This window comes from Lachnoclostridium sp. An138 (genome assembly GCF_002160765.1).
GTDB classification, from domain to species: Bacteria; Bacillota; Clostridia; order Lachnospirales; family Lachnospiraceae; genus Laedolimicola; species Laedolimicola faecalis.
The window spans coordinates 1-49,244 of the sequence record NZ_NFLF01000024.1; the positions used below are offsets into that span (position 1 = coordinate 1).

The following is a 49,244-nucleotide window of genomic DNA, read 5'->3' on the forward strand; positions in this document are numbered from 1 at the left end:
CCCCCCCCCCCCCCCCCCCCCCCCCCCCCCCCCCCCCCCCCCCCCCCGGCTCAGCGTATCTATACTACCTCTTTCTGTTCCTGTTTCCGCATTTTCTCCGCGAAATCCATGATTTCGCGGACGCTCACGCCATCCATATAACGCTGGTAAAACGGCAGGATGTAGAACCAGAGCGGGCTGCTCTCTTCCAGACACGCGATCGTACCCAGCACCTGTCTGGCCTTCTCCATGCTCTGCTCCTCTCCCGATTCCCGAATATATTCATAGACGGCGCCGGCCGTACCCACGCTGATGAACACCGGATAAATCCCATTTTCCAGGCAGAGCAGGGACGCGCCGGTCAGCCGGTCCGTGGGAGAAAGCTTCCGCTTCGGATCTCCGCCCACACGGCTGCAGGTATCCTTCAGCGCCCGGTTTTTGAACCGCATCAGAAGATCCTGAAAATGGCGGATCAGCGGTTCCACCGATACCCCATAGGCTCTGGAAAGCGCCAGGGCACTTTCCAGCATTGCATTCTGCACAATGTTCTGAATACAGGGATCTTCAATCGCCTCAGAAATATAGTCCCTGTGGGTATAAAGTCCCAGATAGGCGCAGACCGCATGGCCCATATTGTGTACAAACAGCTTTCTTCTGATATAAAAATCAAAGGGCTCAAAGGGAATCATATTCTGAATCTCCGGTATTCCGCCCTTGAAGGCCGCCTTATCCACCGGGAGAAACCCGTACCGCTCCACGCAGACGCGTAAGGGATTTCCTGCCTTCATCTCCTCTGTCTGCACCGGCACCATCCTTCCGATGGACGCTTCCACCAGCCCGATATTCTGCTCAAACCAGGACGCTTCTTCCTCTGTCAGCTTTTCTTTGATCATCCCTTCCAGCACCTTGTTGGCGTCAAGCAGATTTTCACAGATGATTATGTTCAGCGGACCGCCCTGCCTCTGCATTCTCTTCCGGATTCCTGCTGCCAGATTGGGAACAATATATTTCAGCACATTGACGCCCACCGCCGTGGCCATAATATCTGCTTCCGCAATTGCTTCTGCGGCCGCTTCCTGATCGTTTCCATTTACCGCGCAGACGTTTGTCACCTCAATATCCTCATGGCCTTCGCTGGATACGATCCGCACCGGATATTTCTTCTCCCGGTTCAGCCCTTCGATGACCGGTTCCGCCACATCAATGAAGGTCACTTCATAGCCCGACATGGAAAACAGCATTCCGATAAAGCCGCGGCCGATATTGCCGCCTCCGTACATGACTGCTTTCATTTTTCCATTTTCCTCCCATCAGCCAAATCTGTCCCAGAGCTTCAGAACTTCTTCTGCCGTCCCTACTCCTTCTGAGGCCCCCGGCTCTGAAAGGGATGCCGCGGCAGCGCAGGTGCCAAGGCGGATGCTTTCCGGAAGCGCCCATCTCTTCTGCGCCCCATAAAGCACTCCCGCGCAGAAAGCGTCTCCCGCTCCCACCGTTCCCTTGATATAGCCTTCCGGCAGTCTGAGGCTTGACAGGCTCACATATCTGTTTTCTTCATCCAATCCGTATCCGCCCTCAGGACAGTGAATCACTGCCCATGTGGAGACACCCAGCTCTTTCATTCGTTCCAGGGCCTCTTTCATGTTTTCCGGATACAGTTTTTCACTCTCGTCCCTGAGTGGCACGCCCGTGATCTGCTGAGCTTCCAGTTCGTTGATCACGCAGTAATCGGTATACCGGAGAGCCGGAGGAACCAGCGTCCGGAAACGGTCTCCCGTCTCTGTCACCACATCGATGGAGGTCTTCAGACCCCGCCGCCGGGCTTCTGCCAGAAGCCGCGCCATCTTCGTTCCGTATTCCGCATCCTCCTGGTCAAGAGCGTCCAGCAGAAGAATATATCCCACATGCAGAAGCTCCGCGTCTATTTTCTCCCAGTCGATAAAACTCTCATCAAAAAGAGCGTTTGCGCCCCGGTACTGAAAAAAGGTTCTGGCCTTTGTTCTGTTGTCACTCATAACCGCCGTAAAGGAGGTAGCCCCCTTTCGTCCAAGCAGGCTCAGGTCCACGTTCCTGTACTTCCCAAGCTGTTCCAGAATAAAATCGCCCTCCGCATCCTGGCCGATGACGCCCAGGGCAGACAATGGCAGACTTTTGTCCATCCTGGCCAGATCGGTAACTACATTACAGACAGCCCCTCCCACGGAGCGGGTTATCCCCTCTGTGATCGTCGTCAATTCACTCTGCCTGGGCCAGCGTTCTATGGGATAGGTGATGTCTACGACTAAATTTCCCGCCACACAGATTCCCTTCCGCATGTTTTTCCCTCCTGCCTCTGCTTTTTCCTTCCTGCAGAATCCGCGTGCCAGGGGCGCACGCCCCCGGCACAGCGGAATTTCCTGTCTTACTCGTTTTTCAGCGCATCGTCAAAAGCGAAATCAGAAGCCGAGAAATTGATCTGCTTTGTAAACTCGCAGGCCTCCGTTCCTCCGAATACACGCTCCATTCCACTGTCTTCCCACTCGATAGACAGCGGCCCTGTGTAGCCCTTCTGATTCAGCACACGGATGATATTATCAAAATCCACGTCTCCATGGCCCGGAGAAACAAAATTCCAGCCTCTTCTCTGATCCCCAAAGGTAATATGGGAACCGAGAATTCCGTTTCTTCCATTCAGATTCAGTTTTGCGTCTTTGATATGTACATGGTATACCCTGTCTGCAAAATCAAAGAGGAACATGGCCGGATCTACTCCCTGCCAGATCAGGTGGCTGGGATCGAAATTGATTCCAAGGGTGGGCCTCCACTCAAAGGTATCCAGCAGCTTCTTCGTGCTCCAGTAGTCAAAAGCAATCTCGGTGGGATGCACCTCAAGGGCAAGCTTCACGCCGCATTTATCATATTCGTCCATAATCGGCGTCCAGAGTTCCTTTACCTTCTGATACCCCTCTTCCACCATTTCTTCAGAAGTCTGAGGGAAGGAGTACCAGAATTTCCATATGGGGGAGCCCATAAAGAAAGTCACCACATCCACGCCCAGATTTTTCGCTGCATGGGCCATAATCTTCATCTCTTCCACAGCCCATTTCTGAATCTCATCCGGTTTTCCCGCAAGAGCAGAAGGCGCAAAGCCGTCCAGACGCGGATCGTAAGCCCACGGAAGGGAATCCGATACACACTGTCCGGTCAGGTGCGCGCTGATGGCCCAGCAGCCCAGATCGTATTTTGCCAGAGTTTCTCTGATTTCTGCAGCGTAAGCCGGAGTCTCTGCCATCTTCGCCGCATTGAAGTGAGCGTCTTTGGCCAGCTCCAGTCCCTCGTATCCCATCTGCTGCGCGAGCCTACAGATCTCTTCCAGCGGAAGATCACCCCATTGAATCGTAAAAAGCGTTACCGGTCTTGCCATCCTTTTGTCCTCCTCTCTCTATACTTCTACCCACACGTTTCCTTTTGCGTTGCTTTCCAGACAGGCCTCCACATATTTCAGTCCGGCCACGCCTTCTTCTATCGTCGGATAATCGATGAGCTCCGGCGTGAAATGTCCTTCCTTTTTCGCCTTCACACAGGCCCCGAAACTGTCATAGAGATTTCCCATGGCCTCCAGCCATCCCTCCGTATGACCAGAGGGCAGTCGTCCGTACTTTGCCGCATCCGGCGTTACAGCTCCATAACCGCGCTTTACAGAGCGGGCAATGCCGTCTTCCCGGATCAGAATCACTTCTTCCGGATTTTCCTGGAACCACAGAAGCGTACCCTTGGAGCCGTAGATCCGGAGCCGCAGGCTGTTGTCACAGCCGATGGCAAACTGGCTGGTCCAGTTGATTCCGGTGGCGCCTCCCTCATATTCCACCAGAATCTGATCGTTGTCGTCCAGCTTCCGCCCGGGAACGACCACATCCATCTTTGCCAGCACCCGCTTGATTTTCAGCCCGGTCACAGTGGCCACGGCATTTTCCACATGAGTTCCCAGATCTCCCAGGCAGTTCACTCTTCCAGACTGGGCGGGATCACAGCGCCATTCTCCCTGCTTGCCGCCCCAGCTGTTTTCATCGTAAAGCCAGCCCTGCGGATATTCTGCCATCACAGTACGAATCGTTCCGATCTCTCCGTTTTTCACCAGGTCCCGCATATATTTCATCGTTACATGACCTGTATAGGTATAGGTCACCATAAAGAGAAGATCCTTTTCATCCGCCGTCTTCTTCAGATCCTCCGCCTCCTGAACCGTAGTAACCAGAGGCTTGTCGCAGGCCACATGAATTCCTGCTTCCAGAAAAGCCTTCGCAATGGCGTAATGGGTATTGTTGGGCGTCACAATCACAACAAAATCGATCCCGTCCTCCCGCGCAGCTTCTGCCTCCGCCATCTCCTGATAGCTGGCATAGCAGCGCTCCGGCTCCAGTCCCAGCGCTTTTCCCTGTTCCAGCGTCTTCTCCGGTGTTCTGGAGAAGCAGCCTGCCACAAGCTCTGCTGTTCCGTCCAGACTGACTGCCTTTCTGTGAGCGTCTCCAATGAAGGCTCCGGGGCCTCCGCCGACCATTCCATACCTAAGCTTTGCCATTTTCCGTCCTCTCCTTTCCTCTCTCTTTTCCTCACGCTCTGTCTATTTCAGACCCATCAAAAGCTCCATCACATACATTTCCAGTCCTTCAAAATCTCTGTTTTCCACACATTTCTTCTGGAATTCATAATCAAAACGGTCTACCTTTTCCTCCAGGGCCCTGAAGATTTTCAGGCTGTTTTCCAGATGCTTATAGCTGTCCTCATCCGTCGTGGTCCGAATGGCTTTCACATCCAGCCCCACATACTCCCCATGTTCTCCATATCCGTTCTCTTTCAGAACCTTTACCTGATTAAAGGCAGCACGCAGATTCTCCACGCCAAAGCTCTTATCCTGATCGTATTTCATTCCGTTCTGATCATTCAGGTGCACCGTCATCAGCTTGCCCATAGCCAGCGCAAAGCCAATCTCATGAGCCGGGTCAAGGCCTGCCAGTACCGCATGGGCGCTCTCCAGATTTCCTCCTACCCGGGAAGGATCGATGGTCGCCGCGGACACCGCCATGACGTGCCCCATGGTTCCGCAGATACTCCGGTCAATGGGCTCATTGGGCTTTGGCTCGATGCAGATCCGGATGGTCTTATCATACTCCAGCATCTTGTTGATTGCCTCAATCAGCATCTTCGTGGCCCACACCGGGGACTTGGACTCCGCGCAGAGGGTTCCTTCGCGGGCCAGCCACAGTACAATCAGATCACAGCCCAGCTCTCTGGCAATATCAATCGAACGATACGCCCTCCACATGGCATACTCTCTGTCTTCCGCCCGGGTACTCATAAAACCGCCGTCTATCGTATGGGAATCCATCCAGAGGCGGGGAGCCACAAACTCCGCTGCCAGTCCGTATTTATCCAGCAGCGCTTTCATTTCCCGTGCTTTTTCCCTGATCTCTTCTTCCGTGTATTGATTGATGTTCGGAACCGCGTCGTCATCGTGAAACTGAACCGCAGAAAATCCCAGCTCGGCAAATTTTTTAAATTTTTCCTCAATGGGAATATCTTTTCTGGTTTCTGGACCGTAGGAGTCTGCTCCCGGATGTATGTTCCATGGTCCTACGGAAAATCTGAATCTGGACATATGTCTGACCTCCTTTATATATTGTACTAATATAAATACAATATAGTATGAAAGGCGGATGGACGCATTGCTTATCTTAACTTTTCCCACAGATTAATTTGCTGTTTTCTCCCTGAAGCTTTTTCTCCCCATACAAAAAGGACGCCCCTGAAAAGACTGAAAAGTCTTCTCTGCAGGCGTCTTTCTGACACTCATTGATTTTCTCTATCTTCCATACCGCTCTTCCGCAATTTTCAGAATCTCCAGACTGTCCTCTGTGGAACAGAAGGTCTGTGTATTGATCACATCCTCCTCTTTCCTGTCTCTTAAAACTGAGATTTCATGGCTGCTTCTGTATTCCATGGGAGTATAGCCAAGCTGTTTTTGATAGATCTTATTCAGATAGCGGTAATCGGAAAATCCGCACTCCATGCAGATCTCCGTGATGCTTCTGTTTGTCTGCTCCACCATCTTTCTGGCACGCTCAAACCGCCGCAGAGCGATGTATTCCTGAAAGGAAATCCCCAGCATTTCCCTGAAAAAATGAGACAGATAGTAGACAGAAAGGCCCTCAAGCTCAGATATATCCGAAAGCAGCAGCTTCTCCGTAAAGTGGTTCTCCACGTAGTCCATGATACGGCTCATCCGCTTCCCCTTCGTATAACGCTCTGATTTTTCCTTTTCCGAAATCAGATGGCAGGGCTGGCTGCGCAGCAGTTCCCCGAAAAATTCCGACAGATAGGCCATGCAAAAGAATTCATATCCTTCCTCCTTTTTCAGATATGCGGAAGCAAGCTTTAAAATCAGCGACTGCATTCTTCTCCTCAGCTGCTTATCTCCGTCTGCCAAAGCAATGCTTCCAAACTCCAGTCTTGAAATTTCCGGATAAATCCTTTTATAGAAACCGGAAGCCACCTGCACAGAAAGGATCAGGGAATTCTCCGTCAGACCATGGAGCTCATGAGTCTGCCGGGGATTGAATAAAATCAAATCTCCCTTTCGGAAGTCCTGTCTCTGCCGGTTCGTATAGACCGCGACTTCTCCGGAAAGAATCATGCAGATCTCAAACTCCCGATGCATATGGGGACACCGGTATGTCATCTCTACCAGAAAAATATTCAAATCCTCAATCTGGGAATGTTCCACGATTTCATACTCTTCCTTCATGTCTTCCCTCCAGACAGGCTTTTCTGCATTGAACGGACAGGAAAAGCATCTTTCCCTGTCCGGAGCGATACTGCGGGCATATCGCGCAAAAAGAGCGACACAGACTTCTCATATGCCGCCCTTCCCTATCCATTTTATTCACCCAGATAGGCTTTTTTCACCTGTTCATTATCCAGCAGATCCTTCGCATTGCCTTCCAGCACAATCCGTCCTGTCTCCAGAACATATCCTCTGTCTGCGATAGAGAGCGCCTTCTTCGCGTTCTGCTCCACCAGAAGCACCGTGGTGCCGCTTTTGCTGACCTCCTGAATGATATCAAAAATTTCATTTACAAAGATGGGGGAAAGACCCATGGAGGGCTCGTCCATCAGGATAATCTTCGGGTGGGACATAAGCGCCCGTCCCATAGCCAGCATCTGCTGCTCACCGCCTGACAGCGTACCCGCGATCTGATTCTTTCTTTCTTCCAGACGTGGAAAACGCTTATATACCCGAATCAGAGTCTCCTCTATCTCTTCCTTATCTTTTCTTGTAAAAGCGCCCAGCTTCAGGTTATCCAGAACAGAAAGCTGTGCGAATACACGCCGTCCCTCAGGAACATGGGCCATGCCCATGGACACGATCTTGTGGGCCGGAACGTGGGTAATCTCCTGTCCCTCGAAGAAAATCTGGCCCTTCTTCGGAGAAATCAGGCCTGTAATAGTCTGAAGCGTCGTCGTCTTTCCGGCGCCGTTAGCTCCGATCAGAGCGATTACCTCTCCTTCATTGACCTCAAAAGAAATTCCTTTTATAGCCTGAATCACGCCATAAAATACTTCTATATCCTTGACTTCCAGCATTGCCATAACTACTCGTTCCTCCTATTCTCCAAGGTAAGCCGCGATGACCTTCGGATCGTTCAGTACCGCCGTGGTCTCGCCCTCTGCCAGGATCTGTCCGAAATTCAGAACCGTCAATCTCTCACAGATGCCGGACACCAGTTTCATATCATGTTCAATCAGAAGAATAGTCATGTGGAACTCATCCCGCACAAAACGGATGGTCTTCATCAGTTCCTGCGTCTCATTGGGGTTCATGCCCGCCGCAGGCTCATCCAGAAGCAGCAGTTTCGGATCAGTCGCCAGCGCTCTGGCGATCTCCAGCTTTCTCTGCTGCCCGTAAGGCAGATTGGAAGCTTTATAGTACGCTTCCTTATCCAGACCGAATACTTTCAAAAGTTCCATGGCCCGCTCATTCATTTCCTTTTCCACCCGATAATATTTCGGCAGACGCAGAATGCCTGTCAAAGTGGAATAAGGATGATGGTTGTGAAGTCCTGCCTTCACGTTGTCCAGAACGGTCAGTTCACTGAAGAGACGGATATTCTGAAAGGTACGGGCTATGCCGTGTCTGTTGATCTCTATGGTCTTTTTCCCGGTAATATTCTCCCCGTCCAGCATGATATAACCATCCGTAGGTTTATATACTCCTGTCAGCAGGTTGAAAATCGTCGTCTTTCCCGCACCATTGGGTCCAATCAGACCGTACAGCTCGCCCTGCTCAATAGTCAGGTTAAAATCGTCTACAGCACGCAGGCCTCCGAAGGAGATTCCCAGATTTTTTACTTCCAGCAGTGCCATTTTTCTATGCCTCCTTCGTCTTCTTTCGTTCAAAGAACAGCTTAATCCGTTCCTGAATCTCCTGTCCTCCCGGACTGGAGGTAAAGATCATCGTAGCAATCAGGATTACCGCGTAAATCAGCATACGGTAATCGTTCAACCCTCTTAACAGCTCCGGAAGAAGGGTGAGAACCACAGCCGCAATCATAGAGCCCCGAATGTTTCCTATGCCTCCCAGAACTACAAATACAAGAATCGTAATGGACATGTTATATCCAAAGTTTTTGGGCTGCGCCTGCAGGGTAGAAAGGTTATGCGCGTAAAGAACACCTGCCGTACCAGCCAGCGCCGCTGAAACGGAAAAGGCCAGAAGCTTGTATTTTGTCACATTGATACCTATGGATTCCGCTGCAATCCGGTTATCCCGGATAGCCATGATCGCCCGTCCGGTTCTGGAATTGATCAGATTTATCACAATGAAAAGCGTAATCAAAATCAGAACGACTCCAATCAGGAAAGTGGAATCATTCGGCGTGCCTGTAATTCCCTGCGGTCCTTTGATGATCACGTCGCCTCCCTGTTCCAGTCCCAGGGAAATACTGTCCTTTGTGGAAATGTGAAACCCTCTGCTGTCGCGTCCAAGATAAATCACATTAACCACGTTCTTGATAATCTCACCAAAAGCCAGCGTCACAATGGCCAGATAATCACCTTTAAGACGGAGTACCGGTACTCCGATCAGAATTCCGAACAGAGCCGCAAACACCGTACCAATCAGAATGGCCAGAGTGAAGCGGATGCCTGCTGCCGGGATCATCTCCTCCATGCATCTGGAAAAGAAAGCGCTCGAAAAAGCTCCCACACACATAAAGCCTGCGTGTCCCAGACTCAGCTCACCGGAAATACCCACTGTCAGGTTCAGAGACACCGCCAGAATCACATACATACACAGGGGTACGAGAAGTCCTTCCAGAAGACTGGATACCATACCGGCACGCAGAAATATCTCTACAATAATATAAGCTGCCACCACTATTCCATAGGTGATGATATTGCTCTTTGTTGTCCTGCTTAAATTATGAGTTTTCGTTTTCATTCCATTCACCTACACTTTCTCCTGAATCTGCTTGCCGAGAAGACCAGTCGGCTTCACAAGCAGCACAATGATCAGCACGGCAAACACAATGGCATCCGCCAGCTGGGAAGATACATAGGCTTTTCCCAGAATTTCTATGACACCCAGAAGAATACCGCCGATAAAGGCTCCGGGTATGGAACCGATACCGCCGAAGACTGCTGCCACAAAAGCTTTGATGCCGGGCATGGAACCCGTGTAGGGAGTCAGAGAAGGGTAGGAAGAACAGAGCAGTACGCCTGCAATGGCTGCCAGCGCGGAACCGATCGCAAAGGTCAGCGCAATGGTGGAGTTCACATTAACACCCATGAGCTGCGCAGCTCCACTGTCCTCGGACACTGCCAGCATGGCCCGTCCGGATTTGGAATATTTCATGAAAGTCATCAGACCAATCATTATGATGATACAGGCGGCTACCGTCACAATCGTCTCTCCGGAAATTACAAGGGCTCCGTCTGCCAGAGTCAACGGTTCTATCGTTACGACAGAGGTAAAGGATTTCGTATTGGCTCCGTAAATCAGAAGAGCTACATTCTGCAGAAAATAACTGACTCCGATCGCCGTAATCAGAACAGCCAGCTTGGAAGCCTTGCGCAGAGGCTTGTAGGCGATGCGCTCAATCGCCATGCCAAGCAGCGTACAGGCCACCACAGAGATCAGAACGCCTATCACCGGGGGAAGACCTGCGCCGCTGACCGTGGAAAATACCACGAAAGCTCCGATCATAATAACATCTCCGTGCGCAAAATTCAGCATTTTCGCAATACCGTATACCATGGTGTACCCCAGGGCAATGATCGCATACACACTTCCCAGGCTGATTCCATTCACCAGGTAGGATATAAATCCTATCATACATAACACCTCTTTATCTTTTTAGTCATTGCCGGCTCTGTAAGGGACAATCCGGCTGTCAGAGCAACAATTTGCACTATATTATAGCACAGAACCAAAGCCTGCACAAGTAAAATCAAAGACCCTGCTGCCATTCTTCCTGTTTTCAAAAAACAGAGGGAGCCCCTTTAAGGGTTCCCTCTGTTGGGTAGCCGTCTATATCCGGAATTTACAGCTCGGTGTACTCGCCATTGACAACCTGTACTACCAGCGGCGCCTTATTCGGCTCGCCGTCTGTCCAGGTGATGCTCTTTCCGGTTACGCCGTCATAGGTAACGGAAGGCATAGCACCTACCATAGCATCACACAGATCGGAAGCGCTCATGTCCGGAGTAGCGCCGGCAGCCTCGATGGCAGCCTTTACCACATATACGGAATCGTAAGCGTCAGCAGCGAACTGGTTCGGAGTCTCGCCATAAGCTTCCTCATACTTGGTTACAAAGTTCTGAACCATCTCATCCTCAGACTTGGCAACAAACGGAGCCAGGAAGGTCAGGCCCTCAGCCAGAGCCACATCAAAGTTCTCTACGCCCAGGATGCCGTCCATGCCGTCACAGCCGAAGAATACCGGCTCATATCCCTGCTTGTCGCACTCAGCAAGCACCAGGGACGCCTCTGTATAGTAGAAAGGCATGAACAGAAGATCTGCTCCTGCTTCTTTGGACTTCTGAACCTGTACGGAGAAATCAGTCTTGCTGTCAGCTGTGAAAGCCTCAACAGACACAATTTCGAACGGCTGGTTCGCAGCCTCAGCAGCAAATGCCTCATAGATACCTGTGGAGTATACGTCAGAGCTGTCATAGATAACAGCTACCTTGGTAGCCATTCCGTTCTCGCCAATGTATTTTGCGGACTCAGTACCCTGTGTCGGGTCAGAGAAGCACATACGCAGTGTATTCTCATACTGTACACACTCTACAGCAGTTCCGGAAGGTGTGATCTGGAACATGTTGTCATTGTGAGTCTCCTCAGCAACCGCGATACAGGGAGCACTGGTAACAGTTCCTACCAGAACCTGCATGCCCCAGTCCTTCAGAGTATTATACGCATTGATGGCCTTCTCGGAATCGCCCTCATCATCCTGGAAGTCGTAATTAATCTGATATCCGTTGATTCCGCCTGCTGCGTTGATCTCGTCAACTGCGATCTGAATACCATTCTGTACGGCTGTTCCGTAAATGGCTGTTCCTCCGGTAATCGGTCCGATGCCGCCAATCTTAAAGACAGCCTCTCCGCTTCCTTCACTGTCCGACGCTTCAGTCGTGGTGCTCTCCTCTGTGGCTGCGCTGTCTGTCTCCGCGCTGTCACTGGAAGAATTTCCACATGCCGCGAGGGAAAGAGTCATTGCGCCCACCAGCAGTAAGCTTAATGCCTTTTTCATAATAGTTTCCTCCTTTATAGAAATTCGATATATTACTATATCGTTTCTTATCTTACTCCCAGGAAATAAAATTTGTCAATTCTTTTTTGCAAAAAAATACAGGAAAAGCGCCGGTTTCTGTGAAAAAATGCATAAAACAGGGGCGTTTCACGCCCATTTATGCGCAAAATGCCCCTGAAACTGCCTGTAATCCCTTTTACGGCCGCCGCCCTGTTCAGTTCTGCCGTTTCAGGCATCCTTCCAGAACCGCCACGCTTCTCGGCTTCAGACAGATTTTATCCTGGCCGGCGCAGGATTTTCCTTCCGGATAAATCTCTCCGGCCTCTCCCTCTCCGGTACAGACACATATCTCCCATGCATCATCTTTCGGCAGAGCCGGAAGTTCCAGCCAAACCTCCTCCCACCAGGGATTTACCGCCAGAAAGACCAGGTCATCCCTGCCTGTTCTTCCGTCATAGCCCGCGTACAGGACACCGAAGGCCTTCGTATCCGCAGTCAGATTTCCATCCCAGGCATGTTCTTTATGAATACTGATCTGCGGAAAACCGCACATAGCTGCCGGAAGCTCCCGGGTAACTGCCGGATGCCTCTTTCTAAAGGCAATCAGAAACCGGAAAAACCGGAACAGCTCCTGATTTTTCTCCAGGAGCCCCCAGTCCAGCCAGGAAATCTCATTGTCCTGACAGTAGGCGTTGTTGTTGCCGTACTGCGTATTCCCGAACTCATCTCCGGCCAGGAACATGGGCGTCCCCCGGCTGCACATAAGTACTGCGCAGGCATTTTTCATCAGACGCAGGCGGAGCCGGTTCACTTCCGGATCATCTGTCTCTCCTTCTGCCCCGCAGTTCCAGCTGCGGTTATCATTTGCTCCGTCCGTATTGTTCCACCCGTTGGCTTCATTATGCTTTTCATTGTAGCTGTACAGATCCCGCAGGGTAAAGCCGTCATGACAGGTCAGAAAATTCACAGAGGAATTGTAGCCGCTGTAACCGCTCTTATTTTCCGCATACAGATCATGAGAGCCTGTAATCCGGCTGGCGGCCTCCGGCGCCAGCCAGTATTCCCCTTTCAGAAAGCTCCGGAGGGTGTCGCGGTATTTTCCGTTCCACTCTGCCCAGCGCTTCCAGGAGGGAAAACTTCCCACCTGATACAGCCCGCCCGCGTCCCAGGCCTCCGCAATCAGCTTTGTATTTCCCAGAAGCGGATCGAAGGCCAGCCGCTTCAGAAGAGGCGGATTGCTCATGGGAGAGCCGTCCTCACTGCGCCCGAGAATGCTTGCCAGGTCAAAACGGAAACCGTCTACCCGGTACTCGCTGACCCAGTACCTTAAGCATTCCACAATCATCTCCTGAACCACAGGATGATTACAGTTCAGCGTATTGCCGCAGCCGCTGAAATTATAATAATAGCCGTCCGGCGTCAGCATATAGTAAACCTGATTATCAAAGCCTTTAAAGGAAATGAAGGGACCATGCTCATTGCCTTCCGCCGTATGGTTAAATACCACATCCAGAATCACTTCAATGCCCGCCAGATGAAGCTCGCGGATCAGCTCCTTCAGTTCTCTTCCTTCCCGGTTATATTCCTCCGCCGCCGTATAGCTGGTATTCGGCGCGAAAAAGCTTACCGTATTGTAGCCCCAGTAATCGAGAAGCTGGCGTCCGTCTACCTCCCGCTTTCCCATGGTCTCGTCAAATTCAAAGATCGGCATCAGTTCCACCGCCGTGATGCCAAGCTCCTTCAGATAAGGGATCTTCTCCTTCAGTCCCGCAAAGGTACCCGGATGTTCTGTACCGGAGGAAGCATGTTTGGTAAATCCCCTCACATGAAGTTCGTAGATAATCAGATCGCTCATCTCATAGAAGGGGTCCGGCGCGTCTCCCCAGTCGAAATTGTTTTTTACTACCCTCGCGTGATAGAGTCCGTCCTTCCTCTGACTTTCTCCCCAGACACTCTGGCCTGTCACGGCTCTGGCGTAAGGGTCCAGAAGCACATGCTTCCGGTCGAACAGCAGCCCTTTTTTCGGGTCCCAGGGGCCGTCCAGCCGATAGGCGTACTCAAATTCCTCGATATCCAGGCCAAACACAATCATGGAATACACCTGACCGATTTTATAATGATCCGGGAACCTTAACACCGCGTAGGGCTCTTCTTCCTTTCTGTGATATAAAAGAAGCTCACAGGAAGATGCTCCCTGTGAGTGCACGGTAAAGTTGACAGCCCCTTCCAGGGCTGTCGCTCCATATACTTCATAAAAGCCGGGGCGTACCAGAAAACCGGACACCACATCCAGCGGTTTCAGCGCCTTACGTTCTTCTTTCATGATTTCTTCTCCTTGATGCTGACCAGGTTGCCGTTTACCGAAAGCTGGCGGATGCTCCGCAGAAAACTGGACAGGCGGCTGTAGCCGTAATCCTTGATATCAAAGGAAGGATGCTTCTTGTGAATCTCTTCATAGACCAGTGAAAGATTCTCCACCTGGCCTCCGTTATTTTTCACAAAAAGCAGGATCTCCTTTTCCAGCTTCTGGCGGTCCAGCTGACCGCTTAAGCCTACCGCGTAGGCAGAATCCACCCGGTACAGGGAAAGTCTCGGGCAGGTGTCCTCCAGAAATACCACCAGTTTTGTATAACCATAGTTACGCACGTCAAAATCTGTAAATTTGTCGTTCAGACGGCTTCCTATCTCACCCAGATAAGTGATCTTTCCCTTGTTCTCATTGTCATTGATAATGGAAATCACCGCTTCCTCAATCTGAGCAATGGGCGTAACCGCGCTTCCGTGTTCTTCTTCCGCAGCTCTGCCTCCCTTCTTCCGGGAGTTTGCGGGAAGAGCGGTCTCCTCGTCATTCACCTGCTTATTGATCAAATTCAGATGAATGAATTTATTGCAGGCTTTGGTCAGGGCCATGGGCGTCTTGGATTCTCCCATACCGATCACGTACATGTTTTCTTCCCGGAGCCGCATGGCAAGCCGCGTAAAATCACTGTCGCTTGTTACCAGGCAGAAACCGTCCACCTTCCCCGAATAAAGAATGTCCATAGCGTCGATGACCATAGCCATATCCGTAGCGTTCTTTCCGCTGGTATAGGCAAACTGCTGTACCGGCGTGATGGAATTTTCAAGAAGAATCTCCTCTTTCCAGCCGTTCGCCTTGTTGGACCAGTTGCCGTAGATGCGGCGGAAAGACGCGTATCCGTAATTTTCAATCTCATTAAAGATACTGGACGCGTATTTCGCGCTGATATTATCCGAATCTATCAGAACCGCAAACTGTTTCTTTTCTTCGATAATCTCCATTTACACCCCTCCTTTCTATTCTCACATTGCCGTTCTCCTGTTTCCGCAGGCCTTACGAGCCTGCGGGCTCTCCTGCCTTCCAGCTCTCGCTGGGCGGTACATTGAAGGTGATGCTGCTTCCGTCAGACGTGGCTGTAATGGTCCCTTCCTCGTCTGTACGGAACACCTTGATTCCCATTTCCCGGAGACGGTTCAGCACCTCCGCATGGGGATGACCGTAGCTGTTGCCCTCGCCGCAGCTGATCACCACATAACCGGGGTCTACCCGTTCCAGGAAAGCTTCCGTATTGGCCGTCCTGCTGCCATGATGGGCAGCCTTAAACACATCCGCGGACAGGTCCATACCGCTGTTCAGCATATCCGCCTCCGAATCCTCTTCCGCGTCTCCCGTAAAGAGGAACCGGTTCTCTCCGTGCTCCAGCAGGATTCCCACGGAATAGTCATTGGCATTATCTCCGTAATCTCCCTGGGGAGCCACAATCGTAAATGCCGCTTCTCCCAGCTCATAGACCGTTCCCACCTGAGGCAGCGTAAGCTCCAGCCCCTTCTGGTTCATCACGTCAATGACTTCCTCGTAAGTCTTGGTCTCCTTCTCATAATCCGGCATAATCACCGTACCACAGTCAAACGCTTCCATCACCACATCCAGACCTCCGATGTGATCTGCGTCCGGATGGGTTCCAATCACATAATCCAGGTCTTCGACTCCCTGGTACTCCAGATAATCCCGGACATCGTCTCCCCAGCTGTTATTCCCGGCGTCAATCAGCATGGCACCGTCTCCGCAGACAATGAGCGTGGCGTCTCCCTGCCCCACATCCAGGTAATGCACCTCCAGCGTGGAACCGTCCCGGAACACGCCGGAAGCGGCAGCAGATATGTCTTCCGCTGCCGCATTTCCTGTTCCGCCTGAGTTCCCGCCGTCATCCGCGAGCTGTTCCTGCAGGGGGTAGACCGCTGCCAGGCACAAGGCCAGCACCGCCAGGAACAGCTTCCTGCCCCGGCTTCTCCTGCTTCTTCTCCTTCTTCCTGCCATATGTCTCTCAAATTCCTTTTTCTGTCAGTCTAGTATGTCTTTTCCCGCCTCTGTCCTCACATATCTGCGGACAGCAGGCTGTCTTCTCCGGCGTCCCTTACTGGGCCAGCAGTTCATCCGCCAGCTGCTCCATAGTCTCCCGGTTCTCCGGCTTCATGGAAGAGCGGATGGTCACCATGGTCTCGCATACCTGAAGATTCTTCATCTCCTCCAGGTATCCCTTCATCACCCGTCCCGCGGAGGGAGCCCAGGTTCCGTTCTCAATCAGGCCGACCTTACGGTTCTGGAATGCCTTGTATTTCAGGTGCGTCAGGAAGTCCTCCATGCAGAGGAACACGCCTCCGTCATAGCTGGCTGCCGCAAGAACCAGTCTGTCATAGCGGTAAGCTTCCGCAATCACAAGGGCCATATCATCCCGGGCCAGATCGTATACCTTTACCGGAATGTCCGTCTTGCTTTTCAGAATCTCTGCCATCTCTTTCGCGGCCTTCATCGTATTTCCATGAATGGAAGCGCTGGCAATCACAATGCCGGGCTCCTCCGGACGATAGCTGCTCCAGGTATCGTAAAGGCCGATGTAATATCCCAGATTCTCCTTCAGAACCGGTCCGTGCAGCGGGCAGATCGCCGCGATGTCAAGGCCTGCCGCCTTTTTCAGAAGCGCCTGTACCTGAGCGCCGTATTTTCCGACGATATTGATGAAATAGCGTCTCGCCTCATCCGCCCATTCCTCTTCCGTATCCAGAGCGCCGAATTTTCCGAAGCCGTCCGCGGAAAACAGAATCTTCTCCGAAGTCTCATACTCCACCATAACCTCCGGCCAGTGTACCATCGGAGCCATCACAAAGGCCAGCGTATGGGAACCGAGGCTTAAAGTATCCCCTTCCTTTACCGTCACGCAGCGGTCCGTCAGGTCCAGGTCGAAAAACTGGGGCAGGAACGCAAACACCTTCGCGTTGCTCACCAGCTTCATATCCGGATATTTCTCAGCAGCCTTCTGAATATTTCCCGCATGATCCGGCTCCAGATGGGAGATTACCAGATAATCCGGCTTCCGTCCTCCCAGAGCTTCCTCCAGATTGGCAAACCATGCTTCCTCCGCTCTCGGATCTACCGTATCCATCACTGCCACCTTCTCATCCATAATCAGATAAGAGTTGTAGGAAACACCGTTCGGAACCACGTACTGGCTTTCGAACAGGTCGATGGTCTTGTCGTCTGTTCCTATATAATAGACGGAATCTGTCACTTTGCTATACATGTCTTTTTCCCTCCTGCATCGTATAATCTTGATCTCCGGCTGTCAGAATCCCGTTTTTTCTGCCCGCCGGAGGCTTTCTGTTGTCCTATAAAATTGTACACAAGAATCCGGCCTGTGGCAAGTCTTCTTTCACATACATGAAAAAAATTATTCTCAAAGCACTGCCGTTCACGCCGCGTCTGTGGAAGGGAACAAATCGTCAGCCCTTCTGAGCTCTTTCCCCGGCTTTCAGCTCCCGCCCCACCAGATACAGCATTGTCAGGTAGCAGGCCAGTCCGCCGATGATATTGGTGACAGGCTCTGCCGCCAGCACGCCATAGATGCCCAGATTCCAGAGATGGGGCAGAAGCAGAATCAGCGGAACGCCAAGAATCACCTTCCGGAACAGAGAGAAAAAGACAGCCTGCTTCGCCTTTCCAAGGCTCACAAAAATATTCTGGCCCGCGTACTGGAAGGCCATAAACACAAAGAGCACAAAATGAATGCGCAGAGACAGGATTCCCACCTCAAGAAGCTCCTCTTCCCCGTTAAACAGCCGGATAAGCTGTCCGGGAAACAGCATGAGAATCAGCCAGGCAAAGGACGCAAAAGCCAGAGACACGAAGGTGACAAACCGGATTCCCTCCCGGACGCGTCCGTATCTCTTTGCTCCGTAATTATAGCCAAGCACCGGCTGGGCCCCCTGCGTAAAGCCCTGCAGCGGCATCTGCACCACTTCCCGGATGGAATAGATGACCGTCATAGCCCCCACATACAAATCTCCGCCGTAGAACTGCAGAGACGCGTTGCAGAAAATCTGCACCAGACTATTGGTCACAGACTGGGTGAAGCCGGACAGTCCCAGAAACAGAATCTGCTTCATAAGCTCAGTCCGGGGCCGGAGCGCAGACAGCCTGAGCTTTAAAATTGCTTTTTTCCCGCACAGAAACGCCAGCACCCAGACTGCCGATACCATCTGGGAAAGGATCGTCGCAAGAGCCGCCCCTTCCACGCCCCAGCCGAAGCCATAGATAAAGACCGGGTCCAGAATCAGGTTCAGAAGAGCTCCGATGACCACTGTCAGCATTCCCGTCTTCGCGAATCCCTGGGACTGGATAAAAGGGTTCATGCCAAGTCCCAGCATGACAAAAATATTTCCAGCCAGGTAAATCTGCAGATAACCGTCCGCGTAAGCAATCGTCTGATCGCTTGCGCCAAACAGATAGAGCAGGGGCGTCTTGAACAGATAGCCGGCGGCCGTCAGGACCACGCCGAGAAGCAGAAGCAGCACCAGGGAATTTCCCATGGTCTCTTCCGCCTTCTTCAGGTTTCCCCTGCCTCTTTCAATAGAACAGAGGGGAGCCCCTCCGCTGCCGCACAGATTGGCAAAGGCATTGATGATCGTAATCAGAGGAAAAGCCACGCCTACGCCCGTCAGGGCCAGACGGCCATCGCCTTCCATATGCCCCAGGTATACCCGGTCCACAATGTTATAAAGCACGTTGACCAGCTGTGCCATAATCATTGGAACAGCAATGCGCAGGATGCTTCCCCTCATGTCTCCCACTGTAAAATCGTTCTTTTCTTCTGCCCTGTATTCTGCCGTATCTCTCATAACAAAGCGGGTATCCCCGCATCCACTCCCGTCCGCTCAAATGGAAAAGGCCTGCGCCGCCGGACAAAGGTCTCAGGCTCAGGCCTCTTTCTCTTATTTTTCATTATAATACGAAAATCGGAGATTCGGAAGTATTTTCTTAGAATTTATACCGCTGTGGTTTCTACAGTGGTTTCTGCCGCCTCCAACGGCCGGTCCAGCACCTCCATAAATTCCTCGCCTGTAATCGTCTCTTTCTCATACAGGAACTTGGCAATCTCATGGAGCTTGCGTATATTCTCGGAAATCAGCTTTCTTGCCTTATCATGCTCTGTTTTTACGACCTCCACAACCTTCCTGTCTATAAGCGCCGCAGTCTCCGCCGAGCAGGCCAGAGAGGTGTCGCCGCCCAGATACTGATTGGTCACAGTCTCCATGGCCACCATATCAAACTCATCGGACATGCCGAAGCGGGTAATCATGGCTCTCGCCAGTTTGGTCGCCTGCTCGATATCATTGGAAGCGCCTGTGGTCACGGAGTGGAATACCAGCTCCTCCGCCACACGGCCTCCGGTCAGCGTAGCAATCTTGTTTTCGATTTCCTCCTTCGACATCAGATTATGCTCACCCTCGTCCACCTGCATGGTGTAACCCAGAGCTCCCGAAGTACGGGGAATAATCGTAATCTTGTGCACCGGAGCGGAATGTGTCTGCAGGGCCGCCACCAGCGCATGGCCCACCTCGTGGTATGCCACAATCAGCTTCTCTTTGTTAGAAAGGACTTTATTCTTTTTCTGGTAACCGGCGATCACCACCTCCACGCTCTCTTCCAGGTCGCTCTGCACCACATACTTGCGGCCCTGGCGGACAGCCCGGAGGGCCGCCTCATTGATCATGTTCGCCAGCTCCGCGCCGGAAGCCCCTGCCGCCGCGCGGGCGATGGCATTGAAGTCCACGTTATCGCCAAGCTTGACTTTCTTCGCATGTACCTTCAGGATATCCTCGCGTCCCTGCAGATCCGGAAGCTCCACCGGAACCCTCCGGTCAAACCGGCCGGGACGAAGCAGCGCCGGGTCAAGGGAATCCGGCCGGTTGGTCGCCGCCAGAATCATAACGCCCCTGCGCCCGTCAAAACCATCCATCTCTGTGAGAAGCTGGTTCAGAGTCTGCTCACGCTCATCATTTCCGCTGAAGCCCGCGCCGTCACGCTTCTTTCCTATGGTATCGATCTCGTCGATAAACACGATACAAGGCGCTTTCTCATTGGCCTGCTGGAACAGGTCACGCACCTTCGCCGCGCCCATACCCACAAACATCTCTACGAACTCCGAACCGGAAATGGAAAAGAACGGTACGTTCGCCTCTCCTGCCACAGCCTTGGCCAGCAGTGTCTTACCGGTTCCCGGAGGGCCCACCAGAAGGGCTCCTTTCGGCATGGAAGCTCCGATTTCAGAATATTTGGCCGGGTTATGCAGGAAATCCACAATTTCCTGAAGGATTTCCTTCGCCTCATCCTCTCCGGCCACGTCAGAGAATCGGATGCCCGTCGTGGATTCCACGTAGATCTTGGCGTTGCTCTTTCCAAAGGTCATGGCATTTCCCATGGCTCCGCCCATCTTCTTGGTGACGCTCCGCATCATCAGCTGCCCGATGGCAATCAGAATGATAAAGGGCACCAGAGACATCAGAAGCGACATCCACGGGGACACCTGTTCGATAATCTGCGTTCCGTAACCTCCTTCCACTCCCGCATCCTGCAGACGGGTGAGCAGATCCGGGTCCGGGAAAATTCCCGTCTCATAATAGTTTACAGGATCGCTTTTATCTGAAAAAATGATCTGATTCTCCTGCTGATCAAGCTGTACCTCCTGCACTTGCTTCTCCTCCAGCATACTCAGGAACGTATCATACCCTACTTCCGTAACCGTGGGCGACAAAAGATTCGGGAACAGGAAGAGATTCAGCAGAATCATAATCAGTATGACAACCGCGTAATAAAAAATAAATGGTTTCTTGTTATTTTTGACTTCTTTCATTCTTTTCTCCTGTTGTTTTAAGGCAGACAGACAAACTGCCTGCCAGTATGAAAGAAGTCTAGCATTTTCCAAAATAACAATCAATAAAGGAATTCTAAACAATTCTAAAAATTCTATGGAATCCCGTATTCTGTCCTAATATGTGATGGACTTCTCTGTATCCGTGTTCGGACATTTCACGGCTTACAGGCTCTCCTGCCGGATACTGTCTATGATATTCTCGTGCTTCATCCTGCCTCTGGCATACAGCATCGCAGCAAAAACCACCGCAAACACACTGAAGACAGCGATCAGAATACTCAGCGCCGGGACATAAAAATCTGTATATATGCTGTCTGACACCACCCGGTAAATCTCCCAGGTCACAAGCAGAGATACGGGAATTCCATATAGCAGCGCCTTTGCTCCGTACAGCAGGCACTCAAAGTTCAGCATCCGGTTCATCTCCCTCGGCGTCATTCCCACAGACGAAAGTACCGCAAATTCTCTGCGCCGCAGAAGAAAGGCTGTGGAAATGGTATTGAACACATTGGCCGCCGCTATCAGGGAAATCAGCGCAATAAATCCATAGGAAAAGATATCTATCGTCAGAAGCATGTTTCTTTCTGTATTCAGAGCCTGCCTGCTGTCATATACAAACATATAAGCTCTGTCCGCGTCTTCCTTTTCATCCGCCAGTTTCTGGATGCGCTCCGTCACAGCCTGGTGATCCTCCGCCTGCAGGTACAGGGTCCTGCGCGCCAGATATACGTCTGCTTTATCTCCTGCGGCGGCGCGGAAAACGCTTTCCGGCATAATAAGATAAAACCCGGAATTCCCCGCAAGCAGATTCATGGGCCCCTGTTCCGCAAAACCTTCCACCCGGAGCCGCACAGACTGCTGATAATCCTCCATCGGAACATCCTCTTCGGAACCACCCGCCGCCTCTGCCGCTTCCATGGCCGCCACCCAGGCATCGGAATCTGTCAAAAGAAGCGTAATTTCCGCATTTTCATTTTCCAGAATTCGAAAGCTCTGGTATCTGTCCGCTGCCGCGTCATAGCTCTGGGTCCTGTCATAAGCCATCACAGACGGAAAATCTTTTACTCCTGTCCCCGCCGTATCCATTCCCTGCCTGGACATCCATGTTTCATAATCCGCGTCCTTCAGAATCAGGACGCTTGTGGAGAGCGACGCCTTCTCTTCTGCCCCGGTGTCTTCAGACCTGTCTGCAGTCCCGCCGGATTCTGTCTCCGGTTCCCACTCTTCCGCTGCCGGCGCTCCGGCTTCCGCCTCATACATGGCCAGCCCCTGCTCTGTCATATCCTCCACGGACACCAGCGAATCTGTATAAACCCAGGCCGTATCCAGCGCCGCGCCGACTCCCTCCGTCCGGGAAATCTCTCCGGCCAGGCTCTGCATCTCCTTTTCCAGATGAACCTGAATATCGTAATCCGGCACACTGCTGATATCAAACACACTTCTCCGGATATACGAAGAAAAGGAGCTGGCAGAGATAAAAAGCACAATACTGATAAACAGCGAAAAAATCGTAACCCGGTACTGCCTTTTTTCTCTGGCAAAATGCCTGCCCGCCACCATGGCGGGAAGCCCGAACAGCCGGTAAGAAAATCTGCTGCGGACAGAGCCGTTCCGCCGGGAAAAACGGGTCTGTTTCGACGGTTTTCTGATGTCTTTGGCCTGCCGGACCGCCTCTATGGGCGGTATCCCGGCCGCGCGTCTGGCCGGAACCCAGGCAGACACCAGGACTGTCACAAGCGCCGTCAGAGCCGCGATTCCCACCGCAGTCCAGGATACATGAAGGCTCATGACCACCGAATCGCTGTACATAAGGTAGACAAAGTAACTTCCTGTAAAGTGAAGCGTCACACCGATTCCTAGGATTCCCGCCCCGATTCCCAGAGGAATCCCTATGGCGCCCAGAAGCAGGGCTTCCCGGAATACCATGCCCCGAAGCTGCTTTGGCGTAGCGCCCACCGAAGACAGAAGGCCAAACTGCTTCGTCCGGTCGCTGACGGAAATCGCAAAAGAATTGTACACCAGCGAAATGCCGCCTGTCATAATCAGTGCGGTCAGAATCGCCGCCAGCCCGTACAGCATCCGCATATAAGGTCTGTTCCGGGAAGATCCCAGATAGCGGAGAAGCTCTGAATTGTAGGTACGCTCACAGCCGGACAGCTTCTCGTCTGTAAAACGGTAGATATCCGAAGCATGTTTCGTCCGGATAAAGCAGCTGTAGGAAGCGTCCGCAGCCGGGTTTTCATCCATGACCGTCAGGCTGTACAAAGCCGGATGGGTGCTGCTGTCCATAAACGCAGGCGTCTCAATCATACCCACCACCGTATATTCCCGCGTCCCGGCAGGGACAAATTCTTCCAGGACCCGGATACGATCGTTTCGCTCATCCGCATAGATAAGCGGATTGTAAGGACCCAGAGTCTCCCCGTCCAGCGTCCTGCTGCCCAGCTCCAGAGTCAGTGTATCGCCGATCTTTACATCGAGAAGCCCCCAGTTCACCGCCCAGTGGGAAATCACAATCTCCCGACTGTTCTCCGGCATCCGCCCTTCCGTGAGCACAATCGGCATCATATCCGTAAATCCCTCTCCCAGACCGGCCACATAGAGGTAGGGCGTCCGGTAAGCATTCAGTTCTTCCTCATCCAGATTCTCAAAGAAGGCATAGCCCAGCTCCTGCCAGGCTGCAAGACCTGTCACTTCCTCATCCTCTGAGAGCTCTGAAAGCTTCCCCGCCGGAACCTGGAATGCCGCCCCGTACCAGTTTCCCTGGTCCTCAATGGATACCCGAATCATATACTGCCGGAGACTTGAAATGAAGGTCGTGACCGCTGTGAGCATGGCTGCCGCCAGCAGGATGCCGATGATGGTAACCAGCGTCCGCGTCCGGTTCTTTTTCAGGGTCTTCCAGGTCACATTAGTAAATACATTTTTCATCGGCGGATCACCTCGTCTCTGGCAATCCTTCCGTCCTCCATCACCATGATCCGGTCCGCCTGCAGAGCCAGATTTTCATCGTGGGTAATCATAACCAGAGTCTGGCCGAATTTCCGGTTGGACAGCTTTAAAAGCTCCATGATCTCCTGGCTGTTCTTTGAGTCCAAATTTCCTGTGGGCTCATCCGCGAGAACGAGGGCCGGGGCATTCATGAGCGCCCGCCCGATGGACACTCTCTGCTGCTGGCCGCCGGAAAGCTGGTTCGGAAGATGCTTCCTGCGGTCTGAGAGGCCGAGAAGCGTAAGCAGCTCCTCCAGCCGTTCTTTATTAACCGGACGGCCGTCCATCAGCACCGGAAGCGTGATATTTTCCTCCACGTCCAGTACCGGAATCAAATTGTAGAACTGATAGACAAGCCCCACCTCCCGTCTCCGGAATATGGCAAGCTGCTCTTCGTTCTGCCCATAGATATCCTTTCCGTCCAGATATACCTTCCCGGATGTGGGTCGATCCACACCTCCCAGAATGTGAAGAAGCGTCGATTTGCCTGATCCGGACGGTCCGATGATCGCCACGAACTCTCCCTGCTGAATGTAAAAAGATACATCGTCCAAAGCCCGGACCTCATTTTCTCCTGAGCCGTAAATCTTGGACAGATGATCTGCCTTTAAAACTTCCATACTGCTCCCTCCAGTGATGTTTTTCAGGATAAGTATAACAGGAGCAGGTGACGCTCCAGTGACTTGAAACTAACAATATTGTCACTTTCCAAAACGCCGGCGCAGTGTAGAAGGGGCATACCGCCCCGTTCTCCTGCGCCGGCGCTATACAATTCCTTTATAGAAGCGTAAGGTGAACCGCGCTCCGCCCTCCGGGCGGTTCTCCGCCTTAATCATTCCGTTCTGGGCGTTTACAATCATCCGCGCCAGGGCAAGGCCAATGCCCACGCCCGTGCCAAAGGACTGTTTTCCCCTGTAAAACCGTTCAAACAGGTGGGGAAGATCCTCCGGATCGATGCCCGGGCCGTTGTCCTCTATGACAAACTCTGTATACAGATTATTTTCCTGCGTTCTGATCCACAGCCTGCCGCCCTCTCCCGCATGCTCCAGACAGTTTTTCACAATATTCCCAAGAGCCTCGGCGCTCCAGTCTGCGTCGCCCGAAAAAACCGCCCCCTCCTGCAGCTTCAGCTCCGTCTCCTGCCCGCGGATCTCCATGGGAATCCCAAAGGGCTCCAGCGCCGCCTGCACAAGGCCTGACGCGTCCACCCGGTTCTGCGCGAAAACTGCCGTTCCCGCGTCAATCCGCGCGATTTTCAGCAAAGCTTCCACCAGCCAGCTGGTGCGCTCCAGAAGCTGTCCCGCCTCATAGACCAGACGCCTCCTGTTCTCCTCGTCCGTCTCACCGGGCAGCCTTGCCAGAAGCAGGTTCAGAGAGGTCAGGGGCGTGCGGAGCTGATGGGAGATATCCGCCAGCGAATCGCTCAGGTAGACCTTTTCTTTCTGCAGCCGCTGCGACTGCTCCTGAAGCCTGGAAATCAACTTCTCGAGCTCATTTGCCAGAATCGCAAGCTCCCCTTCTTCATACTGTCTGAGATCCAGAGAGCGTTCCCCATGAAGAAGCCGGTCCGCTTCGGCGGCCAGCTCCTCCAGCCGGCGGTAGCGGCGGACGGTAAAAGCTGTCCAGAAAAGAAGCTGCACAAGGCCGGCCGCTCCCAGAAAAACCGCGCAGACAACCCCTCCGGGCAGAAAGAGCAAAGCCAGACATACGGCTGCCGCCCAAAATGCCAGTGAAAAAAGAAGCTGCCGTTTCAGCTCCGGATTCCGCAGATAACGCATCACCATTTCCTCCCGTCTCTTTCATCCTCTGATCTTGCTATTCCCCGAGTCTGTATCCCAGGCCCCGTACCGTCCGGATAATCGTCGGGTTCTGGGGATCGGTCTCGATCTTTTCCCGCAGCCTCTTGATATAGACAGTCAGTGTATTATCATTCACAAATTCTCCGGCCGCATCCCAGATCTCTTCCAGAAGTCTGCCCCTGGAGAGCACCATTCCCTTATGATTCAGGAAAAACAGCAGAAGCCGGTACTCCAGCGCTGTCAGAAGGCAGTCCTGTCCGTCTTTTGTGACTGCGGCACGCACTGTATCCACTCTCAGGTCCTCAATCTCCAGCACCGCCTGGCTCTTTCCGCAGCGGCGCAGCACGCTTCGAATCCGGGACACCAGCTCACGGGGTCGGAAGGGCTTGCTCACATAATCCTCGGCTCCCAGCTCCAGCCCTGTGACGACACTGAACTCATCCCCGGAAGCCGTCAGGAAAATCACGGGGATGTCTGAAACCGCCTTCACCGCCGAGCAGACCGAAAAGCCATTGCCGTTTTTTAAGGATACGTCCAGAAGAAGCAGATCGAAGCTTTCTTCCTCCACAGCCTGAAGAGCCTCCTTCTGCCCCTCTTCCGCGCGGACCTGAAAGCCCTCCGCCCGCAGCACGGCGCTCAAATTTTCTATAATGTCTTTATCGTCTTCTACCAGCAGTATTTTTGACATGTTTTGTTCTCCTGTTCTGTCTCTTCAGCGGCAGGAAGCTCCCTGCCCGCTGAAAGATTTCCTCTCGTTCTACGATAGCATAAGCCCGCCCTGCCTGCAATGAGTATTTCCTGTTCCCGCCGCTTCCGATTTCTTTCAGATTCTTTCTGTAAAAAATTTCAAATCTCATAGACTGTTCAGGGGTTTTCTGGTATAATCAGTATAAATTATCCTGAGCAGAAAAACTGTCTGTTCAGACTTATTTTACAAAAGAGGAGGAATCTTTATGAAATGGTATCAAAAAACAGGATGGATTATTCTTCTCCTTCTTGTCTTTTTCCCTGCGGGCTGCTATCTGATGTGGAAGTACAAACCTCAGTGGCATAAGTGGATAAAATGGCCCGTCTCTGTCGTGTTTGGTATCTGGTTTCTGGCGATCGCAGCCTCGTCCCTGCTGCCCTCCCAGTCTCCCGGCTCTCTCGTTCTTTCCGGGGCGCCCGATGAACCGCTTGCCACGAACGAATCCGTAAGTCTCAGCCTGGAAGCCACACCCGCAGACGCTTCTCTGGATGGTCTGACCTTTATTTATGACGATTCTCTTATCGATGTTCAAAAAGGACCGCAGCAAAATGAACTTATCGTCACTGCAAAGGATACGCCGGGAACTGCCGCCGTCTGCGTCAAATCCGCAGACAGTTCCGCAGTCAGCAACATTGTCGTTCTGGAAATTGAGGCTCCTGACGCCGCAGAAGCCGCTTCCGCGGAAATAGATTCACAGATACAGGCCGCTGTCGATGAAGCGCTCGCAGAGACGCAGGCTCTTCTGGAGCAAAAAGAAACGGAACTAAGCGATACAAAAGCAGCTCTGGAAGAAACACAGCAGCAGCTGGCTCAGGCACAAAGCGAACTGGAACAGACACAGGACGAGCTTGAGGAAGCCCGGAATTCCAGAAGAGAAACTTCTTCCGGCACGGCTTCCACTGATTCCATAAGCGAAAGCTCTTCCTCTTCTGCTTCTTCCTCTGCCGATTCCGGAGTGGCAAACTCTCAGACGGTGCTGGTCACCCGGACAGGCAGCAAGTATCACACTCATAAATGCGGAAACGGCACTTATTATGAGGCCACCCTTGACGAGGCTCTGGCCAGAGGACTGACTCCCTGCGAAAAATGCTATTGAGCCATGCTGGCGGAAGATCTCTCCCACCTGGCAGACCTGTCAGAAAACCGGGATGCTCCGGCCACACGGATATAAAACCAGGGCGTTCTGAATCTGATGTTCAGAACGCCCCGTATATTACTTGCATATTACCTCTGTATACTGCATCGCAGTTTACATCTTCTGAGATTTCTCTCTATTTTTTCTCCCGCCGCTTTCCAGTCATGGACTCAACGGTCAGCTTCAGCACTCGTGTCTGGGCCACCACGGCTTCGTTATAATGGAAACCGGCCGGAACCGGATAGTGCTCCATCAGAATATCGAGAGCTTCTCTTTTTTCTTCCTCCGGCACATCCTCCACAGCGCCATACCCAATTACGCTTTCATAGCACATGGTGCAGTTTCCCTTTTCCATATCCGTAAAGAGCATATGGCCGCAGTCCATCTCAAAGCAGACCTTATTATTTTTTGAAAGCAGCTCATATTTCATGCCTGTCTGCGCCCCGTGGAAATACAGGACTACCTGCTGTCCATCCACCGCCATGCCGAAATTGAGCGGAATCACATAGGGATATTCATCGCCCTGCATGGCAATCCGGCAGACGTCGCATTTTTTCATGACTTCAAGAATTTCATCAAAATCCCGAATCTCTCTGTCACTTCTTCTCATGCCTGCTCATCTTCCTTTTTCTTAGGACCGGAAATCTTTCCCATGAGCATTACAAGAAGTGTCAGAATGCCGATTACTACGAAAATTCCGGCCATTCCCTTTAACATAATTTCCAGTGCAATGATAAAATCACCCATCTTAATGCGCACCTCCTACAGATAAGCAGCCACAAGGCTGATGACAAGACCTCCGGCGATAACGGAAGCAATCTGGCCGGATACGTTCGCGCCGATGGCATGCATCAGAATCACGTTTGTCGGATCTTCTTCCATCGCCATCTTCTGAACGACACGGGCCGACATCGGGAACGCGGAAATCCCGGCAGCTCCGATCATCGGGTTGATTTTTTTCTTGCGGAACAGGTTCAGGAACTTCGCAAGAAGCACTCCGCCGATACTGTCAAAAACGAAAGCAACCAGACCAAGCAGCATGATCAGAAGTGTGTCAAAGTTCACGAAAGCTTCCGCACGCATACTGAAGGAAATCGTAATTCCCAGAAGCAGGGTGATCAGATTGGCCAGCACGTTCTGAGCCGTATCAGACAGGTTTCCAAGCACACCGCACTCACGCAGCAGATTTCCGAACATCAGGAAGCCTACCAGGGCAACGGACTGGGGAGATACCAGACCTACCAGAAACGTAACAAGGATCGGGAACGCAATCTTCATCTTCTGGGAAACGGTTCCCGGTTTATAATCCATGTGAATCCGGCGTTCCTTCTTGGTGGTGACAAGACGAATCGCAAAGGGCTGTACGATAGGAACCAGGGCCATATAGGAATAGGCCGCCACCGCAATGGGTCCCACATAATTGGAATGCAGTACCTGAGACACCAGAATCGAGGTCGGTCCGTCCGCGGCTCCGATAATACCGATAGAAGCAGCGTCCTTCAGGTCAAAGCCCAGCAGCACTGCCACGCAGATCGCGAAGAAGATACCAAACTGCGCGCCTGCGCCGAACAGGAACATAGACGGCATAGACAACAGCGGTCCGAAGTCAATCATCGCTCCGATACCGATAAACAGCAGAATCGGAAGCGCCTCAGACGCGTCAATGCCTACATTAAACAGCCATTCAATAATACCATTTACCACTCCGATGCCTTCCATCTCCTGGTTAATCACACCGGACAGCGGCAGATTCACCAGAATGGCTCCAAATCCCATCGGAAGCAGAAGCGCGGGCTCATAGTCCTTCTTAATCGCAAGGTAAATCAGCAGGATTCCCACCAGATACATCACAGCCTGCTGCCAGGTGATGGACAAAAGCCCCTCCCATAGAAATTCCATTTCCTTTCCTCCTTATCGTTTACACAAATCGAGACTTCTGACACCTTCGCCAAAAGTCTCTCTTTTTCTACCAGAAATGATAGCATATTTGCCCTGTCGTGTCAATTCATTTGAGAATTTCGGGAGAATCTCTTAGCGCCCTTTTAACACTCTTTTTACCGCTCGCTTTTTCCTGTCTCCTGAGATTCTTCTGTTCTTCAGATGCCTTCACAGTCAAATGCCGGAATAAAGCTTTCCTCTGCTGTCCCGCCTTCCTGAATAAAACCGTTTTCCACTCCCAGCTCTACGGCGAAATCAAGCAGACGCTCATATTCCCGTTTCGTCACTTTCCGGTTCAATTCCGGCCATTTCTCCATGCCCGGAAGCGGCGTGTACTGATTCATAAGGCTTATATATACCTGATTTCCATAAGTCTCATACACATATCTTACCACTTCTTTTGCGTTTTTCAGGTGGCCGGGAAGGAGAAGATGCCGGACAATCACTCCCCGCTTCATCATGCCTTCTTCATCGAACTCCGCTTCTTTTCCGCCCATCTGACGCACCATTTCCCGAAGTGCCTCCTGCGCAGTCTGCGGATAATCCGGCGCGTTGGAATAGCGGGCCGCGGTCTCCGCTTCCATATATTTGAAGTCTGTCAGATAGATATCTACAATTCCTTCCAGCATCTGCAGCGTTTCCACCTTCTCATATCCGCTGCAGTTATACACGATGGGCAGCTTCAGGCCCAGAACAAACGCCTGCTTCAATGCCCGCACAATCTCCGGCGTATAATGTGTGGGCGTCACCAGATTGATATTCGCCGCGCCCTTCTCCTGAAGCTCCAGAAAGATTTCAGAAAGCCGTTCCGGCGTGATATCCTTTCCTGCCCCGGCCCGGGCGATATCCCTGTTCTGGCAGTATACGCACCTCAAGGGACAGCCGCTGAAAAATACAGTGCCGGAGCCCTGCTTTCCCGAAATGCAGGGTTCCTCCCACATATGAAGCGCTGCTCTGGCACATTTTATCTTTGTTCCCGCTGCTCCGCAATAGCCTCGCTGTCCCGCAGCGCGGTCGGCGCGGCAGCTGCGGGGGCATAAGGCGCATGGTGGCATGGTTATTCCTCCGTCCTGATAAACACCCAGCTTGTATTATCGGAATGTTCCTCGTCAAACACATAGCCCAGCCGGTCAAATTTCTTTGCTTCCTCCGGGCTCTCCGCCCGGCGTTCCGCCAGAAAGCGCACCATTTCTCCTCTGGCCATCTTGGCGTAGGTGCCTTTCTGCGCGATCTTTCCCCCGGACCACTCTCCGAAAATGCAGGTGATAAAATGCGTCTCCGGCCTTAAAAACCGCTCCACACAACGGGAGTACTCCTTTGACGCCAGATTTATGATAACCCCGGCAGGCTCTCCGGAATCTGCGTCTCCCGCACAGATCTCTTCACAGATTCTGCTTCCCCAGAAGTCATAGAGATCTCTGCTGCCGCCTGCCGAAAGCCTGGCCTGCATCTCCAGCCGGTAGGGCGTTACGCCATCCATGGGCTTTAAGACCCCGTAAAAGCCGGACAGAATCCGCAGATGGCTCTGCACCCAGGACAGCATCTCCTCTTCAAAGACAGCAGGAGCCATATACTGATACTGGATTCCCTCATAGGAGAGGATGGCCGGTGTCAGATTCCGGCGCAGATCCATGGTCCGGAACCGTTCAAAATTCTGACGTGCCAGCTTTTCATTGCATCCCCAGAGCTTCTTCGCTTCCTCGTAGGACAGTTCCCGCATACGGGCCAGCAGTTCTTCCGTCTTATCCAGAAACGCCGGCACCCCCTGAGGCGCCAGCGTATCCGTATCCACATTCATTTTCTTCGCAGGCGAGATAATCACCCTCATGAAAGCTCCTCCAGCATCTGCGCCGGATTTTCCGCCGCCTTTACCTTATCGAAGGCTTTGACAATCATTCCTTTTTCATCAATCAGGTAAGTGGTCCGCACCACGCCCATGGATACCTTCCCGTAATTTTTCTTCTCTTTCCATACATCGTAAGCCTGTATCACCTTCAGCTCCGGATCGGAAAGAAGCGTAAAGGAAAGGCCCTGTTTCTCTTCAAACCGTTTATGGGAAGCCACGGAATCCCTGCTGACTCCCAGAATCACCGCGCCCTTTTCCTCAAACTGAGGCCGCAGTTCAGAAAAGCCGCAGGCCTGCCTTGTGCATCCCGGCGTATTATCCTTCGGGTAAAAATAAAGAATCACTTTCTTTCCTGCGTAATCAGAAAGGCTGCGCATCTCTCCATTCTGATCCGGCAGTGTAAAGTCCGGTGCTTTTATTCCTGTATCCAGCATAACCAATTCCTCCTGTTGCTCTATTTTTTGTTACTCTGTTATTTTGTTATTCTGCCGCTCCGCCGCGCTGTTTCTCTGTTTCATTGGTTCTTTGCTTCTTCATTCTCCTGAAACATCTGCATCCGTCTGCCGGCTGACTCTTCCCCCGCTGTCGATCGAAATGCCGGAGGAAAGGCCTTCCATATTCCGATAAAAAGCTTCCGTCTCATCCTCTTCCAGCAGCCGCATGCGGTTTGCTTCACTGACGCAGGGAATCAGGCGGATCTCCGTTCCGTTTTCCCCGAAAGTCAGCTCCACCAGCATACTCTCGTAGGTGCCGTTGTTAAAAATAAAATTTCCAAGGCTGTAAAAAACCGGCTTTCCCTGATAGTATTCGATCCCCTGGAGCACGTGGGGATGCGCTCCTATCACAGCGTCAGCTCCTGCATCGATATACTGTTTCGCCAGGGTCCTCTGATATTCTTCCGGCTGCGTGCTTCTCTCCACGCCCCAGTGCACGTAAACCACCGTAAAATCACAGCTTTCCTCGGCTTTTTTGATCTGTTCCACCAGCGCTGACGCGTCGTAAGTAGTAAAGAGTCCCGATGTACTGGACGATGCATTCCAGGAATACTCGGGGATCACCCGGCTGGCTCCCAGAAACCCGATGGTTCTGCCGTTTACTTCAAAGGTTTTCAGCGCTTTTGCTTCCTCCAGGTTTTCTCCGGCTCCCACATGGGCGATTCCCGCGCCGTCAAGGGTATTCAGGGTCTCTGTAAGGGGACTGCGCCCAAAATCCAGCATGTGGTTATTGGCAAGCGTCACAATATCCACGCTCAGATCCGAAAGCACGGAAATATAACCCGGGTCCACCCGAAAAGTGTATTCCTTTTCCGCCATGGCTTCTCCGGTCGTTCCGAAAGGAAATTCCTGGTTCAGCATGAAAATATCCGCTTCCCGGAGCGCAGAAAGAAGCCCTTCTGAGGCCGCGGCTGAAATTCCCTGCTGGCTGTATTTCGTCTGAAGCAGATCCGTAAGAAACAGATCTCCCGCAAAAAGCATCTTTACGGGACCTGCGCCGCTGTCTGTCCTGCTGTCTGCCCCCGCATCCGCGCCGGCAGACGCGGCTGTTCCCTCCCCGCCTTCCGTTTTCCCGGCGGCCGGAGATTCCGTCCCCTGTTCCGCTGTATTTTCCGCAGTCTGCGTTTCCCCTCCTGCCTGTTCCTCTTCCTTCGGTTCAATTACGTATACCTTCGGAATCTCCGCGTCGCTTTCACCGGCCTCTGGAATCCAGAAAAGCCCTGCTGCCAGGCAGACTGACAGACTGAGAACAAGCAGTCCCGCGCACAGAAGAACTCCTCTTGCCAGATATTTCAGAAATGCCCGCATTCATCTCTCCTTTGCCGCTCAGGAGCATTTACTCCATCCGCAGTTTTTGCAAATATTGCAGCCGCCCTCAAAGCTTAAGGGCTCCCCGCACTCGGGACATACCACCTTCGCCTTCTTTTCGGCCACGGCTTTGGGCTTCGGCACCGGCTTTGCCTCTCCGCCCTCTTTGATTCTTCGCTCCTTCAGCTCCTCCTGTACCTCCAGGTACATATCCAGAAGCGCGTTTCCTACCGCCATGGGACAGCAGGACCCCTTGCTGGTATCCCCCTTTGTGGCCCTGCGCACCGTATAGGAAGGACAGGAGCCTGTGGAATTCAGCTGGTCAATGATGGTATAGATATCTATGCCGCCCCGGGCGCTGATGGAAATCATACGGGACAGGCCAATCATAAAGTTATTGCAGCCGCCCGTAGACCCTTTGCTCAGGTATATCTCAAGAAGGGCGCCTGTATGGGGATCAAACAGGGCGATACAGTGCAGGCTTCCGCAGCCTGTAATGAGCTTTCTCTTCTTTCCCAGCACATCATCGTTCACTTTGATGATCTCGCCCCGGCCAAGGCCTTCTCCTGCGGCCACGCCCTTTTTCTTATCTGTGCTTAAGATTCCCACCCGTTTACAGCCGTCGCGGAAAATGGTGATTCCTTTCAGGCCTCTTTCATAAGCATAAAGATACAGGCGCTCTGTCTCCTCTACCGTAAAGGAATTGGGTACATTCACCGTGGAACTGATGGACGCGTCGATATGCTCCTGCCATACGGACTGCATATCGATCCGCTGCCGGTAATCCAGCGTCATGGCTGTCACAAAGAAATCCGGCAGACTTCCTTCGTCTTTTATCTTATGGTCTTTCATATACCGCTCCACAATCGGAGTGTACACTTTATAGTAAACGTCACTTCCGTGCAGGGATTCCGTCTTTCTCTCATAATAATTGGCATAAATAGGCTCGATGCCGCCGGAAATACCAAGCATGGTAGACAAAGTTCCCGTGGGCGCAATCGTCAGCAGCTGGGAATTACGCAGTCCGTATTTCTGCACCAGCTCCCGGGTACGCTCAGTGGTATTGTGCAGGAAATAGGGCGTCTCCATGATTTCTTCCACATTGCACCTGGGGAAGGCTCCTTCCTCCTTAGCCAGGAGCGCAGAAGTCTCAATGGCAGTATCCGCCATGGCAAATCCTATGCGGTCACAAATCTCCACCGCTTCCGCTTCTCCATAGGTGAGGCCCAGCTTCAGCAGCATGTCCGCCAGCCCCATGATCCCAAGGCCGATCTGCCGCCAGTCTGCCACGCTCTCCTGCTGCTCCTTTAAGGGATGCAGAGGCAGCCCCTCGTCCAGGACCTCATTAAGAGCTTTCACACAAATCTTCACGCAGTCCTTAAACAAAGCGAAATCAAAATAAGCGTTATCCTCAAAAGGATTCTGCACAAATTCCGACAGATTCATGCTGCCCAGAAGACAGCTTCCGCCTGCGGGCAGCGGCTCTTCCGCGCAGGGATTTACGCCCGCATAGGAGAAGGACTTCGTATTGGAGAGCAGATTCCACTCTTTAATCCGATCCCAGAACAGAGCTCCCGGCTCCGCGTAATCCCAGTTTGTCTCCGCCAGGTGATGGAACAGATCCCGGGCCATAATCTTCTTTTCTATCTTCTGTCCTGTCTCTTCCCTGGTATAGTGAAGGGTGAAAGGCCTGTTTTCCTTTACCGCCTCCATAAACTCATTGCTGACCCGGACGGAGATATTGGCCTTTGTCACCTTATTCAGATCTGTCTTCAAATCTACGAATTCTTCCACATCCGGATGGGAACAGTCAATGGATATCATCAGAGCGCCCCGTCTTCCGTTCTGCCCGATGAGGCTCGTTACAAGGGAATAGAGTTCCATAAACGACACAGCCCCGCTGGTCTCCTTGGCCGCGTTATTGATCGTGGCTCCTCTGGGACTTAAGCCCGAAATATCGATGCCGCAGCCGCCGCCGTAGCTGTAGGTCCGCGCAAGCTTCGTGGCGCAGTTGAAAATACTTTCGATATTATCTTCCGGCGGCGTAATCACATAGCAGTTGGACAGGCTGATCTTCTTTCCATGACTCTGAAGTCCCCGGTTGGACAGAATCCTGCCGCCAAACAGAAACTTCTTTTCCTTAATCAGCCTCGCTGCCTCCTGGTTTCCTCCGCTGATACGCGTAATCCACTCTTCAAAATTTTCATTCTCAAAGCAGTATTTCTTCTTCCAAATGTCGATTCCCAGCTGGTTTTCTGCCCCCAGCCACTCTTTTTCATCCATTTCTTTCCCCACTCCAATCCATAGATATAGTTGTGTAATTTCTATACTAGCACAAGATATAGATTTCCTCAAGAGGTATTTTTATGCCTCCAGCCCCTCATCCTCGATAAGCTCTGTGCCATCCGCAGCCGATGTGGCCAGAAAATCACACCTCTCGTTCTGCTCATGTCCGTCATGGCCTTTGACCCAGATAAATTTCACCTGATGAGGCTCCTTTGCCTTCAGAAGCCGTTTCCAGAGATCCACATTTTTCACGGGTCCAGAGCTTCCCCTCCAGTTCTTTTTCAGCCATCCCTCCACCCAGTGCTTATTAAAGGCGTCCGTCACATATTTCGAATCCGAATACACCTCCACCTGGCAGGGGCGGTTCAGGGCTTCCAGCCCCACAATCACAGCCATCAGTTCCATCCGGTTGTTCGTCGTCCGTTTATAGCCCTGGCTGTACTCCCGCACATGGAGCTGTCCTTTCGCGTCCTCACAGGTCAGAATTACTCCGTAGCCTCCCGGACCGTCCGGATTTCCTCTGGCTGCCCCGTCTGTATAAATTTTTACAAGCATACTTATAAACCTCCAAGCGCTTCTTTTCTGACTTTTCTTTCTGCTCCGTCCGGGATTCTGAAGCGCCGCAAAGTCCTGCGGCTTCCCGGTCCGGATTCTGCGGATCAGAAAAGGGGGACACACCAGCCGGTGTGTCCCCCTTTGATGTTCTATCCTATTTTACCTGATAGCCTTCAGGAATGCAACCTGTCTTCCGCCCTTTACAGCAGCGCCAGCAGAACAAAATTCAGCACAAACAGGAAGGTGCATACCCAGAGAATCGGATGAATCTCTTTTGTCTCCTTCTTGCAGATCTTTACGATACAGTAGAAAATGAAGCCTGTGGCAATACCATAGGAAATACTGTAGCACAGAGCCATCACAAAGCCTGCAAAGAATGCCGGAATCGCCTCGCTGAGATCTTCCCAGTTAATCTCTCTGAAGGAAGAAGTCATCATGATACCTACCGCCACAAGAGCAGGAGCAGTCGCCGCGAAGGGAACCGCGCTTACAAAGGTGGCAAGGAAGGCGGAAAGCGCAAAACAGATAGCTACTACTACAGAGGTAAGACCGGTGCGTCCTCCCGCTCCGATACCGGAAGCGCTCTCCACGAAGGTTGTAGTGTTGGAAGTTCCGAACAGAGCTCCGATGGAAGTAGCTGTCGCATCCGCGAACAGAGCCTTGTCCAGTCTGGATTTGAAGCCTGCGCTGTTCTCCATCATCTCCTCATCCTCAGCGCTGAAGATACCGCTGCGGCGTCCGGTTCCGATAAAGGTTCCGATGGTGTCAAAGGTATCTGTGATGCTGAATGAGAAAATCGTGATCAGCACCAGCGGAATCTTGGCCGGATCAGAAAACAGGGTTCCGATGCCGCCTTCCTTGAAAATGGCAAGGAATGTGGTCGGCAGAGCCGCGCATGCCTCAGAAAAGCTTGTGGTATCCTGGGGAGATGTTACTCCAAAGGGAATACCAATCAGGGTAGTCGCAATAATCGCAATCAGGATTGCTCCCTTTACGTTGCATACAAGAAGCACAATCGTCAGAATCAGGCCAATGATAAATACCCAGAATGCCGGCTGATTCAGTGTAGCCAAAGCGGGAACGCCGCTGTCAAAAGTGATGATTCCCACGTTCAGAAGTCCGATATACGCTACAAAGATGCCGATACCGCCGCCGATTGCGTTCTGCAGACCTGTCGGAATCGATTTGATAATGTATTTCCGAACCTTTGTCACAGTGATCAGGATATTTACCACACCGCAGATGAATACCATGGACAGCGCCTGCTGCCAGGTAAACCCAAGTCCGAAGCATACGGTATAAACAAAGAACGCGTTCAGGCCCATACCGGGTGCCTGCGCGTAGGGAACGTTCGCCACCAGACCCATAACCAGGGTTCCAATGATAGAAGCAATGATCGTAGCAAGGAACACAGCTCCCCACTCCATGCCGGACTGGGACAGAATGCTGGGATTGACCACAATGATGTAGGACATCGCAAAGAATGTGGTGAGTCCCGCCATAATCTCAGTGGAAACAGACGTGCCGTTCTCTTTGAGTTTGAAGAATTTCTCCATTACATAACCCTCCTAGTTTTCTCGCCCCTTTCGGGGATTTGCAGGTTGTCCGATCTGCCGCGGAATTCAAAACTTTACACAGCTTCAAATTCTTCCGGCGATCAGAAATACCCTTCTATGGTAGCACAGAATCTGAGAAAAGTCCATGTAATGGAACCGATTTTCACTCTTTCGGATTTCCTATAAATATTCATTAGTTATTCTTATAAATATCCGTACCCTCAGTTGCCAAGGACACTCGCGCCTTTTGTCAACTGAGGGTACCAATTCTCTTGTCTTATGTTCCCTCTTATCTTTCTTCTTAATTTCCTGTTTAAATTCCGGCCTCTTCTCTGAATTGTCCGATGTTTTCCGCTTTTGCCGCCAGCTTCAGCCAGCTCTTCAGCTTTTCCAAATCTGTTGTTTCCTGAATCGTCCTGCAGAGCTCTTCCGGAGCGGTCCCCAGTTCGGAAAGAAGCTCCAGGATATCTTCCGCTTTTCCTTCTGCTTTTCCTTCTGCTTTGCTTATCCTTCTGGTCTCCTGTACATCATACGCTTCAAAACTGTCAAACAGCATCTGAAATTCGCCTCCTTTGATCTGATCCGTGAACTGCTCCACTTCCCTGCGGGGCACATTCAGGCGGTAAAGAAAGACTGCTATGATTTTCCCGATCAGCTCCAGCAGATACTGCGGCGTCTTTTCCGAAAGTTCTTCAAAATACTCTGCCGGAATCTCCTTCAAGGTTTTGAAATCCCCGGAATTTCGCAGCTTGTTGATAAGCATAATCAGCGACAGCTCGTCTTTCTTTTCTATCAGTTCCCCATTCGTATAAGAAGCTATCGGCACTACAAGATACTCAAAATCAGGGATGTACTTCCCCAGGACCTCATTCAGGTATACCCTCTCTTTAAAATGCCTTACTGCCGTCCACTGGCTCGTCCCTTCATAGTATACGATGGGAATAATCGGCGGATACCTGAATTCTTTTGTCCTGGTAATGCCCGGCCTCTTCTTTTCCTCTTCTCTTTCGTAATCCGTCAGCACCATGACCGTGTAGCGCAGCAGCTTAAACGCCATGTCATAATGCACATGTCCGTATAGCCGCGCAGAAACTGCGCGCACAGAATGGGATCATCAAAAATAAGCTTCGCGCCATTGTCATGGATCTTTGTGTTATCCGGCCCATTTTTCACATTTCTTCCTCCTTCCGGGGAAATATGAAAAACGGACCTCTGCTGCTGATTTTATTATAGCCGCTGTGCCGGAAAATGACAATGAAAATCCCTTTTTCATATTTCCGCATTATTTTGTTTCCGGGAAATTTTGATTTCAGACCGAAATCAAGAATTATCTACAGCTGCACAGGAGCCGGCGCACAAGGGACAATATGGTTCCCTGTGCGCCGGCTCCTGTGGCTTCAAATAATGATGCAGACCAGGCCGCCGCTGCTCTCGTTCACAATCTTCTGCATGGTTTCCTGCAGCTTTGCCTGGCTCTCGTCTCCAATCTGATAGATTTTGCTCCGGATGCCATCCTCCACCAGTTCTTCCACGGACTTTCCGAAAATATTCGTGTTCCAGATTCCCGCCTCCGAACTGCCGCTGTCTTTGAGGAAGCGGATCAGATCCTGTGCCTGCTCCTCACTGCCTACGATGGGGGCAATCTCTGTCTCGATGTTTGCCCGTATCATATGGATGCTGGGCGCGACAGAACGAATCTTTACGCCAAATTTATTGCCCTGGTGGATTATCTCCGGCTCTTCCAGCGTGATCTCTGACTGATCCGGCAGAACCACCCCGTATCCCTTCTGACGGACAGAAGCCACAGCTGATCCCACCTTTTCATATTCCTGCTTCATGCGGGACAGCTCCCGGATCAGGGCAATCAGCTCATATTCTCCCAGGATCTCGCTTCCGGTCAGCTCACTTAACAATTCATAATAATACTTCTCATCAATTTCCAGCGTTACCTGGCCGCAGCCGCTGTCCATATGGATCGCGTCCAGTTTGACCCGCTCAATATACGGACTTTCTGTCTGGAGATTTTCTGCCCTAAGTTCCCGGATCGTGCTGATCCGCTCTGAAATCTGCCGGATGCTCCCGATAATATCCTGCTTGATTTTATGCTCCACAGGAAGCATTTCCACCCATTTGGGAACATAAAATTCCAGCTTCGCCAGGGGAAACTCATAGAGAATCTGCTCCAGAATCCTGGTGATATCCTCCTTTTTCAGCTGTTCGCAGTTCACCGGCAGAACGGAAACTCCGTATTTTTCTTCCATCTGCTCCGCCTGAATCCGCACAGCCTCGCTGTATGGTTTTTCTGAATTCAGCAGAATGATAAAAGGCTTTCCCAGCTTCTTTAACTCTGCCACAGTCCGCTCTTCCGGTTCTATGTAATTCTCTCTGGGAATCTCCCCAAAGGAGCCGTCACAGGTCACCACGATTCCGATGGTAGCGTGATCTGTAATGACCTTCTGCGTTCCCAGCTCCGCAGCCTGGGAGAAGGGAATCTCATAATCAAACCAGGGCGTCTTCACCATCCGCTCTGCTCCGTCCTCGATATGACCCTCGCTTCCCGTCACCATAAAGCCCACGCAGTCGATCATGCGGACCCGCACTTCCACATCATCGGAAATTCTCACGGCCGCGGCCTCTTTGGGTATGAATTTGGGCTCCGTGGTCATAATTGTCTTCCCCGCCGCTGACTGAGGCAGCTCATCCCTGGCCCGGGTCCGGGCGTGCTCATCCTCGATGCCCGGCAGCACGCAGAGATCCATGAACCGCTTGATAAACGTGGATTTTCCGGTGCGCACCGGTCCTACCACCCCCAGATAAATCTCGCCTCCCGTCCGGGACTGAATGTCCCTGTACAGGTTATATTCGGAACTTTTGTCCATAAAAATACCCCTTCCATATATACTGCTACAATATATGCAAGAGGTATTTTCCCTATGTGTTTCAATTTTGTTACTATTCGCAGCCGATTCAGCGAATCCGCCCGGGACGTTACTCGATCTCGATGTCCAGAGGCTTATCGAGTTCTTCCGACACATATTTGCCGTTCTTTTTCCGCTGCCGCACACATTCCGTCAGAAGATATTCTATCTGTCCGTTCACAGAACGGAAATCGTCCTCAGCCCAGGCGGCTATCTGGTTGTACAGCTTTGTGGAAAGGCGGAGCGGGATCTGTTTTTTCTGGTTATCTGCCATAGGCTCATTTCCTGTCTAATCAGTACAGGCTGCCTGAATTTACCACAGGCTGGGCGTCATGGTTTCCGCAGAGAACCACCAGAAGGTTGGATACCATGGCGGCCTTACGCTCGTCGTCCAGCTCCACCGTATGCTTCTCATCAAGGCGCTCCAGCGCCATCTCCACCATGCCGACGGCTCCTTCCACGATCATCTTTCTGGCATCTATGATTGCCGAGGCCTGCTGTCTCTGCAGCATCACTGCCGCAATCTCCGGAGCGTAAGCCAGATACGTAATGCGCGCTTCCAGAATCTCCAGGCCAGCGTCCGCCACCTTGCTCTGAATCTCGTTCCGGATACGCTCTGCCACTACCTCACTGGAACCCCGCAGGCTCCCCTCATCCGCAATGCCGTCTCCCGTGGTGTCCACACCCGGAGCCACATCATAGGGATAGATGCGGACAATATTGCGCAGCGCGCTGTCGCACTGAAGAGAAAGATATTCCTTGTAATTATCCACTTCAAACACAGCTTTCGCTGTGTCCACCACACGCCACATGACCGCGATGCCGATCTCCACCGGGTTTCCCAGGCAGTCGTTGATCTTCTGCCGGTTATTGTTCAGCGTCATGATTTTCAGGGAAATCCTTTTTCCCGTGGCTTCCACAGTGCCTGCCTGGGCCGCCGCGTTCATCAGCATCTTTCCCGCGTCATTCACGTCTCCACTCTGGTTCAGCCTGGTCTTCGCCGCCGGATTGACCGCCGTACAGAAAGGATTTACATAATAGAATCCTTCTTCCTTCAGCGTTCCCACATAGTTACCAAAAAGTGTCAGCACAAGAGCTTCCTGAGGCTTGAGCACCTTCAGTCCGCACAGAGGAAGCCAGCCAAGAGCCATCCAGAGCCCTCCGATGACGATCATCGCTACCGCCAGAGGCATCAGCGTCCCTGCCTCTGCCATTACACAGCCTGCCGCGAAAATTCCGATCCCCGCCGCATACACCAGTAAAATCAGAAACAGCATCGCCAGTCCGTTCTTTTTCCCTTTCAGTATTTTTTCCTGCATCACGCATACCTCCTCTTTTTGATATCAAAATCATATCACAATAATATTTATATGTCAATGCGCTTTCCCACGTGCCCCTGCAAAAAGACATGGCAGAAAAAAGAACCGGGCGGCAGAAGGACCCGCGTCCAGGCAGGCTTTTTCCCCCGGACGCAGGTCCCTTTTTTCTCCTTTTTCTTTCCTTTTTTCCTTCTCTTTTTTCTCTGTTCTCTCTCTTTCTTCCGGCTTCTCTCTTACCAGCGGGAATCCATATCACCCTTTCTTCCGCTGAATGCCAGCACAATGCTGTCGATGCCTAGCAATACCAGATAACAGCCGATGATCGTATCCAGGGATAGAAACGCTGCCGCAGGATTGAACAGCATCAGCACTGCCAGAATCAGCCCCAGAATATTCAGTACCAGCGTCAGATAGTAGCTGAAGGGATTCAGGAATTTCAGAATGCGGGGCTGGGTGGCCAGTCTGGAAATGCAGTGGGCCAGAAACCACAGCGGAAACAGAACCGCGGCCGCTATGCTTCCCGCTCCCGGATACACCAGAAGCATGACGCCGGCCATCACGCTTAAAATTCCTGAAATCAGCGATAATATGGGGCCGAAGCCTGTATAACGCTCCATTTTTACATAAAACAGGATGTCCGCGATACCGGTCAGAACCGCCAGCAGTCCATACAGGAGCACAAGTCCTGTCAGAGCCGCGCCTGGATGGCTCAGGGTCCATATTCCAAGAATCACCAGCAATATTCCTATTATAAACTGCATCCATCTGAAGCCCGAATATCTTCTCATCTCTTTACGCCTCCTTACGCTCCAGAATTTCCATGAATTCCCCGCCTGTGATCGTTTCCTTTTCATACAGATAAGCCGCCAGCTCATCCAGCTTCTTCCTGTTCTGCTTCAGGATTTCCACAGCCTTCGCATGTTGTTCCTTCACAATCGCCACGACCTTCCCGTCAATTTCCTTCTGCGTCTCAGGCGAGCAGGCCAGAGAGGTATCTCCGCCCAGATACTGGTTATTCACCGTCTCCATGGCCGCCATATCAAACTCATCGCTCATACCGTACCGGGTAATCATGGCACGGGCCAGCTTCGTGGCCTGTTCGATATCATTGGAGGCTCCTGTGGTAATCTCCCCGAATACTACTTCCTCGGCAGCCCGTCCGCCGGTATAGACCGCAATCTTGTCCTCGATCTCCTTCTTGGTCAGAAGATATTTATCGCCCTGCTCCACCTGCATGGTATAGCCCAGAGCGCCCGACGTACGCGGAATGATTGTAATCTTCTGCACCGGAGCCGAGTGAGACTGCATGGCCGCCACCAGCGCGTGTCCCGTTTCGTGATAAGCCACCACGCGCTTTTCCTGATCAGAAAGCACGGCGTTCTTTTTCTGATAGCCTGCGATAACTACCTCGATGCTTTCCTCCAGATCTGCCTCCGTTACATAGGCGCGTCCGTCACGCACCGCGCGGAGAGCCGCTTCGTTCACGATATTTGCCAGTTCCGCTCCTGAAGCGCCTGACGCCATCCGGGCAATCGTGTGGAAATTCACATCATCCGCCAGCTTCACCTTTTTCGCGTGTACCTTCAGGATATCCTCCCTGCCCTTTAAATCAGGCAGTTCCACGGGGATACGCCTGTCAAAACGGCCGGGTCTTGTAAGGGCCGGGTCCAGAGACTCGGGCCGGTTGGTAGCCGCCAGAATCATAACTCCGTTATTTCCCTCAAAGCCGTCCATCTCTGTCAGCAGCTGGTTCAGAGTCTGTTCCCGCTCGTCATTGCCGCCCATCTGGCCGTCACGCTTCTTTCCGATGGCGTCAATCTCATCGATAAAGACGATACAGGGGGCCTTTTCCTTGGCCTGGCTGAACAGGTCGCGGACCTTCGAAGCGCCCATACCTACGAACATCTCCACGAATTCCGAACCGGAAATGGAGAAGAAGGGCACGTTCGCCTCTCCGGCTACTGCCTTGGCCAGCATGGTCTTTCCTGTTCCGGGAGGGCCCACAAGAAGAACGCCCTTGGGCATGGATGCTCCCACCTCTGTATATTTCTTCGGGTTATGCAGATAATCCACAATCTCAGCCAGACTTTCCTTGGCCTCCTCCTCGCCTGCCACATCATCAAACCGGATGCCCTTGGTAGACTGCACATAAATTTTCGCGCTGCTCTTTCCCATGCCAAAGGCCATGGAATTCTTTCCGCCCATCTGCTCCATCAGCTTCTTATTCATGTACTGCCCCAGAGCGATAAAGATAATCAGCGGCAGCAGAAAAGTCAGAAGACTGGTCAGCAGGGAAGGCGAGCCGTCGTCCATATTCCGGTCAAAGACCGCGCCTGCGTCATAAAGCCGCTGAGTCAGCGTGGGATCTTCCATGACACCCGTTCTGTATATCTGAGTATTATTCTTATCCGTAAACAAAATCTGGGTATCATCTACCTCCACACTGCCAATGTTCTGTTCCTCAATCATGTCCATAAAGGTTCCATAATCCACATCTGTCACCTGAGCCCTGCTCAGCATCGGTGTCAGGAAAAGATTCACCAGCACAATGACAAGCAGCACAATGCCATAGTAATAGTACAAAGGCTTCTTTGGCGATTTCACTTCTTTCATGTTCTTTCCTCCATTTCTATGTGCTTAAGAAAGCTCCTCTTCCGCCTGTTTTCCAATTGCCTCCAGAGAAATCAGAAGCGCCCGGTCCGCAGCCTGGCTGGCAAAATCCAGACTGTATTCTGCCAGCAGCAGCCATTCCTCCGGAGACATCTTTTTCTGGCCGCCTTCCATTTCATTCCTGGCCCCTCGGACCGTTTCTTCCATTTTTTCATAGATTTCTGATATTTTCCCAGCCATCTCTGACCTGCTGAACTTCAGCCTTCTGCTTAAGCTCTGCTGCTCCTCCTCGCACTCTCGGCGGATGAGCTTCGTCTCTCTTGCCAGGCTTTCTCTGTCAGAAGTCTGACTGAACTGAATTCTGCTGTGAAGTCTGCCCAGCTTTTCATCCAATTCGTACAGCTTCACGGAAAGCAATTCATGAGCCATATATACCGCACTCCTTTCCTCTTGCAGTCCTTTATTCCCGCGTCCTTTGGCGGATGCCGCGAAGGTCAAAGACCCGCCCCTTGCGGCGCTGCCAGTTTGATGCCCCGCTGCTTGCAGCGGGGTATCTGCCTTCTCTCACCAGCCAAATTGTAGCAGAGCTCTTCCGCAGAAACCATGATCAGAACGCTCTTTCTGTATAGACAAAAAGGCCAAAGTGTAAAAATTCTTTACACTCCGGCCAATTCTGTAAAAGTATTTTCCATGTCATACCTGCAGGGCTGACGCTGGATAAGAATTTATGCTGCATAACAGACAGCTTTCAGAAAGCTTCTCCGCTCATGGGCGCCATTTCACCCTTCAGAATCCGGTAGACACTGTGAACAATATAGTCCAGATCCTGCGTGTCCTTTTCCGTCCAGCTCTGCAGAAGCCCCATAAGCGCGGCACAGTGATAACGGATAATCATTCCCGCATCCTTTCCACTGTAATCCTGATACAATCCGCTCTCCACAGCGGCCTGTTCAAAGAAAGCATAAAAAGTCTCTCTTATAATCTGCTCCATCTCATCCCGATAATTGGAAGTCATGCCCTGACGCACAAAGGGCTTCGCGTTCAGCAGCATCAGGAACAGATATCTGAGCTTTTCTTCCGCCCCTTCCTGTTCCATACATTCCTGAAGCAGTCTTTCCGTTCCTCTCTTTATAATCCAGCGGAACAGATCCGGGATATCCTCGAAATGGTAATAGAAGGTCTGCCGGGTGATACTGCATTCTTCCACTATATCCTTCACCGTCAGCTTTTTGACCTTCTTTTCCAGAATAAGCCGTCCTGCTGCCTGCGCGATCATCTCCTTCATATCCACTGCCATGTTCTGTGTCCGTCCTCTCCTGCCGCTTATCCTTTACGTAGTTTTCCGTTTTCACTTTATCATGACGGACCGTTTTTTTCAAGCCAGACCTTTTACTCTTCCATACCTCTCATCTGCGGCTGTCGGTGCCTCCTGGCAGCGGCTTCTCAGTCCCGCTTCTCCCCCGCGCCGCTGAACTCACACTCTGCCAGACGTTCCTCCGGCAGATGGCAGATACGCCGTTCCTGATCCACCAGCTTTTTCACAAAATCTGTGGCCGGATGCCGGACAAGCTCTCCCGGAGCGTCATACTGCTGAACTTCGCCCTTGTCCATGACAAGCACCTTTGTGCCAAGCTTCAGGGCCTCGGAAATATCGTGGGTCACGAAGAGCACGGTGATGCCCGTCTGCTCGTAAATCCGGCGCAGCTCCGTCTGAAGCTGGGAGCGCGTCAGTTCATCCACGGCTCCGAAGGGCTCATCCATCAAAAGGATTTCCGGCGAAGCGGCAAGAGCCCTGGCAATGCCCACACGCTGCTGCTGGCCTCCGGACAGCTCTGAGGGATAGCGGCTTTTCAGTTCTTCGTCCAGTCCCACAATGCGCATCCACTTGCTGACCGCCTCCTTTGTTCTCTGCCTGTTTCGCTTATTCAGCAGATTCGGAACATAGGAGATATTCTGCTCCACAGTCATATGCGGAAAGAGGACGCTTCCCTGAATGGCATAGCCGATATTTCTCCGAAGCTCCGTCTGATTCCTGTCCCGTATATTTTCTCCATCTATCAGAATGTCTCCCTCCGTGGGGGAAAGAAGACCGTTCACCATCTTCAGGGCTGTAGTTTTGCCGCAGCCGGACGAGCCGATGATGGTGACGAACTCTCCCTTTTCAATGGACAGATTCAAATCCTTCAGGATCACCTTGTCTCCATAGGCTTTTTTTATATGCCGAAACTCAATGACTGTCTGCATCTTCCGATTCCTCCTTTATCCCTTCTATTTCAAAAGCCCGCGGGCATCCAGGAACTCCTCTGCCACATCCCTGGGCTCCCGTCCTTCCGTCTCTACCTGATAATTCATCTGCGCCATATCATTGTCCGAAATAATGCCTGTCACCTTCTCAAACACCTCATTCAGCTCCGGATGCTCCTCCAGAACCTCGCTCCGGATGATGTTTCCGCAGAGATAGGAAGGGTAAAACTGTTTATCGTCCTCCAGAACCACCACATCCGAGGCCGAAAGCTGTCCGTCCGTGGTGAACACCACCATCACGTCGATCCGCTCCTGGTTCAGCGCCTGATATTTCAGGCCGATATCCAGGTCCATGGTCTCCTTAAAGGAAAGTCCATAGGTCTCGCAGAGAGCGTCATATCCGTCTTCCCTCTCGAAGAAATCATACTCCGCTCCGAAAATCAGCTGGTCTGACACTGCCGCCAGATCCGAGTAGGTCTTTAAGCCATACTGTTCCGCGATCTCTCTGCGCACCACCAGCCCGTAGGTATTGTTAAAGCCATACATGCCGGCCCACTGCATGGAATAACGCTCCTGGTATTCCTGTTCCATCTCCTCAAAAAGGTCCTCCGTATACAGACCTTCCTCCTTCAGAACCATATTCCAGGCCGTTCCCGTATACTCCGGATAGATGTCAAACTCTCCGCTCTCCATGGCCGGCTGGATATTGGAGGTTCCGCCGCCCACGCCCTGGGTCAGCTCCACTTCCAGATCCGTATCCTGCTCAATCAGAATGTCCAGCATCTCTCCCAGCACATACTGCTCCGTCATGGGCTTGGTCGCGATATGAATGGTCTCTCCCTTTCTGGAGGACAATGCCGCCGCCAGAATGGCAAGCAGGCAGAGAAGCAGCGCCGCCAGTCCCAGAAAACGGTTCGTCCTCTTTGCCCTGGCGCTGCGCTTCGTCATACGCCGCTCAATAAAACCGAACAGGAAATCCAGCAGAAGCGCCAGAAGGGCCGTCAGAAGGCTGCCCGCCATGGTCATGGCCCCCTGGTTCGTGGTAATGCCACGGTAAATCGCCACGCCCAGGCCGCCGGCTCCGATAAAAGAAGCGATACCGGCCAGGGCAATGGTCATGGTCACCATGCTCCGGATGCCGGACATAATCACAGGCATCGCCAGGGGCAGACGGATCTTAAACAGAATCTGCAGACGCGTGCTTCCCATTCCTTTCGCCGCCTCCAGGATGGCCGAATCTACATTCGTCATACCGGTATAGGTATTCCGCACCATGGGAAGCAGGGCATACACGGTAAGAGCACTCACCGCTGTGGCGTTTCCGACGCCGGAAAAAGGAATCAGGAAGCCCAGCATGGAAATAGACGGAATCGTATACAGGAAATTCACCGCTCCAAGCGCAGGCTTCGCCGCCTTCTGAAACTCACTGATAAACAGACCGAAGATTCCTCCGATTACAATCGCAATCAGAATCGCCAGCAGAGAAATCTGCAGGTGCTCCAGAACCAGTCCCGCAAAAAAATCCTTCCTTTCCCAGAGAAGACTTCCTATCTCCTGCAGCATTATGCTTCACCTCTCCTTTCTATAGCCTGTACGGGGCAGTTTTCCTGACATAATCCGCAGTGCAGGCAGTTTTCCTGCCGGATCACATAAGGCGCGCCCTCTTCTATGCACTGCTGGGGGCAGTTCCGCATACACTCCCCACAGCCTATGCAGGCGTCTGTGATCTCAAATCCTTTTCGTCTTATTCTTCCCCTTCCAAGGCAGAAGCTTTCCCGGTAAATCGGATTTTTTCCCAGATCAAAGAATTCTGCCTCTCCTTCCTCTATGCAGAATGGTTCCAGGATATACCGGCTTTCTCCCGGGTATACTCCTTTCATGGACGGATTTTCCTCAAAAATACGGTCAATCCATGCTTTCTGATCTGAAAGCTTCCGTACCTTTCCGCTTACCCTCACCATCTGGTATTCCCGGTTCAGCCCTGTGACTGCTGCGCGGCCGGAAGAGATAAGCTGCCGGTAGAAGTCCTTCCCTCTGGCTGTGCAGAAATAAAGCTTTCCCTCCTCCACCAGCATCACATCGATCATCCGCACCTGAGGAAACCCATCCTCATCTGTCGTGGCGAAAGCAACATCCTTCACATTCCGCAATATCTGCAGACATTCCTGCGCTGTCATTTTGCATTTTCCTCCTGTCATTCCTCTGAATTCTGTTTTTTTGAATTCTATTTTTGAATTCTGTTTTTTGATACTGTCTCCGCTGTCTTCATTTGTAATGTCCCGTTGACAGCCTCCGTCTTTAATGCTATTGTATGGATATAGAGACAGATTATAAAGTAAGCACAAAAAAGTGCTATAGTTACCCAAAAGATACTATTGTGTGAAATGGAGGCTTAGTGTGAAAGAAAGTAGAGGCCAGCCGAAAAATGGCGCACTGAAACAAGCTATTGAAAAATAGCCATTTGAAACAAGGTTGATTTTGTTGAGATATGCTAAGAAGCAAGCA

43 protein-coding genes are annotated in these 49,244 nt (G+C 51.9%); 1 reads left to right on the forward strand and 42 read right to left on the reverse strand.

The window, feature by feature from the left end; translation table 11 throughout:
* Nucleotides 1–59: 59 nt before the first annotated feature.
* From B5E82_RS15275 to B5E82_RS15380, 21 genes are all read right to left on the reverse strand, one after another.
* Nucleotides 60–1,271 carry a hypothetical protein gene (locus tag B5E82_RS15275; RefSeq protein ID WP_087308403.1) on the reverse strand — a complete coding sequence of 404 codons (1,212 nt, stop codon included), beginning with the start codon at nt 1,269–1,271 and terminating at the stop codon, nt 60–62.
* Nucleotides 1,272–1,289: 18 nt separating this feature from the next.
* Nucleotides 1,290–2,291, reverse strand: coding sequence for a carbohydrate kinase family protein (locus tag B5E82_RS15280; RefSeq protein WP_087308404.1), 1,002 nt, complete (start codon nt 2,289–2,291; stop codon nt 1,290–1,292).
* An 86-nt stretch (nt 2,292–2,377) separates the two neighbouring features.
* The gene (locus B5E82_RS15285; RefSeq protein WP_087308405.1) at nt 2,378–3,379 is read right to left on the reverse strand and encodes a sugar phosphate isomerase/epimerase family protein; all 1,002 of its coding nucleotides are present in this window, start codon (nt 3,377–3,379) and stop codon (nt 2,378–2,380) included.
* Nucleotides 3,380–3,397: 18 nt separating this feature from the next.
* Nucleotides 3,398–4,534 carry a Gfo/Idh/MocA family protein gene (locus tag B5E82_RS15290; RefSeq protein ID WP_087308406.1) on the reverse strand — a complete coding sequence of 379 codons (1,137 nt, stop codon included), beginning with the start codon at nt 4,532–4,534 and terminating at the stop codon, nt 3,398–3,400.
* Nucleotides 4,535–4,576: 42 nt separating this feature from the next.
* Entirely contained in the window at nt 4,577–5,611 is a 1,035-nt protein-coding gene (locus B5E82_RS15295) for a TIM barrel protein (RefSeq protein WP_087308407.1), read from the reverse strand.
* A gap of 204 nt (nt 5,612–5,815) precedes the next feature.
* Nucleotides 5,816–6,757, reverse strand: coding sequence for an AraC family transcriptional regulator (locus tag B5E82_RS15300; RefSeq protein ID WP_087308408.1), 942 nt, complete (start codon nt 6,755–6,757; stop codon nt 5,816–5,818).
* Between the two features lie 134 nt (nt 6,758–6,891).
* The gene (locus B5E82_RS15305; RefSeq protein WP_087308409.1) at nt 6,892–7,602 is read right to left on the reverse strand and encodes an ABC transporter ATP-binding protein; all 711 of its coding nucleotides are present in this window, start codon (nt 7,600–7,602) and stop codon (nt 6,892–6,894) included.
* A 15-nt stretch (nt 7,603–7,617) separates the two neighbouring features.
* A complete protein-coding gene (locus B5E82_RS15310) occupies nt 7,618–8,376 on the reverse strand; it encodes an ABC transporter ATP-binding protein (RefSeq protein WP_087308410.1) in 759 nt (252 codons plus the stop codon).
* A gap of 4 nt (nt 8,377–8,380) precedes the next feature.
* Nucleotides 8,381–9,451 carry a branched-chain amino acid ABC transporter permease gene (locus tag B5E82_RS15315; protein ID WP_087308444.1) on the reverse strand — a complete coding sequence of 357 codons (1,071 nt, stop codon included), beginning with the start codon at nt 9,449–9,451 and terminating at the stop codon, nt 8,381–8,383.
* Nucleotides 9,452–9,460: 9 nt separating this feature from the next.
* Complete coding sequence (locus B5E82_RS15320) at nt 9,461–10,342, reverse strand: branched-chain amino acid ABC transporter permease (RefSeq protein WP_087308445.1); 882 nt, start codon at nt 10,340–10,342, stop codon at nt 9,461–9,463.
* A gap of 211 nt (nt 10,343–10,553) precedes the next feature.
* On the reverse strand, nt 10,554–11,768 hold the full coding sequence (locus B5E82_RS15325; RefSeq protein WP_334293291.1) for an ABC transporter substrate-binding protein: 1,215 nt from the start codon (nt 11,766–11,768) through the stop codon (nt 10,554–10,556).
* A gap of 211 nt (nt 11,769–11,979) precedes the next feature.
* Nucleotides 11,980–14,088 carry a glycogen debranching protein GlgX gene (gene glgX, locus B5E82_RS15335; RefSeq protein WP_087308413.1) on the reverse strand — a complete coding sequence of 703 codons (2,109 nt, stop codon included), beginning with the start codon at nt 14,086–14,088 and terminating at the stop codon, nt 11,980–11,982.
* Complete coding sequence (locus B5E82_RS15340; protein WP_087308414.1) at nt 14,085–15,065, reverse strand: NYN domain-containing protein; 981 nt, start codon at nt 15,063–15,065, stop codon at nt 14,085–14,087. Before B5E82_RS15340 ends, glgX begins: the two co-directional genes overlap by 4 nt.
* Before the next feature lie 52 nt (nt 15,066–15,117).
* Nucleotides 15,118–16,101: a ComEC/Rec2 family competence protein gene (locus tag B5E82_RS15345; protein WP_087308415.1), complete on the reverse strand. Its 984-nt coding sequence runs from the start codon at nt 16,099–16,101 to the stop codon at nt 15,118–15,120.
* Between the two features lie 97 nt (nt 16,102–16,198).
* On the reverse strand, nt 16,199–17,362 hold the full coding sequence (locus tag B5E82_RS15350; RefSeq protein WP_087308416.1) for an FprA family A-type flavoprotein: 1,164 nt from the start codon (nt 17,360–17,362) through the stop codon (nt 16,199–16,201).
* 199 nt (nt 17,363–17,561) lie between these two features.
* Nucleotides 17,562–18,956: an MATE family efflux transporter gene (locus B5E82_RS15355; RefSeq protein ID WP_087308417.1), complete on the reverse strand. Its 1,395-nt coding sequence runs from the start codon at nt 18,954–18,956 to the stop codon at nt 17,562–17,564.
* Nucleotides 18,957–19,102: 146 nt separating this feature from the next.
* Nucleotides 19,103–20,971, reverse strand: a complete 1,869-nt coding sequence (ftsH, locus tag B5E82_RS15360) for an ATP-dependent zinc metalloprotease FtsH (RefSeq protein ID WP_087308418.1) — start codon at nt 20,969–20,971, stop codon at nt 19,103–19,105.
* A gap of 183 nt (nt 20,972–21,154) precedes the next feature.
* Entirely contained in the window at nt 21,155–23,923 is a 2,769-nt protein-coding gene (locus B5E82_RS15365) for an ABC transporter permease (RefSeq protein ID WP_087308419.1), read from the reverse strand.
* Complete coding sequence (locus B5E82_RS15370) at nt 23,920–24,603, reverse strand: ABC transporter ATP-binding protein (protein WP_087308420.1); 684 nt, start codon at nt 24,601–24,603, stop codon at nt 23,920–23,922. The genes B5E82_RS15365 and B5E82_RS15370 overlap by 4 nt, the downstream gene beginning before the upstream one ends.
* A gap of 144 nt (nt 24,604–24,747) precedes the next feature.
* Nucleotides 24,748–25,761 carry a sensor histidine kinase gene (locus tag B5E82_RS15375; RefSeq protein ID WP_162610800.1) on the reverse strand — a complete coding sequence of 338 codons (1,014 nt, stop codon included), beginning with the start codon at nt 25,759–25,761 and terminating at the stop codon, nt 24,748–24,750.
* A 37-nt stretch (nt 25,762–25,798) separates the two neighbouring features.
* Nucleotides 25,799–26,470, reverse strand: a complete 672-nt coding sequence (locus tag B5E82_RS15380; RefSeq protein ID WP_087308422.1) for a response regulator transcription factor — start codon at nt 26,468–26,470, stop codon at nt 25,799–25,801.
* Between the two features lie 265 nt (nt 26,471–26,735).
* On the opposite strand from B5E82_RS15380, the gene B5E82_RS15385 reads away from it, so the two are divergent.
* Entirely contained in the window at nt 26,736–27,626 is an 891-nt protein-coding gene (locus B5E82_RS15385) for a hypothetical protein (RefSeq protein WP_087308423.1), read from the forward strand.
* Between the two features lie 175 nt (nt 27,627–27,801).
* Here the strand turns inward: B5E82_RS15385 and B5E82_RS15390 are convergent, their stop codons facing one another.
* The 21 genes from B5E82_RS15390 to B5E82_RS15490 all read right to left on the reverse strand — a co-directional run bounded on the left by B5E82_RS15390 (nt 27,802) and on the right by B5E82_RS15490 (nt 48,916).
* A complete protein-coding gene (locus B5E82_RS15390; protein ID WP_087308424.1) occupies nt 27,802–28,275 on the reverse strand; it encodes a pyridoxamine 5'-phosphate oxidase family protein in 474 nt (157 codons plus the stop codon).
* The gene (locus tag B5E82_RS18230) at nt 28,272–28,412 is read right to left on the reverse strand and encodes an OadG-related small transporter subunit (protein ID WP_087308425.1); all 141 of its coding nucleotides are present in this window, start codon (nt 28,410–28,412) and stop codon (nt 28,272–28,274) included. The genes B5E82_RS15390 and B5E82_RS18230 overlap by 4 nt, the downstream gene beginning before the upstream one ends.
* Before the next feature lie 15 nt (nt 28,413–28,427).
* On the reverse strand, nt 28,428–29,564 hold the full coding sequence (locus B5E82_RS15400; RefSeq protein WP_087308426.1) for a sodium ion-translocating decarboxylase subunit beta: 1,137 nt from the start codon (nt 29,562–29,564) through the stop codon (nt 28,428–28,430).
* Nucleotides 29,565–29,761: 197 nt separating this feature from the next.
* Nucleotides 29,762–30,658, reverse strand: coding sequence for a radical SAM protein (locus B5E82_RS15405; RefSeq protein ID WP_087308427.1), 897 nt, complete (start codon nt 30,656–30,658; stop codon nt 29,762–29,764).
* A gap of 2 nt (nt 30,659–30,660) precedes the next feature.
* Nucleotides 30,661–31,431: a peroxide stress protein YaaA gene (gene yaaA / locus B5E82_RS15410; RefSeq protein WP_087308428.1), complete on the reverse strand. Its 771-nt coding sequence runs from the start codon at nt 31,429–31,431 to the stop codon at nt 30,661–30,663.
* Complete coding sequence (bcp, locus tag B5E82_RS15415) at nt 31,428–31,883, reverse strand: thioredoxin-dependent thiol peroxidase (protein WP_087308429.1); 456 nt, start codon at nt 31,881–31,883, stop codon at nt 31,428–31,430. The genes yaaA and bcp overlap by 4 nt, the downstream gene beginning before the upstream one ends.
* A gap of 99 nt (nt 31,884–31,982) precedes the next feature.
* Complete coding sequence (locus B5E82_RS15420; RefSeq protein WP_087308430.1) at nt 31,983–33,251, reverse strand: CapA family protein; 1,269 nt, start codon at nt 33,249–33,251, stop codon at nt 31,983–31,985.
* 18 nt (nt 33,252–33,269) lie between these two features.
* Nucleotides 33,270–35,534: an adenosylcobalamin-dependent ribonucleoside-diphosphate reductase gene (locus tag B5E82_RS15425; RefSeq protein ID WP_087308431.1), complete on the reverse strand. Its 2,265-nt coding sequence runs from the start codon at nt 35,532–35,534 to the stop codon at nt 33,270–33,272.
* 81 nt (nt 35,535–35,615) lie between these two features.
* Nucleotides 35,616–36,092, reverse strand: coding sequence for a ribonuclease HI (gene rnhA, locus B5E82_RS15430; protein WP_087308446.1), 477 nt, complete (start codon nt 36,090–36,092; stop codon nt 35,616–35,618).
* Nucleotides 36,093–36,292: 200 nt separating this feature from the next.
* Nucleotides 36,293–37,648 (reverse strand): NCS2 family permease, encoded by a 1,356-nt coding sequence (locus B5E82_RS15435; RefSeq protein ID WP_087308432.1) that lies wholly within the window; start codon nt 37,646–37,648, stop codon nt 36,293–36,295.
* 313 nt (nt 37,649–37,961) lie between these two features.
* Nucleotides 37,962–38,705, reverse strand: coding sequence for an Rpn family recombination-promoting nuclease/putative transposase (locus B5E82_RS15440; RefSeq protein WP_087308433.1), 744 nt, complete (start codon nt 38,703–38,705; stop codon nt 37,962–37,964).
* 340 nt (nt 38,706–39,045) lie between these two features.
* Entirely contained in the window at nt 39,046–40,527 is a 1,482-nt protein-coding gene (spoIVA, locus tag B5E82_RS15445; protein ID WP_087308434.1) for a stage IV sporulation protein A, read from the reverse strand.
* Nucleotides 40,528–40,636: 109 nt separating this feature from the next.
* Nucleotides 40,637–40,840, reverse strand: a complete 204-nt coding sequence (locus B5E82_RS15450; RefSeq protein ID WP_087308435.1) for a PTS ascorbate transporter subunit IIC — start codon at nt 40,838–40,840, stop codon at nt 40,637–40,639.
* A 19-nt stretch (nt 40,841–40,859) separates the two neighbouring features.
* The gene (locus B5E82_RS15455) at nt 40,860–41,885 is read right to left on the reverse strand and encodes an SPFH domain-containing protein (protein ID WP_087308436.1); all 1,026 of its coding nucleotides are present in this window, start codon (nt 41,883–41,885) and stop codon (nt 40,860–40,862) included.
* Between the two features lie 233 nt (nt 41,886–42,118).
* Nucleotides 42,119–42,673 (reverse strand): HdeD family acid-resistance protein, encoded by a 555-nt coding sequence (locus B5E82_RS15460; RefSeq protein ID WP_087308437.1) that lies wholly within the window; start codon nt 42,671–42,673, stop codon nt 42,119–42,121.
* Nucleotides 42,674–42,677: 4 nt separating this feature from the next.
* Nucleotides 42,678–44,498, reverse strand: coding sequence for an ATP-dependent zinc metalloprotease FtsH (ftsH, locus tag B5E82_RS15465; protein ID WP_087308438.1), 1,821 nt, complete (start codon nt 44,496–44,498; stop codon nt 42,678–42,680).
* A gap of 24 nt (nt 44,499–44,522) precedes the next feature.
* A complete protein-coding gene (locus tag B5E82_RS15470; RefSeq protein ID WP_087308439.1) occupies nt 44,523–44,924 on the reverse strand; it encodes a hypothetical protein in 402 nt (133 codons plus the stop codon).
* Nucleotides 44,925–45,243: 319 nt separating this feature from the next.
* Nucleotides 45,244–45,792: a TetR/AcrR family transcriptional regulator gene (locus B5E82_RS15475; protein ID WP_087308440.1), complete on the reverse strand. Its 549-nt coding sequence runs from the start codon at nt 45,790–45,792 to the stop codon at nt 45,244–45,246.
* Nucleotides 45,793–45,938: 146 nt separating this feature from the next.
* Nucleotides 45,939–46,739, reverse strand: a complete 801-nt coding sequence (locus B5E82_RS15480; RefSeq protein ID WP_087308441.1) for an ABC transporter ATP-binding protein — start codon at nt 46,737–46,739, stop codon at nt 45,939–45,941.
* A gap of 24 nt (nt 46,740–46,763) precedes the next feature.
* Nucleotides 46,764–48,302 carry an ABC transporter permease/substrate-binding protein gene (locus B5E82_RS15485; protein ID WP_087308442.1) on the reverse strand — a complete coding sequence of 513 codons (1,539 nt, stop codon included), beginning with the start codon at nt 48,300–48,302 and terminating at the stop codon, nt 46,764–46,766.
* A complete protein-coding gene (locus tag B5E82_RS15490) occupies nt 48,302–48,916 on the reverse strand; it encodes a 4Fe-4S binding protein (RefSeq protein WP_087308443.1) in 615 nt (204 codons plus the stop codon). The genes B5E82_RS15485 and B5E82_RS15490 overlap by 1 nt, the downstream gene beginning before the upstream one ends.
* Between the last annotated feature and the right edge of the window lie 328 nt (nt 48,917–49,244).

Excerpts from the sequence above, each read along its gene's own strand:
- B5E82_RS15275 (WP_087308403.1), bottom strand. The coding sequence starts at position 1,271 with ATGAAAGCAGTCATGTACGGAGGCGGCAATATCGGCCGCGGCTTTATC.
- B5E82_RS15280 (WP_087308404.1), bottom strand. The coding sequence starts at position 2,291 with ATGCGGAAGGGAATCTGTGTGGCGGGAAATTTAGTCGTAGACATCACC.
- B5E82_RS15285 (WP_087308405.1), bottom strand. The coding sequence starts at position 3,379 with ATGGCAAGACCGGTAACGCTTTTTACGATTCAATGGGGTGATCTTCCG.
- B5E82_RS15290 (WP_087308406.1), bottom strand. The coding sequence starts at position 4,534 with ATGGCAAAGCTTAGGTATGGAATGGTCGGCGGAGGCCCCGGAGCCTTC.
- B5E82_RS15295 (WP_087308407.1), bottom strand. The coding sequence starts at position 5,611 with ATGTCCAGATTCAGATTTTCCGTAGGACCATGGAACATACATCCGGGA.
- B5E82_RS15300 (WP_087308408.1), bottom strand. The coding sequence starts at position 6,757 with ATGAAGGAAGAGTATGAAATCGTGGAACATTCCCAGATTGAGGATTTG.
- B5E82_RS15305 (WP_087308409.1), bottom strand. The coding sequence starts at position 7,602 with ATGGCAATGCTGGAAGTCAAGGATATAGAAGTATTTTATGGCGTGATT.
- B5E82_RS15310 (WP_087308410.1), bottom strand. The coding sequence starts at position 8,376 with ATGGCACTGCTGGAAGTAAAAAATCTGGGAATCTCCTTCGGAGGCCTG.
- B5E82_RS15315 (WP_087308444.1), bottom strand. The coding sequence starts at position 9,451 with ATGAAAACGAAAACTCATAATTTAAGCAGGACAACAAAGAGCAATATC.
- glgX (WP_087308413.1), bottom strand. The coding sequence starts at position 14,088 with ATGAAAGAAGAACGTAAGGCGCTGAAACCGCTGGATGTGGTGTCCGGT.
- B5E82_RS15340 (WP_087308414.1), bottom strand. The coding sequence starts at position 15,065 with ATGGAGATTATCGAAGAAAAGAAACAGTTTGCGGTTCTGATAGATTCG.
- B5E82_RS15345 (WP_087308415.1), bottom strand. The coding sequence starts at position 16,101 with ATGGCAGGAAGAAGGAGAAGAAGCAGGAGAAGCCGGGGCAGGAAGCTG.
- B5E82_RS15350 (WP_087308416.1), bottom strand. The coding sequence starts at position 17,362 with ATGTATAGCAAAGTGACAGATTCCGTCTATTATATAGGAACAGACGAC.
- B5E82_RS15355 (WP_087308417.1), bottom strand. The coding sequence starts at position 18,956 with ATGAGAGATACGGCAGAATACAGGGCAGAAGAAAAGAACGATTTTACA.
- ftsH (WP_087308418.1), bottom strand. The coding sequence starts at position 20,971 with ATGAAAGAAGTCAAAAATAACAAGAAACCATTTATTTTTTATTACGCG.
- B5E82_RS15365 (WP_087308419.1), bottom strand. The coding sequence starts at position 23,923 with ATGAAAAATGTATTTACTAATGTGACCTGGAAGACCCTGAAAAAGAAC.
- B5E82_RS15370 (WP_087308420.1), bottom strand. The coding sequence starts at position 24,603 with ATGGAAGTTTTAAAGGCAGATCATCTGTCCAAGATTTACGGCTCAGGA.
- B5E82_RS15375 (WP_162610800.1), bottom strand. The coding sequence starts at position 25,761 with ATGCGTTATCTGCGGAATCCGGAGCTGAAACGGCAGCTTCTTTTTTCA.
- B5E82_RS15380 (WP_087308422.1), bottom strand. The coding sequence starts at position 26,470 with ATGTCAAAAATACTGCTGGTAGAAGACGATAAAGACATTATAGAAAAT.
- B5E82_RS15385 (WP_087308423.1), top strand. The coding sequence starts at position 26,736 with ATGAAATGGTATCAAAAAACAGGATGGATTATTCTTCTCCTTCTTGTC.
- B5E82_RS15390 (WP_087308424.1), bottom strand. The coding sequence starts at position 28,275 with ATGAGAAGAAGTGACAGAGAGATTCGGGATTTTGATGAAATTCTTGAA.
- B5E82_RS18230 (WP_087308425.1), bottom strand. The coding sequence starts at position 28,412 with ATGGGTGATTTTATCATTGCACTGGAAATTATGTTAAAGGGAATGGCC.
- B5E82_RS15400 (WP_087308426.1), bottom strand. The coding sequence starts at position 29,564 with ATGGAATTTCTATGGGAGGGGCTTTTGTCCATCACCTGGCAGCAGGCT.
- B5E82_RS15405 (WP_087308427.1), bottom strand. The coding sequence starts at position 30,658 with ATGCCACCATGCGCCTTATGCCCCCGCAGCTGCCGCGCCGACCGCGCT.
- yaaA (WP_087308428.1), bottom strand. The coding sequence starts at position 31,431 with ATGAGGGTGATTATCTCGCCTGCGAAGAAAATGAATGTGGATACGGAT.
- bcp (WP_087308429.1), bottom strand. The coding sequence starts at position 31,883 with ATGCTGGATACAGGAATAAAAGCACCGGACTTTACACTGCCGGATCAG.
- B5E82_RS15420 (WP_087308430.1), bottom strand. The coding sequence starts at position 33,251 with ATGCGGGCATTTCTGAAATATCTGGCAAGAGGAGTTCTTCTGTGCGCG.
- B5E82_RS15425 (WP_087308431.1), bottom strand. The coding sequence starts at position 35,534 with ATGGATGAAAAAGAGTGGCTGGGGGCAGAAAACCAGCTGGGAATCGAC.
- rnhA (WP_087308446.1), bottom strand. The coding sequence starts at position 36,092 with ATGCTTGTAAAAATTTATACAGACGGGGCAGCCAGAGGAAATCCGGAC.
- B5E82_RS15435 (WP_087308432.1), bottom strand. The coding sequence starts at position 37,648 with ATGGAGAAATTCTTCAAACTCAAAGAGAACGGCACGTCTGTTTCCACT.
- B5E82_RS15440 (WP_087308433.1), bottom strand. The coding sequence starts at position 38,705 with ATGGCGTTTAAGCTGCTGCGCTACACGGTCATGGTGCTGACGGATTAC.
- spoIVA (WP_087308434.1), bottom strand. The coding sequence starts at position 40,527 with ATGGACAAAAGTTCCGAATATAACCTGTACAGGGACATTCAGTCCCGG.
- B5E82_RS15450 (WP_087308435.1), bottom strand. The coding sequence starts at position 40,840 with ATGGCAGATAACCAGAAAAAACAGATCCCGCTCCGCCTTTCCACAAAG.
- B5E82_RS15455 (WP_087308436.1), bottom strand. The coding sequence starts at position 41,885 with ATGCAGGAAAAAATACTGAAAGGGAAAAAGAACGGACTGGCGATGCTG.
- B5E82_RS15460 (WP_087308437.1), bottom strand. The coding sequence starts at position 42,673 with ATGAGAAGATATTCGGGCTTCAGATGGATGCAGTTTATAATAGGAATA.
- ftsH (WP_087308438.1), bottom strand. The coding sequence starts at position 44,498 with ATGAAAGAAGTGAAATCGCCAAAGAAGCCTTTGTACTATTACTATGGC.
- B5E82_RS15470 (WP_087308439.1), bottom strand. The coding sequence starts at position 44,924 with ATGGCTCATGAATTGCTTTCCGTGAAGCTGTACGAATTGGATGAAAAG.
- B5E82_RS15475 (WP_087308440.1), bottom strand. The coding sequence starts at position 45,792 with ATGGCAGTGGATATGAAGGAGATGATCGCGCAGGCAGCAGGACGGCTT.
- B5E82_RS15480 (WP_087308441.1), bottom strand. The coding sequence starts at position 46,739 with ATGCAGACAGTCATTGAGTTTCGGCATATAAAAAAAGCCTATGGAGAC.
- B5E82_RS15485 (WP_087308442.1), bottom strand. The coding sequence starts at position 48,302 with ATGCTGCAGGAGATAGGAAGTCTTCTCTGGGAAAGGAAGGATTTTTTT.
- B5E82_RS15490 (WP_087308443.1), bottom strand. The coding sequence starts at position 48,916 with ATGACAGCGCAGGAATGTCTGCAGATATTGCGGAATGTGAAGGATGTT.